Annotated in this window: 58 protein-coding genes and 1 riboswitch (2 of these 59 cut by a window edge); of the genes, 51 read left to right on the top strand and 7 right to left on the bottom strand. The window is 50.4% G+C overall.

Going from position 1 to position 57671, the window contains the following annotated elements:
* The 8 genes from rsxC to A0U42_RS00515 all read left to right on the top strand — a co-directional run.
* Positions 1-1199, top strand: the 3' portion of a protein-coding gene (gene rsxC, locus A0U42_RS00550; protein ID WP_044504622.1) for an electron transport complex subunit RsxC. The gene continues 157 nt to the left of window position 1, outside the view; only the last 1199 of its 1356 coding nucleotides appear in the window; its start codon lies beyond the left edge, outside the window; it ends in the stop codon at positions 1197-1199.
* Positions 1200-1216: 17 nt separating this feature from the next.
* A complete protein-coding gene (locus A0U42_RS00545; protein ID WP_044504620.1) occupies positions 1217-2254 on the top strand; it encodes an RnfABCDGE type electron transport complex subunit D in 1038 nt (345 codons plus the stop codon).
* A 1-nt stretch (position 2255) separates the two neighbouring features.
* Entirely contained in the window at positions 2256-2807 is a 552-nt protein-coding gene (locus tag A0U42_RS00540; protein ID WP_044504618.1) for an RnfABCDGE type electron transport complex subunit G, read from the top strand.
* Positions 2808-2809: 2 nt separating this feature from the next.
* Positions 2810-3433, top strand: a complete 624-nt coding sequence (gene rsxE, locus A0U42_RS00535) for an electron transport complex subunit RsxE (RefSeq protein ID WP_044504616.1) — start codon at positions 2810-2812, stop codon at positions 3431-3433.
* Complete coding sequence (locus tag A0U42_RS00530) at positions 3433-4005, top strand: electron transport complex protein RnfA (protein WP_154254092.1); 573 nt, start codon at positions 3433-3435, stop codon at positions 4003-4005. Before rsxE ends, A0U42_RS00530 begins: the two co-directional genes overlap by 1 nt.
* A 24-nt stretch (positions 4006-4029) precedes the next feature.
* The gene (rnfB, locus tag A0U42_RS00525; protein WP_044504612.1) at positions 4030-4884 is read left to right on the top strand and encodes an RnfABCDGE type electron transport complex subunit B; all 855 of its coding nucleotides are present in this window, start codon (positions 4030-4032) and stop codon (positions 4882-4884) included.
* Between the two features lie 117 nt (positions 4885-5001).
* Complete coding sequence (locus tag A0U42_RS00520; RefSeq protein WP_083122074.1) at positions 5002-5943, top strand: FAD:protein FMN transferase; 942 nt, start codon at positions 5002-5004, stop codon at positions 5941-5943.
* A gap of 131 nt (positions 5944-6074) precedes the next feature.
* On the top strand, positions 6075-6515 hold the full coding sequence (locus tag A0U42_RS00515; protein ID WP_044504607.1) for an Lrp/AsnC family transcriptional regulator: 441 nt from the start codon (positions 6075-6077) through the stop codon (positions 6513-6515).
* Positions 6516-6575: 60 nt separating this feature from the next.
* Here the strand turns inward: A0U42_RS00515 and A0U42_RS00510 are convergent, their stop codons facing one another.
* Complete coding sequence (locus tag A0U42_RS00510) at positions 6576-7265, bottom strand: 4Fe-4S binding protein (RefSeq protein ID WP_065359455.1); 690 nt, start codon at positions 7263-7265, stop codon at positions 6576-6578.
* Between the two features lie 102 nt (positions 7266-7367).
* On the opposite strand from A0U42_RS00510, the gene A0U42_RS00505 reads away from it, so the two are divergent.
* On the top strand, positions 7368-8027 hold the full coding sequence (locus A0U42_RS00505; protein ID WP_065359454.1) for a Crp/Fnr family transcriptional regulator: 660 nt from the start codon (positions 7368-7370) through the stop codon (positions 8025-8027).
* 64 nt (positions 8028-8091) lie between these two features.
* Here A0U42_RS00505 and A0U42_RS00500 read toward each other — a convergent pair whose 3' ends face one another.
* Both A0U42_RS00500 and A0U42_RS00495 read right to left on the bottom strand, forming a co-directional pair.
* Positions 8092-9309: a bifunctional 3,4-dihydroxy-2-butanone-4-phosphate synthase/GTP cyclohydrolase II gene (locus A0U42_RS00500; RefSeq protein WP_044504601.1), complete on the bottom strand. Its 1218-nt coding sequence runs from the start codon at positions 9307-9309 to the stop codon at positions 8092-8094.
* Between the two features lie 89 nt (positions 9310-9398).
* Positions 9399-9531: riboswitch (FMN riboswitch) on the bottom strand.
* A gap of 73 nt (positions 9532-9604) precedes the next feature.
* The gene (locus A0U42_RS00495) at positions 9605-11017 is read right to left on the bottom strand and encodes an FAD-binding oxidoreductase (RefSeq protein ID WP_065359453.1); all 1413 of its coding nucleotides are present in this window, start codon (positions 11015-11017) and stop codon (positions 9605-9607) included.
* A gap of 194 nt (positions 11018-11211) precedes the next feature.
* On the opposite strand from A0U42_RS00495, the gene A0U42_RS00490 reads away from it, so the two are divergent.
* The 14 genes from A0U42_RS00490 to A0U42_RS00425 all read left to right on the top strand — a co-directional run bounded on the left by A0U42_RS00490 (position 11212) and on the right by A0U42_RS00425 (position 25399).
* Positions 11212-11532 carry a septum formation initiator family protein gene (locus A0U42_RS00490; RefSeq protein ID WP_225070030.1) on the top strand — a complete coding sequence of 107 codons (321 nt, stop codon included), beginning with the start codon at positions 11212-11214 and terminating at the stop codon, positions 11530-11532.
* Between the two features lie 446 nt (positions 11533-11978).
* On the top strand, positions 11979-12428 hold the full coding sequence (locus A0U42_RS00485; RefSeq protein WP_044504595.1) for a S1 domain-containing RNA-binding protein: 450 nt from the start codon (positions 11979-11981) through the stop codon (positions 12426-12428).
* An 80-nt stretch (positions 12429-12508) separates the two neighbouring features.
* Positions 12509-13438, top strand: a complete 930-nt coding sequence (locus A0U42_RS00480) for a phosphatase (protein ID WP_065359452.1) — start codon at positions 12509-12511, stop codon at positions 13436-13438.
* Entirely contained in the window at positions 13435-14430 is a 996-nt protein-coding gene (gene tilS, locus A0U42_RS00475) for a tRNA lysidine(34) synthetase TilS (protein ID WP_065359451.1), read from the top strand. The genes A0U42_RS00480 and tilS overlap by 4 nt, the downstream gene beginning before the upstream one ends.
* 25 nt (positions 14431-14455) lie before the next feature.
* Complete coding sequence (hpt, locus tag A0U42_RS00470) at positions 14456-14995, top strand: hypoxanthine phosphoribosyltransferase (protein ID WP_065359450.1); 540 nt, start codon at positions 14456-14458, stop codon at positions 14993-14995.
* 119 nt (positions 14996-15114) lie between these two features.
* Positions 15115-17190 carry an ATP-dependent zinc metalloprotease FtsH gene (gene ftsH, locus A0U42_RS00465; protein WP_065359449.1) on the top strand — a complete coding sequence of 692 codons (2076 nt, stop codon included), beginning with the start codon at positions 15115-15117 and terminating at the stop codon, positions 17188-17190.
* A gap of 198 nt (positions 17191-17388) precedes the next feature.
* A complete protein-coding gene (locus A0U42_RS00460) occupies positions 17389-18357 on the top strand; it encodes a biotin--[acetyl-CoA-carboxylase] ligase (RefSeq protein WP_065359468.1) in 969 nt (322 codons plus the stop codon).
* 85 nt (positions 18358-18442) lie between these two features.
* Positions 18443-19207, top strand: coding sequence for a type III pantothenate kinase (locus A0U42_RS00455; protein ID WP_044504584.1), 765 nt, complete (start codon positions 18443-18445; stop codon positions 19205-19207).
* A complete protein-coding gene (gene dusB / locus A0U42_RS00450) occupies positions 19191-20183 on the top strand; it encodes a tRNA dihydrouridine synthase DusB (protein WP_065359448.1) in 993 nt (330 codons plus the stop codon). The genes A0U42_RS00455 and dusB overlap by 17 nt, the downstream gene beginning before the upstream one ends.
* Before the next feature lie 110 nt (positions 20184-20293).
* Complete coding sequence (gene greA, locus A0U42_RS00445) at positions 20294-20782, top strand: transcription elongation factor GreA (protein WP_044504579.1); 489 nt, start codon at positions 20294-20296, stop codon at positions 20780-20782.
* Positions 20783-20800: 18 nt separating this feature from the next.
* A complete protein-coding gene (lysS, locus tag A0U42_RS00440) occupies positions 20801-22312 on the top strand; it encodes a lysine--tRNA ligase (RefSeq protein ID WP_044504577.1) in 1512 nt (503 codons plus the stop codon).
* Between the two features lie 90 nt (positions 22313-22402).
* The gene (locus tag A0U42_RS00435; RefSeq protein WP_065359447.1) at positions 22403-23791 is read left to right on the top strand and encodes a hypothetical protein; all 1389 of its coding nucleotides are present in this window, start codon (positions 22403-22405) and stop codon (positions 23789-23791) included.
* Between the two features lie 121 nt (positions 23792-23912).
* The gene (gene brxF / locus A0U42_RS00430) at positions 23913-24380 is read left to right on the top strand and encodes a BREX-3 system P-loop-containing protein BrxF (RefSeq protein WP_044504575.1); all 468 of its coding nucleotides are present in this window, start codon (positions 23913-23915) and stop codon (positions 24378-24380) included.
* 191 nt (positions 24381-24571) lie between these two features.
* Positions 24572-25399, top strand: coding sequence for an undecaprenyl-diphosphate phosphatase (locus A0U42_RS00425; RefSeq protein WP_065359446.1), 828 nt, complete (start codon positions 24572-24574; stop codon positions 25397-25399).
* 77 nt (positions 25400-25476) lie between these two features.
* Here A0U42_RS00425 and A0U42_RS00420 read toward each other — a convergent pair whose 3' ends face one another.
* Positions 25477-25938: a hypothetical protein gene (locus A0U42_RS00420; RefSeq protein ID WP_065359445.1), complete on the bottom strand. Its 462-nt coding sequence runs from the start codon at positions 25936-25938 to the stop codon at positions 25477-25479.
* A gap of 117 nt (positions 25939-26055) precedes the next feature.
* Here A0U42_RS00420 and A0U42_RS00415 point away from each other — a divergent pair, with 117 nt between their 5' ends.
* The 7 genes from A0U42_RS00415 to A0U42_RS00385 all read left to right on the top strand — a co-directional run bounded on the left by A0U42_RS00415 (position 26056) and on the right by A0U42_RS00385 (position 31960).
* Positions 26056-26613, top strand: a complete 558-nt coding sequence (locus tag A0U42_RS00415) for a DUF805 domain-containing protein (protein ID WP_044504572.1) — start codon at positions 26056-26058, stop codon at positions 26611-26613.
* Positions 26614-26763: 150 nt separating this feature from the next.
* A complete protein-coding gene (locus A0U42_RS00410; protein ID WP_065359444.1) occupies positions 26764-27603 on the top strand; it encodes an energy-coupling factor transporter ATPase in 840 nt (279 codons plus the stop codon).
* Positions 27588-28460 (top strand): energy-coupling factor transporter ATPase, encoded by an 873-nt coding sequence (locus tag A0U42_RS00405; protein WP_065359443.1) that lies wholly within the window; start codon positions 27588-27590, stop codon positions 28458-28460. The genes A0U42_RS00410 and A0U42_RS00405 overlap by 16 nt, the downstream gene beginning before the upstream one ends.
* Positions 28450-29247 (top strand): energy-coupling factor transporter transmembrane protein EcfT, encoded by a 798-nt coding sequence (locus tag A0U42_RS00400; protein ID WP_065359442.1) that lies wholly within the window; start codon positions 28450-28452, stop codon positions 29245-29247. The genes A0U42_RS00405 and A0U42_RS00400 overlap by 11 nt, the downstream gene beginning before the upstream one ends.
* Positions 29247-30029 carry a tRNA pseudouridine(38-40) synthase TruA gene (gene truA, locus A0U42_RS00395; protein WP_065359441.1) on the top strand — a complete coding sequence of 261 codons (783 nt, stop codon included), beginning with the start codon at positions 29247-29249 and terminating at the stop codon, positions 30027-30029. Before A0U42_RS00400 ends, truA begins: the two co-directional genes overlap by 1 nt.
* A 113-nt stretch (positions 30030-30142) precedes the next feature.
* On the top strand, positions 30143-31207 hold the full coding sequence (gene trpD, locus A0U42_RS00390) for an anthranilate phosphoribosyltransferase (protein ID WP_044504564.1): 1065 nt from the start codon (positions 30143-30145) through the stop codon (positions 31205-31207).
* Between the two features lie 45 nt (positions 31208-31252).
* Entirely contained in the window at positions 31253-31960 is a 708-nt protein-coding gene (locus A0U42_RS00385) for a TVP38/TMEM64 family protein (protein ID WP_065359440.1), read from the top strand.
* A gap of 131 nt (positions 31961-32091) precedes the next feature.
* Here A0U42_RS00385 and A0U42_RS00380 read toward each other — a convergent pair whose 3' ends face one another.
* Positions 32092-32640 carry a ferritin family protein gene (locus A0U42_RS00380; RefSeq protein WP_044504562.1) on the bottom strand — a complete coding sequence of 183 codons (549 nt, stop codon included), beginning with the start codon at positions 32638-32640 and terminating at the stop codon, positions 32092-32094.
* Between the two features lie 288 nt (positions 32641-32928).
* Between A0U42_RS00380 and A0U42_RS00375 the strand changes: the two genes are divergently transcribed.
* The 9 genes from A0U42_RS00375 to phoU all read left to right on the top strand — a co-directional run bounded on the left by A0U42_RS00375 (position 32929) and on the right by phoU (position 42493).
* A complete protein-coding gene (locus A0U42_RS00375; RefSeq protein WP_065359439.1) occupies positions 32929-34092 on the top strand; it encodes a hypothetical protein in 1164 nt (387 codons plus the stop codon).
* A complete protein-coding gene (locus A0U42_RS00370) occupies positions 34085-35587 on the top strand; it encodes a hypothetical protein (protein ID WP_044504560.1) in 1503 nt (500 codons plus the stop codon). The genes A0U42_RS00375 and A0U42_RS00370 overlap by 8 nt, the downstream gene beginning before the upstream one ends.
* Before the next feature lie 153 nt (positions 35588-35740).
* Entirely contained in the window at positions 35741-36424 is a 684-nt protein-coding gene (locus A0U42_RS00365; protein ID WP_044504559.1) for a response regulator transcription factor, read from the top strand.
* Positions 36421-38121: a cell wall metabolism sensor histidine kinase WalK gene (locus tag A0U42_RS00360; protein ID WP_044504558.1), complete on the top strand. Its 1701-nt coding sequence runs from the start codon at positions 36421-36423 to the stop codon at positions 38119-38121. The genes A0U42_RS00365 and A0U42_RS00360 overlap by 4 nt, the downstream gene beginning before the upstream one ends.
* A gap of 143 nt (positions 38122-38264) precedes the next feature.
* Complete coding sequence (locus A0U42_RS00355) at positions 38265-39146, top strand: phosphate ABC transporter substrate-binding protein (RefSeq protein WP_044504557.1); 882 nt, start codon at positions 38265-38267, stop codon at positions 39144-39146.
* Between the two features lie 18 nt (positions 39147-39164).
* The gene (pstC, locus tag A0U42_RS00350; RefSeq protein WP_044504555.1) at positions 39165-40088 is read left to right on the top strand and encodes a phosphate ABC transporter permease subunit PstC; all 924 of its coding nucleotides are present in this window, start codon (positions 39165-39167) and stop codon (positions 40086-40088) included.
* A 1-nt stretch (position 40089) separates the two neighbouring features.
* The gene (gene pstA, locus A0U42_RS00345) at positions 40090-40968 is read left to right on the top strand and encodes a phosphate ABC transporter permease PstA (protein WP_065359438.1); all 879 of its coding nucleotides are present in this window, start codon (positions 40090-40092) and stop codon (positions 40966-40968) included.
* On the top strand, positions 40968-41825 hold the full coding sequence (gene pstB, locus A0U42_RS00340) for a phosphate ABC transporter ATP-binding protein PstB (RefSeq protein ID WP_044504553.1): 858 nt from the start codon (positions 40968-40970) through the stop codon (positions 41823-41825). The genes pstA and pstB overlap by 1 nt, the downstream gene beginning before the upstream one ends.
* A gap of 17 nt (positions 41826-41842) precedes the next feature.
* Complete coding sequence (gene phoU, locus A0U42_RS00335) at positions 41843-42493, top strand: phosphate signaling complex protein PhoU (RefSeq protein ID WP_065359437.1); 651 nt, start codon at positions 41843-41845, stop codon at positions 42491-42493.
* A gap of 431 nt (positions 42494-42924) precedes the next feature.
* On the opposite strand, the gene A0U42_RS00330 is transcribed toward phoU, so the two are convergent.
* Positions 42925-43881 carry a YitT family protein gene (locus A0U42_RS00330; protein ID WP_044504536.1) on the bottom strand — a complete coding sequence of 319 codons (957 nt, stop codon included), beginning with the start codon at positions 43879-43881 and terminating at the stop codon, positions 42925-42927.
* A 192-nt stretch (positions 43882-44073) separates the two neighbouring features.
* Between A0U42_RS00330 and ispE the strand changes: the two genes are divergently transcribed.
* The 5 genes from ispE to A0U42_RS00305 all read left to right on the top strand — a co-directional run bounded on the left by ispE (position 44074) and on the right by A0U42_RS00305 (position 49507).
* A complete protein-coding gene (ispE, locus tag A0U42_RS00325; protein ID WP_065359436.1) occupies positions 44074-44940 on the top strand; it encodes a 4-(cytidine 5'-diphospho)-2-C-methyl-D-erythritol kinase in 867 nt (288 codons plus the stop codon).
* 3 nt (positions 44941-44943) lie between these two features.
* Entirely contained in the window at positions 44944-45681 is a 738-nt protein-coding gene (locus tag A0U42_RS00320) for a GntR family transcriptional regulator (protein ID WP_044504534.1), read from the top strand.
* A gap of 192 nt (positions 45682-45873) precedes the next feature.
* Positions 45874-47157, top strand: a complete 1284-nt coding sequence (gene larA, locus A0U42_RS00315; protein ID WP_065359435.1) for a nickel-dependent lactate racemase — start codon at positions 45874-45876, stop codon at positions 47155-47157.
* Between the two features lie 273 nt (positions 47158-47430).
* The gene (locus tag A0U42_RS00310) at positions 47431-48840 is read left to right on the top strand and encodes an FAD-binding oxidoreductase (RefSeq protein ID WP_065359434.1); all 1410 of its coding nucleotides are present in this window, start codon (positions 47431-47433) and stop codon (positions 48838-48840) included.
* 220 nt (positions 48841-49060) lie between these two features.
* Positions 49061-49507 (top strand): flavodoxin family protein, encoded by a 447-nt coding sequence (locus tag A0U42_RS00305; protein WP_044504531.1) that lies wholly within the window; start codon positions 49061-49063, stop codon positions 49505-49507.
* 27 nt (positions 49508-49534) lie between these two features.
* Here the strand turns inward: A0U42_RS00305 and A0U42_RS00300 are convergent, their stop codons facing one another.
* Complete coding sequence (locus tag A0U42_RS00300) at positions 49535-50329, bottom strand: transglycosylase domain-containing protein (RefSeq protein ID WP_044504530.1); 795 nt, start codon at positions 50327-50329, stop codon at positions 49535-49537.
* A 197-nt stretch (positions 50330-50526) separates the two neighbouring features.
* Between A0U42_RS00300 and A0U42_RS00295 the strand changes: the two genes are divergently transcribed.
* The 7 genes from A0U42_RS00295 to lpxB all read left to right on the top strand — a co-directional run.
* Positions 50527-51771 carry an argininosuccinate synthase gene (locus tag A0U42_RS00295; RefSeq protein WP_044504529.1) on the top strand — a complete coding sequence of 415 codons (1245 nt, stop codon included), beginning with the start codon at positions 50527-50529 and terminating at the stop codon, positions 51769-51771.
* 15 nt (positions 51772-51786) lie between these two features.
* Entirely contained in the window at positions 51787-53220 is a 1434-nt protein-coding gene (gene argH / locus A0U42_RS00290) for an argininosuccinate lyase (protein ID WP_065359433.1), read from the top strand.
* A 189-nt stretch (positions 53221-53409) separates the two neighbouring features.
* Entirely contained in the window at positions 53410-54243 is an 834-nt protein-coding gene (gene lpxC, locus A0U42_RS00285; RefSeq protein WP_044504527.1) for a UDP-3-O-acyl-N-acetylglucosamine deacetylase, read from the top strand.
* A gap of 17 nt (positions 54244-54260) precedes the next feature.
* Positions 54261-54707, top strand: coding sequence for a 3-hydroxyacyl-ACP dehydratase FabZ (fabZ, locus tag A0U42_RS00280; protein ID WP_044504526.1), 447 nt, complete (start codon positions 54261-54263; stop codon positions 54705-54707).
* 190 nt (positions 54708-54897) lie between these two features.
* Entirely contained in the window at positions 54898-55710 is an 813-nt protein-coding gene (gene lpxA, locus A0U42_RS00275; RefSeq protein WP_044504525.1) for an acyl-ACP--UDP-N-acetylglucosamine O-acyltransferase, read from the top strand.
* A 122-nt stretch (positions 55711-55832) separates the two neighbouring features.
* Positions 55833-56648 carry an LpxI family protein gene (locus A0U42_RS00270; protein ID WP_065359432.1) on the top strand — a complete coding sequence of 272 codons (816 nt, stop codon included), beginning with the start codon at positions 55833-55835 and terminating at the stop codon, positions 56646-56648.
* 11 nt (positions 56649-56659) lie between these two features.
* On the top strand, positions 56660-57671 hold the 5' portion of the coding sequence (gene lpxB, locus A0U42_RS00265; RefSeq protein ID WP_065359431.1) for a lipid-A-disaccharide synthase. The gene runs 143 nt beyond the window's last position; only the first 1012 of its 1155 coding nucleotides appear in the window; the start codon lies at positions 56660-56662; its stop codon lies off the right edge, out of view.

Below are 57671 nucleotides of genomic sequence, written 5' to 3'. Positions count from 1 at the left end.
ATATGGTTAAAAAGGGACAGCTTATCGGGACCAGTGACGCATTCTTGCATGCCGACATTCATGCATCTACGTCCGGCAAAGTCATCAAAGTTGCGCCGATGCCGCACAACATGATGGTTCAGTGCATGGCTGTCGTCATTGAAGCGGATGGTAAGGATGAATGGGTTGAAGGACTTCCCGAAGCTCACGACTGGAAACAGCTCGACAGCAAAGAAATCCTGGAACTCATCAAAAAAGCTGGCGTCGTCGGCTGTGGCGGTGCTACCTTCCCGGCTCACGTCAAACTGGCTCCGAACAAACCGGTTGATACTTTCATCGTCAATGGCGCCGAATGCGAACCGTACCTGACCTGTGACTACCGTGCGATGGTAGAAAAGGAAACGACGGACAAACTCGTAACCGGTGTCCAGATCTGCATGAAAGTGCTCGGAATTAAAACGGCTTTCATCGGAATCGAAGACAACAAACCGGAAGCCATCCAGAACCTGACCGAAGCTTTCAAAGATATTCCCGAAGTTACGGTTGTTGCCTGCAAGACCAAGTATCCTCAGGGTGCTGAAAAAATGATGATCGAAGCCTGCACGGGCCGTCAGGTAGAACCGGGCGGACTCCCGATGAACGTCGGCTGCGTCGTCAGCAACGTCGGCACCGTCATCGCTATCACCGATGCTGTCTGTCAGGGTATTCCCTTCATCGAACGCCTTACGACCGTTACGGGTGACTGCATCAAAGAACCGAAAAACCTCCGTCTTCGCATTGGTACTACCTTCCAGGAAGTTATCGACTACTGCGGCGGCTTTACCGAAAAACCGGATCGCCTGATTGCCGGCGGCCCGATGATGGGGCTCGCTCAGTATCAGCTCGATGTACCGATTACTAAAGGTGCGTCCGGTATCCTGGCACTCTCTCCGGAAAAATGCCAGGCCGGCGAAGAATCTCCGTGTATCCGCTGCGGCCGCTGCGTAGAAGCATGTCCGATGGGCCTCGTTCCGAGTCAGCTCAGCATCTTCTCGTCCTGCCAGGCTTGGGATAAATGCATGGAATACGGCGTCATGAACTGTGTTGAATGCGGCAGCTGCGTTTATACCTGCCCGGCAAAACGCAATATTGTCCAGTATATCCGCAATGCAAAAGGTCAGTGCAAAGCAATGCAGCGCGAAGCGCAGGCGAAAGCAGAAGCACAGAAAGCCAATAACTAATTGGAAGAAGGGATATCATGAGTCCAGAAGCTAAAGGACAAACAAATGGAAAGGATGCTAAAGACATGCAGGAAATCAAACTTACCGTAGCATCTTCACCGCATGTTCGCTGTAACGAAACGATTCCTAAAATCATGTGGAATGTTGTTGCCGCTCTCGTACCGGCTGCTGCGTTCGGCGTTTACTATTTCGGTGTCAATGCTCTCGTCAATATCATCGTCGCAATTGTCTCGGCTGTTATCTTTGAATTCTTATGGGAAAAGGCGATGCACAAACGCATCACCATTACCGACGGTTCCGCTGTCATCACCGGCCTTCTGTTGGCTATGACCTGTCCTCCGAGCCTTCCTTGGTGGATGAGTATCGTCGGTTCCTTCCTGGCTATCGTCGTCTGTAAACAAGCTATGGGCGGCCTCGGCTACAATATTTTCAACCCGGCTCATGTCGGTCGTGCAGGCCTGATGGTTTCCTGGCCGGTGGCTATGACCACCTGGACACAGGTCAACGGTACGGTCATCGACGGCGTTGCCGGTGCAACTCCTTTGAACGTTTTCAAACACGGCGGTTCCGATGCCCTGTTCCAGCTTTTCGGTACGAATGACTGGAGCAGCATTTACCAGAGCCTGTTCTTCGGTTTCCGTAACGGTTCCCTCGGTGAAACCTCTACGGTTCTCCTCATCCTCGGCGGCTTATGGCTGATTTACAAAGGCTATGTTAACTGGCAGGTTCCGGTCGTCATGATCGCCACTGTCGGTATCCTCACCGGTGCTGTATACGGCAGTGCCAACGTTGCCCTCTTCCAGATGATGGCAGGCGGCCTTATCATTGGTGCTTTCTTCATGGCAACCGATATGGTCACGGCTCCGATTACCGTTAAAGGTCAGGTCATCTTCGCATTAGGCTGCGGCCTCATTACGGTTTTGATCCGTGTACTCGGCGGTTATCCTGAAGGGGTTTGCTACTCCATCTTGCTCATGAATACCTTGACTCCGCTCATCGACCGCTTGGTTAAACCGACTGTCTTTGGTGCGGTAAAGACAAAGGGGGCTAAATAAAATGGCAGACAAAAACGAAAGCGGGATCTTTAAGGTCGCAATGAACCTTATCCTTACCTGCCTTGTTTCCGGTTGCATTATCGGTGTCGTTTTCTTCATCACCGGCCCGATTGCTACGGCAAAAGCAGAACAGATGAAACAGGATTCGATGAAGACCCTCGTTCCCGATGCTGACAAATTCGTTCCTGTACAGGGCGAAGAAGATACGTTTATTGCTGAAAAAGGCGGCCAGAAAGTCGCTTACATCATTCCGACGGCTCCGAAAGGATACGGCGGTCCGATTAAGCTTTTGACGGCTGTATCCATGGACGGTACGGTTATGGACTACACGGTCCTCGAAGCCAATGAAACGCCGGGTCTTGGCGACAAAGGCGCAAAATCTCCGTTCAAAGATCAGTTTAAAGGTAAGAAAATTGCCGGTCTTGAAGTCACAAAGGACAGAAGCGCAAAAGATAAGATCCAGGCTTTGACTGGTGCAACGATTTCTTCCCGTGCCTTCACCTTGGGCGTTAAAGAGGCTGTTGAAAAAGCAGCACAGATGGGGGGTAAATAATAATGAATCTTTGGAAAATCTTTACTAGAGGCATTATTGAAGAAAACCCGTACTTCGTCTTGGCCTTGAGCCTGTGCCCGGGCCTTGCTGTAACGACGAGCATCGTCAACGGTTTGACCATGGGCTTTACGGTATGGTTCGTTATCACCGCCAACAACGTCGTCGTTTCGATCATTCACAAATTGATCAACAAAAAAGTACGTATTCCGGTTTATATTACGTGTATCGCTACGATCGTAACCTGTGTACAGCTGTTCTTACAGGCTTATGCTCCTGATCTGTACAAAGCCCTCGGCGTATACCTCGACTTGGTCGTCGTATTTGCTATCATCTTGGCTCGTGCTGAATCGGTCGCATCGAAAAACGGCGTCGTCGTTTCCTTCCTCGATGGCATGGGCATGGGCATGGGCTTCACCATTGCTATGTTCATCATTTCCTGCATCCGTGAAGTCATCGGCAACGGCACCTTCTTTGGTCTCGAAGTATTCGGTCCGTCTTACCAGCCGGCTCTGATCATGGCACTGCCGCCTGGAGCCTTCATGCTGATCGGTTTCATCATGGCTGGCTTCAAGATTTGGAATGAACGTGTTGAAAGACAGAGACAACTGAAAGGGAGTGAAGGATAATGGAATACTTTACGCTGTTTATCGGGGCTGTCTTGATTAACAACTTCGTATTGACCAAGTTCCTCGGCTTGTGTATCTTCTTCGGCGTTTCGAAAAACTTGAACGCTTCGGTCGGGATGGGTTTCGCTGTTACGGCCGTTATCACCTTGAGTACCATCTTAGCTTGGAGTCTGTACAACTGGGTCCTCGTTCCGCTTAACCTGACCTTCTTACGGACGATTTCCTTCGTTATCTTGATTGCAAGCTTCGTACAGCTGTTGGAAATCATCATCAAGAAACAGTCTCCGACACTGTATAACATGTGGGGGATTTACCTCATGCTGATTGCGACGAACTGTATCGTTCTGTCCGTCCCGGTCATCAGTGTTACCAGTGGCTATAATTTCCTCGAAAACATCATCTTCGCTGTCGGTGCCGGCATTGGTTTCGCCATTGCCCTTATCTTGATGGCAAGCTGCCGTGAAAAAATGGATTTTGCCGATATCCCTCATGCTATGAAGGGGACACCGATCGCCTTTGTCCTTGCAGGCATGATGTCGTTGGCTTTCCTTGGCTTCTCCGGCATGATTTAAGGCAAAAGGAGTTGAAAACTGATTATGGATTACTCATTTATTGCAATCATGGCCGTCGTCGTCATGGTTTGTATCGGCCTTGTATTCGGTTTTATCCTTGCAAGTGCGGATAAGAAATTCGCTATGGAAGAAAATCCCCTTATCGGCGAAGTAAAAGAAGCACTGCCTCAAGGTCAGTGCGGTGCTTGTGGCTTTGCCGGCTGTGCAAAATATGCAGAAGCTGTCGTCCTTGATCCTGATGTTGCGCCGAACCTCTGCGTTCCCGGTAAGGCAGAAGTTGCTGAAATCGTCGCTAAATTGACCGGTAAAATTGCGGAAGCTACGGAACCGAAATTTGCCCACGTCAAATGCCGCGGCGGCAATGGCATCGCAAAACTGGCTTATGAATACAAAGGTGTTCATGACTGTGCTGCTGCTAAAATCGTTCAGCAGGGTCCGAAGTTCTGTAAATTCGGCTGTTTAGGTTTTGGTAACTGCACCCGTTCCTGCCCCTTCGGTGCTATGCACATGGGGGAAGACGGACTGCCGGTTATCGACAAACGTCTCTGCACGGGCTGCGGCAAATGCGCTTCCATTTGCCCGAACCACGTCATCGAATTGCTGCCGATCAGTGCCAAAGTTGCTATTAGCTGCAGCTCCAAAGATTTTGGCGCTGCTGCCATGAAGAACTGCAAAGCGATGTGTATCGGCTGCGGTTCCTGCATGCGTAACTGCTCCCATCAGGAAGAAGGCGCTATCAAGATCGTCGACCATTTGGCCGTCGTCAATCAGGCTGTCTGCCACAACTGCGACAACGCTACGTGCATGACCAAGTGTCCGACAGGCGCTATCAATGAAATGATCAAAGGTTCTTTCAAGAAAGAAGAAAAAGTAGGTTAATAGATGGGTAAGAAACGGTATGTATGGGTTCTTCTCACCATGGCGTTCCTCATCGTATTAAGCAGCTCCGGATGCACCTTGCATCCGGAGTCTTCTTTTGATAGGAGCGGCGTCGCCATGGATACGTCGGTCTCTCTCCGGGCGACCGGGGAGGAGGCGAAAGAAGCCGTTGATGAAGGCTTCGAGCGGCTGGCTGTCTTAGATAAATTGGCCGGTCAAAATGAAGACAGTGACGTCAGCCGCATCAATGCTGCTGCCGGTAAGGACTATGTAAAGGTAGATCCGGCTATTTATGAAATGATTGAATACGCCAAGGACTATTCGGCCAAGAGTCAGGGAGAATGGGATATTACCATTGGGGTCATGACCAACTTGTGGCATATCGGCAATGCCGACCAGCATGTGCCGTCGCCGGAAGAGGTCTCCCAGGCATTGATGAAGGTAAATTATAAAGATATCCTCCTGCGGCCGGAAGACCACAGCGTCATGCTGGCAAAACCGGGGATGGCCATCGATTTAGGCGGTGTCGCTAAGGGCTATGCCGTCGATGAAATCCGCAAGATTTACGAAAAGCACCACATTGAAAGCGGCCTCATCAATCTCGGGGCCAGCTCGATGTATGCTGTCGGCAAGACGACCAAGGGAAAGCCGTGGAACATCGGTATCAAGCATCCCCGGTCGGATAATAACCAGGACTTTTTGGGGATCGTCGCCATTGAAAACCAGGCCTTGTCCACGTCCGGTGATTATGAACGCTACTTCATCCAAGACGGTGTCCGCTACCATCACATCTTTGACCCTCGTACGGGTTATCCGGCTCAGTCCGGTGTCATGAGCGACTCTATCATTATCGATGGGTCCGTGCCCCATGCCGGCATGCTCAGTGATATGCTGACGACCATCGTCTTCGTTTTGGGGCCCCAGAAAGGCCTTGACTTGGTCCACAGTATGGAAGGTGTGGACTGTGAAATTACCGGAACGGATAATGCCATTTATATGACACCCGGATTCCGAGATCATTTCTCTGATCTAAATGCTGATTTTCATATTTCAGAATAAAAAGACTTCCATAGAAGTAAAAAGTATAGTGAATAAATAATTAATAACTTTAAGTCTATTTACTTTTTGCGATCTTTGTAAGATAATATAGGTATAATAGATTTTAAAGCTATGGAGGGTAGTATTGGCAGATGGATCATATTGATGACAAGATTTTAATGATTTTGAAACGAAATGGAAAAGCATCGGCAACAGAAATAAGTAAAGTTGTCGGCTTGTCCATTCCCGCCGTTGCCGAACGAATTCGTAAGATGGAACACAACGGCATCATTGAAGGCTACGGTGCGAAGATAAACCGCCGCAAGACGGGATACAACGTGACCGCCTTCATTATGGTCAACCTGGAACGGTCGGGCGATGACGAAGATTTCCGTGCGAAAATCGTTCAGTATTCTGAAGTGTTGGAATGCCATCACGTCGTCGGCGCCTTCGATTACTTGTTAAAAGTGCTCGTAAAGACACCGGATGATTTGGAACATTTCCTCATGCAGGTACTGAATGAAATTCCGACGGTCGCTTCTTCGCAGACGTTCATGTGTTTATCCACACTGAAAGAAGAATGGAACGTTTAACCAAAAAAGATGCTGTCGCACTTGCGGCAGCATCTTTTTGTCTATATATAGCGTTATCGGTCAGGCCGTTATCCTTCCGTCGGGACTGATGACTTTGACCTGAAGGTCAAGGGATTTACCGCTCTGGTCCAGCGCTTTTTTTACGGCCATTTCCAGGCCGCGGCAGCAGGGGACTTCCATGCGGACGACAGTGACGTCTTGAATGGCGTTCTGGCGAATGATTTCCGTCAGTTTTTCGGAATAGTCGATGTCATCGAGCTTGGGACAGCCGATGAGGGTGATATGGCCCTTGATAAAATCGTCGTGGAAACGGGCATAAGCATAGGCTGTGCAGTCGGCAGCAATCAAGAGACGGGCGCCGTTAAAGTAAGGGGCATGAGGCGGGACGAGTTTGAGCTGGACCGGCCATTGACGGAGTTGTGAAGCCTCTCCTTGACGGGATTCTTTTGCAGCTTCCGGGGTTACGGCATGGGCTTCGCTTCCGGGGCAGCGCCCTTTATAGACACGGCCCTGGGCGGCCATGTTCTTTTTGACGGCTTCTTCGTCGTAGTCAGCGGCTTCGCGTTCGACGAAGGTGATGGCCCCGGTCGGGCAGTTGGGAAGGCAGTCACCTAAGCCGTCGCAGTAATCGTCGCGTATGAGCTGAGCCTTGCCGCCTACCATGGCGATGGCTCCTTCGTGACAAGCGTCGACACAGGCACGGCAGCCATTGCATTTTTCTTGATCAATTTGTATAATTTTACGTATCATAGTCATTTCCTCCATCGGCAGTTTCGTTGATAATGTTAGTATACGTTATGTTGACGGATATTGCCGTTGTTTTTCCAACTTATTCAGCAGGAGGTGCTGCTAATGGAACAACATCTTTCCCTTATCGAAAAATCGCCTCTTTTTCGCGGCGTCGCCAAGGACGATGTCCTGCCGCTTTTGCAGGATTTAAAAGTCAGGCAGAAAAACTATAAAAAAGGGGAGTTTCTCTTTTATTCCGGAGATCCGGTCACCTATATCGGGCTGGTTCTCGAAGGTTCGGTCCATATCATTCAGGAAGATTATTGGGGCAATCGGAATATTCTGTCTCAAATCCCACAAGGCTTCTTTTTTGGCGAAGCCTTTGCCTGTCTTCCCGAGGCGCCGGCGACGGTCGATGTCGTGGCGGCCTCTGATGCGGTCATCATTCAGATCTATGTGGCCAATGTCCTCCACGGCGGCCATCTCTTGACGCCGGCTGAGGCACAGTTTACGGGAAATCTCTTGGGCCTCATGGCTGAAAAGAATCGACTCCTTACAGAAAAGATGCGCTATTTGACCCAGCGCTCGACGCGGCAGAAAATCATGCTCTACTTGTCGAACCTGGCGCGGGATAAGGGGAAGGCCACCTTTGTACTGCCCTTTAATCGGCAACAGATGGCCGATTTTCTATCCGTCGACCGCAGCGCCTTATCGGCGGAACTCAGTAAGATGAAAAAAGACGGACTCATCGATTATCATAAAGATCAATTTTCCTTGTTATAAGGGTAGAAAAAAAGGCAGGGATTGCGGAATATCGGCAATCCCTGCCTTTTTATATATCTAAGGATTAGTGGAGATGGGGAAGGATGTGGCCCATCTTATTCTTCTTGGTTTCTAAATAGAATTCATCGAATTTTTGCGGTTCCATTTCGATGGGGACGCGTTCGACGATTTCTACGCCGAAGCCTTCGAGGCCGTAGATCTTTTCCGGATTGTTGGTCAACAGGCGGATTTCTTTGGCACCCATATCCTGCAGCATTTGAGCGCCGATCCAGTATTCGCGAAGGTCGGGGGCAAAGCCGAGTTTTTCGTTGGCTTCAACCGTATCGTATCCCTGTTCCTGGAGGACATAGGCTTTGAGCTTATTGATGAGCCCGATACCGCGGCCTTCTTGGCGCATGTAGAGCAAGATGCCCCGGCCTTCGGCGTTGATCTGGCTGAGGGCGGCTGCCAGCTGTTCACCGCAGTCGCAGCGGCACGAGCCGAAGACGTCGCCGGTGAGGCATTCGGAGTGGACGCGGCACAAGAGGTTCTTGCCGTCGCCGATGTCACCCTTGATGAGGGCGACGTGGTGTTCGCCCGTCAGGTCGTTGATGTAGCCGTAGATTTTGAACTCGCCGTACTTGGTCGGCATCTTAGCGACGGCTTCGCGGATGACGTGTTTGTCGTGGCGGCGGCAGTAGTTCTGCAAATCGTGGATGGTGATGAATTTTAAGTGGTACTTATCGGCAATTTCCCACAGGGACGGCGTGCGCATCATCGTGCCGTCGTCGGCCATGATTTCGCAGCACAGGCCGACTTGTTTGAGGCCTGCCAGGCGCAGGAGGTCGACCGTTGCTTCCGTATGGCCGTTGCGGGTCAAAACGCCGCCTCTTTTGGCGATGAGGGGGAAGTTGTGGCCGGGACGGCGGAAATCTTCGGGACGAGCCGATTCTTCGGCGCATTTGCGGGCTGTGAGGGCCCGTTCGACAGCCGAGATACCTGTCGTCGTATCGACGTGGTCGATGGAAACGGTGAAGGCCGTTTCATGGTTATCTGTATTTTCGCTGACCATGGGCGGCAGGCCTAATTTATGGGCATATTCGATGCTCATAGGCATGCAGATCAGGCCCTTGCCGTGGCTGGCCATGAAGTTCATGTTTTCTGTCGTGCAGTACTGAGCTGCGCAGATGAAGTCCCCTTCATTTTCACGGTCCGGATCGTCGGTGACGATGACGATATGACCGGCCTGCAGTTCTTCGATAGCTTCTTCAATGGTATTGAATTTACGTTTTTCTGTCGTCAAAATAAAGACCTCCTTATAACGAAAGCCCTGCGCCGATAACGGCTCAGGGCTTTTCTATGCAATGTAAGGCAGGCTGCCAAAGCAGCACGCCACATCTTCTTCCATCCAGACTATACTGTCGGTTTTGGAGTTTCACCAAATCACGAGCCCTATGGCTCCTACGCTGATGCGTTCGCGGACTGTACCGCCGATCGGGAATTTCACCCTGCCCTGAAGATATACGTTTTATTCAGTTCTGTTTTGTATTATACACGGTAGTCGTGATTTTTGCAAGTCATAGCCATGGCGCTGGTTCTCAGGCTTTTTCGTCGATGTCGAAGATCTTTCCGGGGTTTAAGATGTTGTTCGGATCGAGGGCCCGTTTGATGTCCATCATCATTTCCAGTTCACCGGGATCCGTGAATTCTTTCATCAAGGCTTTTCGCTTATAGCCGATGCCGTGTTCGCCGGACAGGCGGCCGCCGTGGGCATAAATGAAGGCGTACAGTTCCTGCTGGTTGGCCTTGACCCGCTCATCCCATTCTTCATAGGTTTCATCGTCGCCTTTTAAGATGTTCAGGTGGATGTTGCCGTCGCCGGCGTGGCTGGCGATGCGGGTAATGAGGTTGTACTTTTTGGCAAGACGCAGGATTTCATCGAGGAGGAGGGATTCCTGATCGACGGGGACGACGACGTCTTCTTTGCAGACGATGAGGCTTTCGGCGCGGACGGCTTCGGCAAAGGCCTTGCGGGCCTGCCAAATCTTATTGTGGTCAGCGACGAGGACCGAGGAAGCTCCGTTTTCCGTGCAGATTTCGTCGAGGATGACGGCTTTGTCGTCAAGGTCGTCTTCGTTGGTCCCTTCGACTTCGACGATGATATAGTTGCCGTTGTCACTGCCTTGAAGCGTTTCGTTGAGGTATTTTTCGACGGATTTGATGGTGATATTGTCCATGAATTCGACACAGGTCGGCGTAATGCCGGCCTTGATGAGTTTTGTAACGACGCCCATGGCTTTTTTACGGTCGTCGAAAATAGCCAGTAAATCGAGAGCGTATTTCGGCTTGGGGACCAGTTTCAAAGTCGCTTTGGTAATGATGCCTAACGTGCCTTCTGAGCCGATGATGAGCTGGTCTAAGGAGTAGCCCGTCGACTGTTTTTGCAGGCGGGCACCGAGGGTTACGATGCGGCCTTTAGGATTTACGACTTCGACACTGTATACCTGGTGGCGGGTTGTCCCGTATTTGACGGCTCGGTTGCCGCCGGCATTGGTAGCGATATTGCCGCCGATGAAGCACGAGTCCCCGCTGCAGGGATCGCCGGCATAAAAGAGCTCCTGCTGTTCGGCGGCATCCTGAAGGTCCGATGTGCGTACGCCCGGTTCGACGACGGCATAGAGGCCTTCGGGATTGATTTCAAGGATTTTATTCATCTTTTCTAAGGACAAGACGATGCCGCCGTATTCCGGGACGGCGCCACAGGCAAGGCCGGTACCGGCACCGCGCGGGACGACGGGGAAGCGAAAGGCATTGGCCAGTTTTAAGACGGCACTGACTTGTTCTGCTTTTTCGGCAAAGACGACGGCTTCCGGCATCCGGTGGTAGGCCGGGTCGGTTACTTCGTCATGGGAATAGGGCTGCATGGCGTCCGTGTCGGTGACGACGTTTTTCGGGCCGACGATGGATTTTAACTTTTCTATGATTTCCGGTGTTATTTTTTCGTATGTCATAATAGTTCCCCCTCGGATAAAGATACAAGATACGTGTTTTTATTATATATAACCTGCCGGTATTTTAAAAGGAATTTTACAAAAAAACTTTATCTTGTTCCCAAACCCATGTATACTATAGGATAAGATTTTTTCTTAGACTATCATTTTTTAGAAAGGGTGATTGGGTGGAGTCCAAAGAGTATCGGCCGCCTGTGCGTCGGAAGAAGCGCCGCCGGATTCGTCAAAAGCGCCGTCCCGGTCTGTTCAGTCGGTTTCGGCAGCTGAGCTGGTACAATCTGTTTCTCATAGGCATCATTATTGTCGGTTTTTATCTCATTGGGGTCCGGCTCTACCGAGTCTGGGAAATCAGGGAGGATATGAATCAAACGCTGCAGCAGGAACAGCTCTTGCGGGATGAAAATACGCGGCTTAAAGCGCAGTACGATAAGCTCAATGATCCCGAGGAAGTCTCACGAGAAGCACGGGAACAATTTGGATTGGCCAAGCCTGACGAAATCCCTTATAAGCCGTAAAAGTTTGTCGATTCTTCCATTTTGGGAATTGAATTTTTGGGAAATTATGAGTATAATGACCATATACGTTTATCAAAGTATCTATCAGGAGGCCACCATCTCTAAGATGGTGGATGAATGGTCGCAGTTAGTCTTCTGCGTAACCAAAAACGATAACAAAACAATAGCCTTAGCGCTATCTCGGGCAATACTTGCCTTGGCCGCAGCGTGACACAACGTGGATCATGACGGGTACAAAAACGAAAGTAAGCGGAAGTTTTTTAACGACCGTGTAGCGGGCTTTTGGACAGCCCGTTAAGAATAAGGGTATCCTGATAGTGAGTTCCTTCGGGATAAATCTATCAGGCGTTAGTCCGTGTATCAAACTTCTTAAGAATCTTTCACTTCTATAAGTAAGAGAAGTTCAACAGCTATGCTGAATATCACAAGGAGGAAATTAAAACAGCATGACAATTGAAGTAGGCAGTGTGATAGAAGGTACCGTTACGGGGATTACAAAATTTGGCGCATTCGTAGAACTTCCGGATAAGAAAGTAGGTCTTGTACATATTTCTGAAGTCGCTAATGAGTATGTCAAAGATGTAAATGATTTTTTGAAAGTTCGCGATAAGGTCAGCGTCAAAGTGTTGTCTGTCGATGATAAGGGAAAGATTGCCTTGTCTATTAAGCAGACCCAGGCGGCTCCTGAAAAGAAGGAATTCCGCCCGAAACGTGATATGCGGCAGAAACACGAATTCCGCCAGCATAACGGTTTTGATTCACGCCGCTCGTCAGGTTCGCTGTCGTTTGAAGACCGGCTCAGCAAATTCCTGAAGGAAAGCGATGAACGCCTGATGGATTTGAAGCGCAATACAGAATCGAAACGCGGCGGCCGCGGCGCTCGCCATGCTGATTGATAAGTATTGAATAGCGGAGTGCAGAAAGAGGCGCCGCACGTATCGTGCGACGGCCTCTTTTTGATTTGAAAGGAGACGTTATGGAGTATCAGAAATATGCCGTCATCGACATTGGCTCCAATTCCCTGCGCCTCATGACGGGCTGGCAGGAAGTTCCCGGGACGTGGACTTTTTCGCCGAAAGAATTGGCAACGACCCAGCTCGGGAAAGGCATCGACGAAACACGCCATTTGTCGGCTGACGGAATGGAAGCGTCTTTTGCTGCCATGGAAGGCTGGAAGAAAAAGCTTACCGGCGTACCCGTCTGTGCCGTCGCTACCAGTGCCGTTCGTGAAGCCGTTGACGGCCAGGCCTTTTTGGCAGAAGTACGAGCCCGTTTCGGCTGGCACTGCCGGGCCATTTCAGGCCTTGAAGAGGCGTCCCTCTGTTTTACGGGGGCGACGAAGTTTATCGATCCCGAAAAGACGGCGGCCATTCTCGATATCGGCGGCGGCAGCAGTGAAGTCGCCGTCGGCAAACGAGGCATCTTATGCTGGTCTCACAGTTATGCCATGGGCGCCGTCCGGTTCACGAAAAAGGACGTCCTCAAGGAAGACGACGTCCTTCACCTGGAAAACCGATGTCATAAGATGTGGCTTCCCATCCCTATGAGTGAGACGCCGCAAGTCCTCATCGGTGTTGGCGGTACCTTGACGACGTTGGCCGCCCTGGATTTAAAGCTCGACGTTTACGACGCCAAAAAGGTCGAAGGTCACGTCGTGTCGTATGAATCCTTGTGTCAGCACATTGAGAAACTGCGTGTCATGACGCCGGAAGAACGGCGCCATGTACCGGGCCTTCAGCCCAAGCGCAGCGAAATCATCTTAGCCGGTCTAATCATTGCCAAGTCGTTCTTAAAGCGCTATGAAATTCCGGCCGTCATGGCCAGTGAACGGGACATCATGGAGGGCATCTTCTTTCGTCATTCCTTTCACGATGCGGCCTGGAACTCGAAGGAAGGCCGGTTATGAGCCTCGTCGAAGACGTTGCGGACTACAACCGGCAGCACAGCTTATGGCAGCCGGAAAGTGCCGTTCTCGTTGCCTGTTCGGGCGGACCGGATTCGATGGTCCTCCTCGATGTATTGAGCCGCCTGGCCCCGTTATATCGCCTGCGCCTGACGGCCTGCTACGTCCACCACGGCATTCGGGCTGCTGCTGATGCCGAAGTCGACTTTGTTCGCCGCGAAGCCTTGAAGCGTCATTGCGGTTTTGCTTGGCAGTACGTCGATGTGCCGGCTCTCGCCCGTCGTGAAAAAATGTCAGAAGAGGCGGTGGGACGGCGGGAACGCTACCGAATTTTACGCGCTGTGAAGCGGGCCTGCGGCGCTTCGGCGATTGCCGTCGCCCATCACGGTGACGATCAAGCCGAAACGGTATTGCTCCACCTCCTTCGCGGCAGCGGTCTTCAAGGCCTGTGCGGCATGGAGCCGAGAAGGGGGGACATCATACGCCCGTTGTTGGGCTTTACGAAAGCCGAGCTTGCTTCATATGCTGCCGAACAAGGGATCCTCTCTTGTCACGATGAAACCAATGACAGTACGCGCTACCACCGCAACCGCATTCGCTTAGAGTTACTGCCTGCCTTAACACGATATAACCCGGCCATTACGGCCGACCTCAACCGCCTGTCTGATACAGTCCGGGCGGATGAAGCTTTTTTGAAGGACTGTACCGAGCAAGTCTATCGGGATATTGCCTGTCCGGATCACGGCGTTCCGGCCCTGGACAGACGCAAATTACTGTCTCAGCCTCTTTCGCTGCAGCGGCGATTGATACGACGGCTCTGGCAGGAGGCAACCGGGTCTTTTAAGGACCTTCCCTTTCATTATGTTGAAATTATACGGGCTTTAGCTGCCAAGGAAACAGGCAAACAGTTTCAGTGCGGCAAAGCTTGTGCTTATACGACACGGACCGCACTCTGCATGGGTCCGGCCGTTCCCCGCCAAAAGGGGCGACGGTAATTTAATTTTTTTCGGAGGAATCAAGATGCATCAGGATATCAAAGAAATTTTACTTACAGAAGAACAGATTGCTGCCCGCGTTCGCGAATTAGGCGCCGAGATTACGAAAGATTATGCCGGAAAGACGATCCTCCTTTGCGGCATCTTGAAAGGAGCCGTCACCTTCTTTACCGATTTGGCCCGCGCCATCGACGGTCCTGTCTATTTCGACTTTATGAGCTGTTCCAGTTACGGCGCTTCGACGGAATCGTCGGGGGACATCGAAATTCGTAAGGACCTCGATAACGACGTCGAAGGGATGGATGTCCTCATCGTTGAAGACATCATCGATACGGGCATTACCTTGAGCCATCTCGTCCCGATGTTGAAGGAACGGGGGGCCCGCTCGGTGAAATTAGCTACCCTCTTAAGTAAACCGGCTCGGCGCCAGGTTGAAGTCCCTGTCGACTACAACGGTTTTGAAATTCCCGATGCCTTCGTCGTAGGCTACGGCCTCGACTATAACAGCTGCTACCGCAACCTGCCTTACATCGGTGTCTTGAAGGAAGAAGTATACTCCAAGTAAGGAAGTCTACCTATTTTGTATAAAATAAGTTGTTGCTTTTAAAGAAGTGTGGTAATATAAAATTGTGTTGGTTAGAATAAAGAAAAAAATGTCATAAACTAGGTGAAAGGAGCAGTATTTTGAGTAAATTTGTGCGGAATGTAAGTTTATACTTACTCATCATCATCGTCGCCGTATCGATTATAGATGCCCTTACGAGCAACAAGACTGATAAATCGGAAATTTCTTACACGAATTTCATGAGTCAGGTCCAGCAGAAAAAAGTCGATGCCGTCCAGATTACCGCCGATCACGCTATCGTCGGTCAACTGAAAGACGGAACGTCCTTTACGTCGTATGCCCCGACGGATGCAGCGCTCTTACCGGCCCTGCGAGATGCTGATGTCAATGTTATTGCCAAGCCGCCTGAACAACCGTCGTGGTGGATGAATATGCTGACGGCAGTCCTGCCGATTTTGGTACTCATCGCCGTGTGGTTCTTCATTATGCAGCAGACCCAGGGAGGCGGCGGCCGGGTCATGAACTTCGGCAAAAGCCATGCCAAGATGCATGGTGAAGGAAAGATCAAAGTCACGTTTAAAGATGTTGCCGGCGAAGATGAAGCCAAGGAAGAATTGGCTGAAATCGTCGAATTCCTGCGCAACCCCAGCAAGTATAATGCCATTGGCGCCAAGATTCCGAAAGGGGTCCTTCTCTTTGGCCCTCCGGGCACCGGGAAAACCCTCTTGGCCCGTGCCGTAGCCGGAGAAGCCGGTGTGCCTTTCTTCAGTATCAGCGGGTCTGACTTCGTCGAAATGTTCGTCGGTGTCGGTGCATCCCGTGTCCGTGATTTATTTACACAGGCCAAGAAAAATGCCCCCTGTATCGTCTTCATCGACGAAATCGATGCCGTCGGCCGCCAGCGCGGTGCCGGCCTCGGAGGCGGTCATGACGAACGCGAACAGACCTTGAATCAGCTGTTGGTCGAAATGGATGGCTTCGGTTCCAACGAAGGCATTATTACCATTGCTGCGACGAACCGTCCGGATATCCTTGACCCGGCCCTTCTTCGTCCCGGCCGTTTTGACCGTCAGATTACCGTCGACCGCCCTGATTTACGCGGCCGTCGGGCTATCCTCGAAGTCCATGCTAAGGGTAAGCCCTTAGGCAAGGACGTCGATCTCGACATCATCGCCAAGAAGACACCGGGCTTTACCGGTGCCGACCTGGGGAACCTGCTCAATGAAGCGGCGCTCCTTGCTGCCAGAGCCAATAAGAAAATCATCAACATGCCGGAACTGGAAGAAGCCAGTGAAAAGGTAAGCTTCGGGCCGGAACGGCGCAGCCACGTCATCAGCGATAAGGAAAAACGCCTGACCGCTGTCCATGAATCGGGGCACGCCCTCATTGCCTACCTCTTGCCGGACGCTGACCCGGTACACAAGGTCACGATCATTCCTCGCGGCCGTGCCGGCGGGTATACGATGATGCTGCCGGAAGAAGACCGGTCGTATGAAACGAAATCCTACTACCTGGCACAGATCCGCGTCGCCCTCGGCGGCCGGGCTGCTGAAGAAATCGTCTTCAACGAAATCAGCAGCGGTGCATCGGGCGACCTCCAGAGCGTTACCCGCATTGCTCGCCAGATGATCACCCGCCTGGGCATGAGTCCTAAATTGGGCCCCATGGTCTTTGGCGAACAACAGGATCAGGTCTTCCTTGGCAAGAGTCTCGGCCACGAACGCAATTACGGCGACAGTGTGGCTGAACTGATCGACAAGGAAATGCACGATATTGTATCGGAAGCCTATGCCGATGTCCTCCATATGCTGCACGAACGTCTCGATACACTGAATAAGATGGCCGACGCTCTCATAGAGGTCGAAACGATCAACCGTCAGCAAGTCGATAATTTGGTCAAATACGGGACTCTCGAAGCCCCTGAAGAAAAAGTGACTGAAGCCGGCGATACGGAAGCTGCGGATACAGACGTCCAGCCGGCAGAAACTGTCGAAACAAAAGCCGCCGATGCCGAACCGACTGCAGAAGAACCGGCTTCGGAATCGAAAGGTGAAACGCCTGTCGATGAAGCTCCTCAGCAGGAACAGACGGAAGTCCAAATCAGTCCTTGGGGCAACCCCGTTCCTAAGGGAGGCCTGACTGAAGGCTTGACCCATCAGGACGATGAAAAGGACGACAAAGATACGAATAAATAAGTTTATCATGGCTTAGTTCAAGGCCGTTTAAAGACTGCCGTATGAGCTTTATCCTCATGCGGCAGTCTTTTTGCGTGACGCCTTGACAGGCATATGGGGTATGATACAATTTTTAAATAAATGATGAGCATGTTACCGCCGCAATAGGATACCCCATGGGCATGGTCTGAAAAGCGGCAGTAGGAGGGACGAATGAATATGCGGGAAGATATTTTCAACTTTTTACGAAAACACCAAAATGAATTCGTATCGGGCCAGCAGATTTCTGAGCAGCTGGGCGTCTCTCGGACGGCGGTGTGGAAGCATATACGGGCCTTGAAGCAGAAGGGATACGTCATTGAATCGTATACGAAAAAGGGCTATTGCCTGCGCGAAGCACCGGAACTCTTGTCTCCGGAAGCCCTGGAAAAAGGCTTGGCTTCGTCCGAATTCGGACAGCATATCGTCTATCGGGAACGGGTCGATTCGACGAATAACGTCGCCAAACAACTGGCCGACGACGGAGCGACCGAAGGGACTGTCGTCATTGCCGAAGAACAGACTGGCGGCCGCGGCCGTTTAAGCCGTTCTTTTCATTCTCCCTTTGCCAAGGGTTTATGGTTCTCGGTCATCCTGCGGCCGGCGATTCCGCCGATGGAAGTCTCTAAGATGACGCTGCTGGCTGCCGTGGCCCTGGCCCGCTCTCTGCGTGCTCACGGCCTTTCAGACTGCGGCATCAAGTGGCCCAATGACATTTTGATCCACGGCCGTAAGATGGTCGGCATCTTGACAGAATTGAACGGATCGGCTGAAAAGGTCAACTACATCATCATGGGAATCGGCGTCAATACCGGTATCACGGAAGGTGATCTTCCGGAAGACTTAAAAGATATCGTTACCAGCTTTGCCATGGAAGGCGTTGCCGTTCACCGGGCCGAACTTCTGCAGACGATTCTTTCGGAATTAGAGCAGCTATATCATACGGTCTGTCAGGAAGGTTTTGCCCCGATCCTGGCGCAGTGGAGAATTCTTTCGTGCATGCTCGGACAGAAGGTTTCTGTGAGTTCTGTCAACCGATCCTTTACGGGGACGGCAGCCGATATCGATGACGACGGCAATCTCATCGTTGAAACGGAGGGCGGGATGGAGAAGGTCATGGCCGGCGATGTCCATGTTCGTCCCGTCTAATTGTGCCGAAAGACTATTCAAGACGGGCAAACTCTGTTATTATAATAGGCGTATTATCAACTTAGATTAAGCAGGAGATAAAGTTATGCTATTAGTCATTGATGTAGGGAATACGAATATCGTCCTCGGGATCTTTAAAGATCAAGAACTCGTGGACCATTGGCGCGTATCGACCGATCGGCTTCGCACGACCGATGAATACGGCGTCCTTATTCGCCATCTCTTTTATTTGAACGGCGTCAATTCAGAAGAAATCGATGCCATCATCATTTCCTCTGTCGTTCCGCCGGTCATGCCGACCCTCGAACGGATGTGCCAGCGCTATTTTGGCCTGACGCCCTTGGTCATCGGCCCGGGCGTCAAGACCGGCATGGATATCAAATATGACAATCCCCGTGAAGTCGGTGCCGACCGCATCGTCAATGCCGTCGCAGCCTATGAAAAGTTCGGCGGTCCGGTCATCATCATCGACTTCGGGACGGCGACGACCTTTTGTGCCGTCGATAAGAAGGGAACCTACCTCGGCGGGGCTATCTGCCCGGGGATCGGAATTTCAACGGATGCCCTCGTACAGCGTACGGCTAAGCTGCCGCGTATTGAAGTCGTCCAGGCAGAGAAAGTCATCTGCCGCAATACCGTTGAAAGCATGCAGGCCGGTGTCTTTTACGGCTTCGTCGGCCAAGTCGACGGCATCGTTACCCGGATGAGACGGGAATTGGGCTGTAAGGCAAAGGTCGTTGCGACAGGCGGTCTTGCCGTCATCGTAGCACCGGCGACGGATGCCATCGACGTCGTCGAACCGATGCTGACGCTGGAAGGGCTGAAAATCATTTATGACCGAAACAATTAAGCCTTTTGCCATCGGTCGCGTCGTCCTCGACGCGCCGATTATTTTAGCACCTATGGCAGGGGTCTGTGATGCGCCGTATCGGGTTATTGCTCACCGCTATGGCGCAGCTTTAGTCTGCGCTGAAATGGTAAGCTCCCAGGGCATCCGCTACAGCAATCAGCATACGGCAGAACTGCTCCATATCGAAGACGGGGAACACCCCTTGTCGATGCAGATTTTCGGTTCTGACCCGGACGTCATGGCCGAGGCCGCTTCCGTCGTTGAAGAAGCCGGTGCCGATATCGTCGATATCAATATGGGCTGTCCGGTAAAGAAAGTCGTCAAAAACGGTGATGGTTCGGCTTTGATGAAGGACCTGCCTTTGGCAGAAAAAATTATACGCGCCGTCGTACAGGCCGTATCCATTCCCGTTACCGTTAAGATGCGCACCGGCTGGGATAACCATTCTTTTGTGGCCCCGGAACTGGCAAAGCGTGCTGAAGCTGCCGGTGCGGCTGCCGTTGCCGTTCATGGTCGGACGCGGGAGCAGTTTTACAGTGGCAAGGCCGATTGGCAGAAAATCAAGGCCGTCGTCGACGCCGTATCCCTTCCGGTCATCGGGAATGGGGATGTCATCGACGGACCGTCTGCAGCCGCCATGATGAAAGAAACGGGATGCCAGGCCGTTATGGTCGGCCGCGGGGCTCAAGGAAATCCTTGGATTTTCCCACAAATACGCCATTATCTTGAAACGGGAGAAGTCCTGCCGCCGCCGACTCCTGAAGAGAAGTACACCCAGATGTTGGCTCACTTTGAAGCCCTTTTGGCTTATAAGGGAGAATACATCGGTATACGGGAAATGCGTACTCATGCAGCCTGGTATACTCACGGCCTTCACGGGGCAGCCGCCCTTCGGGAGCGGATCAACCGGACCCGGTCAGCTGAGGAATTTCGCCTTGTCGTCGGCGAGATGATGGAACGGCTGCGCGGACGGTGAAGCCGCGGTTTTGTTGACATAAAAGACAGATGTGAATATAATTAAAGATACGGTATAAATTAAGCTATAACAGTGAGACGCGATTCTATCGCAGGAGGAATAGGAAGACAATGACCAATGAAACGCTGATTACCCAAGAAGGGTTGCAGAAATTAAAAGATGAATTAAATGAACTGAAATCAGTCCGCCGCATTAACGTTTCGCAGCGTATTAAAGAAGCGATTGCCCTCGGTGACTTGAGCGAAAACTCGGAATACGATGATGCCAAAAATGAACAGGCCTTTATCGAAGGCCGTATTGCCGAATTGGAAGGAAAGATCCGGACGGCAAAAATTATCCAGGAAACGGAAGACGGCGCTGCTAAAGTTCGCATCGGTTCTCACGTCATTTTGGAAGACGTCGAAACCGGTGACCGCTTCGACTATACCGTCGTCGGTACGGCTGAAGCCGATCCCTTCAACAACCGGATTTCGAATGAATCCCCGGTAGGAAAAGCGATTCTCGGTCAGAACATCAATCCATCCAATCCGGCAGTCGTTACCGTAAAGGCACCGGCTGGTGAACTCCAGTACCGGATCTTGCCGCCTGATGCAAAATAAACTGTAGGAGGAATATTCATGTCGGATACGAAAGAAAAAGAAATGCCCATGATGGAAGAAGAAAAATTAAATGACCAGATGCAGGTTCGCCGTGAAAAGATGCAGGAATTCATCGATGCCGGCGTCTATCCCTTCGGTCAGAAATATAATTGGGACCACCATGCCCAGGAAGTAAAGGACCAGGCAGAAGCCTTAGAAAAAAATGAAACCGTCGTCAGTGTCGCCGGCCGCCTGATGGCCATTCGCCGTCACGGTAAGACCGCCTTCTGCGTCCTTCGTGATTTGAGCGGTGAAATCCAGCTCTACTTCCGTAAAGACGTCCTTGGAGAAGAATCGTACAACTTATTTAAACTCCTCGATCTCGGTGATATCGTCGGTGTCGGCGGTACGGTATTCGTTACCCATACCGGTGAAACGACGATCCGCGTTGAATCGTGGCAGCTCCTCTCGAAATCGCTCCGTCCGCTGCCGGAAAAATTCCATGGCCTTACGGATAAGGAAACACGCTATCGTCAGCGCTATCTCGACCTCATCGTCAATCCGGAAGTTACAGATACCTTCGTCAAGCGTTCGAAAATCATCAAGGGCATCCGCAAGTACCTCGATGACCGCAACTTCCTCGAAGTTGAAACGCCGATGCTCCATACCATTGCCGGCGGTGCCGCAGCCCGTCCGTTTAAGACGCATCACAACGCCCTCGATATGGATATCTTCCTGCGCATTGCGCCGGAACTCCACCTCAAACGCCTCCTCGTCGGCGGCTTGGAACGGGTTTTTGAAATGAACCGCTGCTTCCGCAATGAAGGCATCGATACCCGTCATAATCCGGAATTTACGACGGTAGAACTATACCAGGCTTACGGCGATTTGGAAGATGTCATCAACATTACCGAAGACATGGTCTCGAAATTGGCCGACATGCTTTACGGTACGATGAAGTTGACCTATATCGATAAAGAAATTGACTTGACTCCGCCTTGGGACCGTATGACCATGATCGAAGCCGTCAAGAAATTCAGCGGTGCCGATTTTGAAAACGTTACCGACGTCGAAGTCGCCCGCAAAATGGCCGATGAACATCATGTCGAATACGGTAAGTATGATGGTGTCGGCAAGATCATCAATGCTTTCTTTGAAGCTTTTGTTGAAGAAAACCTCATTCAGCCGACGATTATTACCGGCCATCCCTTGGAAATCTCGCCGCTTACCAAACAGGACCAGGATAACCCGCTTCTTACCTATCGTTTTGAAGCCTTTATCTACGGCCGCGAACTGGCGAACGGCTTCTCGGAATTGAACGACCCTATCGACCAGCGCAACCGCTTCATCGAACAGATGAAGGAACGCGAACACGGTGATGACGAAGCCCATCAGATGGATGAAGATTACTGCCGCGCTTTGGAATACGGCTTGCCGCCGACAGGGGGCCTTGGCATCGGCATCGACCGCTTAGTCATGTTCTTGACCAACAGCCCGTCTATCCGCGACGTACTGCTCTTCCCCTTGAGCCGTCCGGAACAGCATAAATAATTTTTGCACCCTTTGCCCATGTCAATGGCAAGAAAAGGGCTGTCGTAGGACAGCCCTTTTTTATCACAACCCATAAAAAGGAGGAACGCTATGAAACGTACCGCATTAGCTGCATTGGTCTGCTCTGCTTTTCTAGCTTGGAATTCGGCAGCCGGTGCTGTGTCGACAGAGAACTGGGAAAGCTCTCTGAAAAATGCGCCGACATCCCTTGCAGCAGCGATTGGGGAAGAACTTCTTCTTGATGATGCTGACGACGCCGATAAAACGGCATCGCCTGAAACGCCGTCGAAGTCAGCCGAACATAAAGAGTCCGCCCAAAAAGACGTATCTCATCAAAAGCCGGCAAAATCCGATAAGACCCGGCCGTCTTCTACCATAAAAGAGAAAACGGCAGCGGATAAAGCCGATGCCGGCGAGGCTAATAAAGATGATGCCAAAGACGGTAAAAAAGCCGGTTATCACAACGCTGCACCAGCCAGTGTCCACGCTTTGACGTCAGACGATCAGCGCGTCTTCGATTCGCTGGATACGTTGAAGATTGCCCCCTTAGAAGCCGGTGACTTTTACATTGGCAGCATCCACAGCGGTGACAGTCCGATGAAGGTGAAGCGGATTTTCGGCAATCCCAGTAAATACTCGACCAGCATGCACTACACGTCGATGCAGTATACGGGAAAAGATCTTAAGCTGCGCTTTGTCATTCGCAATAAATTGGCCGACAGCCTGCGCTCCAGCGGCGACTCGCGAAAAAGCGTCCGTCCCGGTGTCGAGTCTGCCTTTTTGACGACGGGGACCAATATCCTCATCGGCCGTGACATGCGTTTGAAGTATCCCATTGAAGTGCTTTTGCGCCAATTCGGGATTCCCGATTCCGTGTTGCGCGATACTGATGCCAACGTCTATTACGTGACCTATGAAAGCCCCAAAAAGGATGCCATGTACGTCTTTGCTGTCGGCAATCGACGCGTTGAACGAGTGGCCCTCATGCCGGTTCGTCCGCCTTATATTACCGGTGAGCCGTCGAAGGATCCGATGAAGTTGACCGAGAAGGACTTCACCCTCATGGGTTTTGGTCTCAACCAACCGTTTGAAGCCAATAAGTACAATATGTGGAACAAACTGGTCAAGCGCAACAACAGCAGCTTTTGGCTCTACGGTGACTATGGTGTCGAAGTAGACCGGCGCAATATGGTACAGAAGGTATTCCTTCTGACCAACAATGGCTATACCAGCCGCGGTGCGACCCTGGGCTATCACGTATCGACCATCCTGGCGCTATACGGCCGTCCGGACCGCGTCGAATGGGGCCCGGATAAGGAAAAATCCGTCGACGCCTATTATTATGACAGCCCTTACCAAAAAGGCGTATCCCTGGTCATCATCATGCGCCACAATGAGCCTTATGTCGACGATGTCATCCTGACGTCGACGCCGATTAAGAATATCCAAGACCCGATGGAGCGTTACGGATTGAAGTAGGGATGCGTACCGTTTTGGCATATGTGTCAATAAAATAGTAAAAATGCTTTACTTATATGATGAAAGTTCGGTATAATAAAATAAATAAATTAAATATCTTAAGAAAACGAAGGTGATTTTCATGGTTACAGATGCAGATGTTTTAAAACGATGGAAGTACATTGCCCAGGACGATGAAAAACTGTTAATTATTATTGGCAGTCCCGGTTCGGGTAAGAGCCAGCTCATCCGTGAACTGACGTATCAAGACGGTTGGAAAATTTGTGAAGCCCGTGAACTCTTTGATGACGAATTTTTGGAAATACCTCGTGCCGACCGTCCGGATAAAGCCATTACCCTTGTCTCCGCAGCGATTCATCGTCTCAATGCCCGTGTTGTTATGATTGATAACGTTGAATTTATGTTTGCGCCTATTTTGAATCTCGATCCTGTAGCAATGCTGAAGAAACTGAGCCGCGAATGCCCGATCATCGTCAGCTGGCGCGGCAGTCTGGAAGGCAATACCCTGTATTTCGAACACAATGGTGATCCCAAGTACGCCAAGTTTGTCATCGACAATCCCAATCACGTCATTTCTCTTGACGACTAAGATGATCCTGCAATTTAAAAAATAGTTACCTTTTCGCAATCGTTTTTTCATAAATCCCATGTAGAATAAAGGCTGTCTAAAAGGCTGTTTGCCTTCGCGGACAGCCTTTTTTTTTGTCAGCTAGTGTGGTATACTCTTTTAGTATTGTAAGGCTTTTGGTAGGACGATTAAAGCGAAAAGGAGATAAAACAATGAGTGATTCTATTATTGCCATTATCTTGGGGATTGTTGAAGGCTTCACCGAGTATTTGCCTGTATCTTCAACGGGACATATGATCCTTGTCGGGGATATGTTAGGCTTTACCGGTCCCCGGGCCAGCGTGTTTGAGATTTTTATCCAGTTAGGTGCCATTCTGTCGGTGGTCATTATTTATAAAGAAAAATTTACCCGTATGCTCCATCAGTACCGATGCTGGAACCTCCTGCAGCCGAAAAACTGGTTCCGCAATGATACGGGCCTGACTTTGGCTCATATCGCTGCCGGCATCATCCCCGTCATGGGCATCGGATATCTGGCTCATCATGCCATCAAGACCTATCTCTTCTCGACCGGAACGGTTATCATCGGCCTCATTATCGGCGGTCTGTTCATGCTGATGGCTGAAAAACACGGTACGAAAACGGTCTGTGACGATGTTGAAAAGATGACCGTGGCTCAAGCCTTTTTAACGGGGATATTCCAAATTTTGGCCTTATGGCCCGGCTTCTCCCGGTCCGGATCGACCATCGCCGGCGGTCTGTTCTTAGGCCTCAGTCGTAAGGCAGCAGCCGACTTTTCCTTCATTATTGCTGTACCGGTCATGATCGTGGCCTGTTTCTACGACCTCTTGAAGAGCCTGAGCGATCTTAACAGCAATGATTTGATCATGATTGTCATCGGCTTTATTACGGCCTTTATCGTAGCTTACGTATCGGTCTTGTGGTTCCTTAAATTCATGAATAAGTCGACCTTGGCCTCCTTTGCTTACTATCGGTTTATCGTTGCCGCTATTTCTTTCATTTATTTCTTTATCTTTTAACCAAAAAGACTGCCTCCTGTGGAACTCTATCTTTACCGATAAAGTTTCCCGGGGGCAGTCTTTTTTTGATGGCGTTTTTAGGAGCCGCTGCTCGATAACTGTTCGAACTCGGCAATGAGTTGGTTTAAGACGGCGGTGACGTTGTCGTCATCGATGTCGGCATGAAAGGCTTCCATCATATTGGGGAAGAAAATATAGAGTCCCTGCATGTAAATATAGTAGTAATATTGCAGATCGTCATGACTCATGATGGTTGCCGATAAGGCGTCATTGACGGCAAAGTTCAGGTCATAAAAATCGAGGATTTCATTTTTGAAGCGGTCTAAATCGAGCTCTCCCCGAGCGTAATCGTCCATGAGGTGTCCGCCCATCTCACTGAGGGCATCGGTGACATCGGCGAGATTGTCCGGGACGGTAAGTCCTTCGTCCTCCATGATGTGCGTCAAGGTGTGGAGCGATGTAATCAGGGATTCGCAGAAAAAATTGAAGGTCAGGGCTCCTTCTGAGCCTTTCAGATTCGTAAAAACAGTAGATTCCATGGAAGCCTCCTTGAGGGTAATTTTTTTCATTATACCATATTTTAGCAGAAATGAATTGAATCATGCCCCTTAATATAGTACGATAGTAGGGAGAATCCCATGTAGGAGGTAGTTTTGGTGGCTCAAAAAAACAAAAAGATTCAACTCAAGAAACGTTCCCGCCAGTCGGCCCGGATTCATCGCGGCTTTGCCATGCCTGTCGGTCCCGGCAGTGAAAACAGTTTGGTCAGCTTTCGCGACTTTGCCGACCTGAAGGCTAAATATTTCCGTTTTACCGGCCGCATTCAGCGCCGCCCTTTTTTGGCGCGGACTTTGATTTTGATGGTGGCCCAATTTATGTTTTCCCTTATCCTTTACAGCAAAATCATTGAATCCATTTTAATTGGTCATGAAGATTATGCCATTATTTTCGGACTCATCTTTTTGGTATTGACGGTTCCCACGGTGTGGGCCCATATATCCCTCGGTACTCGGCGCTTCCACGACCTCAATAAACCGGGGGCCTTGTTTGCTGTTCCGTATATGGCCTATTTGGCAAGTTATATACTGCCGGTCCTTGCTTTGGATACGGCAGCTTTGGCGGCACAGTCGATCATGGCCGTTTGCTACTTAGGGCTGGCGACGGTAAAGGGGACTGACGGTGACAATGCCTATGGTCCCGAACGGGCGCGGTAATAATCTGTATGATCCCTTGTTTATAAGCTGATTTGAAAAGGCCGTGCGTCATGAGGCGCGGCCTTTTTGCGTGTATCTATGGACAGGGACTGCTATTGACTGTATAATATTCAAGAATATAGCCTTTTTTCTTACGTGAGGAGACGTAGTATGACAATACCTATGATAAAGACAGACCGCCTGTGCCATACCTATGAAGATGAGGACGGCAAGGTCGTCTATGCTTTAAAGGACATTTCGCTGACCGTCGATAAGGGTGAGTTCGTCGCCATTATCGGTACCAACGGCTCAGGTAAGTCGACCCTTGCCAAGCACTTTAACGTCCTGCTGACGCCGACGTCAGGCACGTGTGAAGTCTGTGGGATGCGGACTGACGAGGCTGAGAATATATGGAAGATACGCCAGCACGTCGGCATGGTTTTCCAAAATCCGGACAACCAAATCGTAGCGGCTGTCGTCGAAGAAGATGTAGCCTTCGGGCCGGAAAACCTGGGCATTCCGTCCGACGAGATAAAGTCCCGTGTCAGCGATGCCTTAAAAAGGGTCAATATGACGATTTATGCCAAACACGGCCCGCACCTCTTGAGCGGCGGCCAAAAACAGCGCATTGCCATTGCCGGCATCCTCGCGATGCAGTGTGACTGTATCGTCCTCGATGAGCCGACGGCTATGCTCGATCCCGTAGGCCGTAGGGAAGTCATGGATACCCTCCATCAGTTGAACCGTGAAGGTATTACGGTCATCATCATTACACACTTTATGGAAGAAGCCGTCCAAGCGGAACGGGTCGTCGTCATCGACAAGGCGGAAGTCAAGATGGATGGCGCGCCGCGGGACGTCTTTTCAAAGGTCAAGGAACTGAAAGATATGGGCCTTGATGTGCCTGTTGCCGCTGAACTTGCGGAACGGCTGCGCCAAAAAGGGATACCCCTTCCGGCATCGATTATAACGGAAAAGGAATTGGGAGACGCATTATGTCAATTAAGTTAACGAACGTGACCCATACATATGGCTTGGGAACGCCTTTTGAAAAGACGGCCCTCAGCGATACGAATGTAGAGATTCATGAAGGTGAATTCATCGGTATCATCGGCCATACCGGATCGGGCAAGTCGACGCTGGTTCAAATTTTAAACGGCCTCATAAAGCCCACGAACGGTTCCGTAACCGTCGACGGTACCAATATCGGGAAGAATACGAAAGAAGCCCTGGCGGTACGTCATAAAGTGGGCATGGTCTTCCAGTATCCCGAATATCAGCTCTTTGAAGAAACGATTGCTCGCGACATCGCCTTCGGGCCCCGCAATTTCGGCCTTAGCGAGACAGAAGTGGAGGACCGGGTCAAGGAAGCCATGGATTTTGTCGGCCTTGACTATGATACCTATGCCAATCGCTCGCCTTTTCGGTTAAGCGGCGGTCAGATGCGGCGTGTTGCCATTGCCGGCGTCATCGCCATTCATCCGGCTTACCTTATCCTCGATGAACCGTCTGCCGGTCTGGATCCTGTCGGGCGGCGGGAAATATTTTCTGAAATCCAGCGCTGGCATAAGGAAAAGGGCGTTACCGTCATCTTGGTGTCCCATAATATGGAAGATATCTCCCAGATGGCCAGCCGCCTTTTGGTCCTCTCTCAAGGAAGCATCGTCCTTGACGGCGACCCCTTGTCGATTTTTGCCGAGCACGGTGATGAACTGCAAAAGGCCGGCGTAGCCGTTCCGCCGGTGAACGGTGTGCTTCAATATCTGAAAGGCCGGGGCCTTGCCGTTGACGACCGGGTACGGACGGTAGAACAAGGCGCCGCGGCTATTTATGACTGCCTGAAGGGAGGGACGGGTCATGCTCACTGATATTACACTGGGTCAGTATTTCCCGGGGACGTCTTTCCTGCACCGACTCGATCCGCGGGTAAAAATAATCGCCGTTATGATTTTCATCGTCGCCATCTTTTTGGCCAATTCCTTGGAGTCCTACGGTATTGTCACAGCCTTTGTGGCCTTGAATTTTGCCATTTCCCGGCTTCCGGTACGGTTTATTTTTAAATCCTTAAAGCCTTTGTGGGTCATCATTATCTTTACCATGGCCGTCCACGTCTTTGCGACGCCCGGCGAAGTCCTTTGGGAGTACAGTGTACTGCACATTACCAAAGAAGGGCTGTATCAGGGCGCTTTGATGACGGCCCGTTTAGTCTTCCTCATCGTCTTTTCATCCCTGTTGACGTATACGACGTCGCCCATCGTATTGACCGATGGCATCGAACATCTCTTGAATCCCTTTAAGCGAATCGGTGTGCCGGCGCATGAACTGGCTATGATGATGACCATTGCTCTGCGCTTTATTCCGACCCTGTTGGAAGAAACGGACCGCATCATGAAATCCCAGACGGCGAGAGGGGCTAACTTTACCAGCGGCAGCCTCATTCAGCGCGGCAAGAGCATGATTCCTCTCTTGGTACCTCTCTTTGTCAGTGCCTTTCGGCGGGCCGATGACCTGGCGACAGCCATGGAAGCCCGTTGCTATCGCGGCGGCGAAGGGCGGACGCGGATGAATGAATTGTCCTGCACCTATCGGGATGCCATTGCCATGGCGGCCGTGCTTATCGTAACGGCCCTCTTGGCGGCCATGCGGTGGCTGTAATGGCGAAGAAGAATATTTGTCTCGTCGTTGCCTATGACGGTACGGATTTCCATGGCTTTCAGCGCCAGACCAATGCCGCTTCGATCCAGGCCTGTATCGAACAGGGCCTGTCGGCTATCTTCCGGTCGCCGATTACGATTTACGGGGCGGCTCGGACCGATGCCGGCGTCCATGCCCGCGGTCAGGTTGTCAATTTTTACGGGGAAGGTTCGATTCCGACCGAAAAGATTCCCTATGCGATGAAAGGCTATTTGCCGCCGGAAATTGCCGTCCTCTCGGCGAAGGAAATGCCGGAACACTTCAGTGTCCGTCATGACAACGTCGGCAAGCATTATCGTTATACCATCGACAACAATCGGATGCACGATCCCTTTGGCCTGCGCTACGCCTGGTTCATTCGCAAGCCTCTCGACCGGGAGGCCATGAAGGAAGGGGCAGCGGTCCTTTTGGGCACCCATGATTTTTCGGCCTTTGAAGGGCAGAATACGACGCCCATGAATCCGGTAAAGACCCTCTATTCCATCACCTTTCACGAGCGGGGACATCTCCTCGATATCGATGTCGTCGGCGACGGTTTTTTATATCATATGGTGCGCAACATTGCCGGCGGTCTCGTCGATTTGGGACTCCATCGAATTACGCCGGTGCGGTTTCGGGAAATCTTGGAAAGCGGCGACCGGACACAGCTCGGTGCCACGGCGCCGGCTCAGGGACTTTGCTTAGAAACGGTCTTTTATGATGAACAGGAACTGACTTTGCGTATCAAATCGCTGGAAAATTAATCATTTATGGCTGTTTTGCGGTATTTCTTGCCAATAAAAAACAAAATAACAAAATAATATGGTATAATAAATGCAAATAAAACAATCCCGTTTTTTTGCCGGAGGTGAGGAACATGCTGACGAGTTTATTAGCTGCTATCACTAAGGGACAGGATCTTAGCGATAGAGAAACTTCTTTTGTGATGGAACAAATCATGGAAGGCGCCATGTCAGATATTCAGTTGGCGGCATTCTTGGCTGCCCTGACGACGAAGGGAGCCTCTCAGCGGGAAGTGATCGCCCTCGCCAGGACGATGCGGGAATACAGCATGAATGTACCTTGCAGCGACGATGTATTCGACATCGTCGGCACTGGCGGCGGCCGTATGAAGACCTTCAATATTTCAACGACGGCCGCTTTTGTCATTGCTGCCGGCGGTGTTCGCGTCGCAAAACACGGCAATCGGGCGAAGACGTCGCGCAGCGGGTCGGCGGATCTCCTCGAGGCTTTGGGTGCTAATATCTTCCTCAGTCCCGAAAGCTGTCTTTCTATGCTGAAAGATCTGGGCCTTTGCTACTTTTATACGCGGTACTATTACTATATGATGAAGCGCATCGATGTCGTTCGTGAACAGATGGGAATCGGAACGGTCTTTGACGTCCTTCGTCCTTTGACCAATCCGGCTCATGCCGCTTATGAAATCCTCGGCGTCAGCGAAGCTCATTTAGTCGAGCCCATGGCGCACGTCTTAGCGGCTCTCGGCGTCCGTCACGGCATGGTCGTCTACGGTAAGGACGGCAGTGATGAAATCTCGGCTGCGGCACCGACGACGATTTGTGAATTTACACCGGGCTCTTTCTCCACTTATGAAGTGCGGCCCGAAGACTTTACCTTGCCAGTGGCCTCGCGCCAGGATTTGGAAGGTGGGGTTCCGAAAACGAATGCCCTCATTACCAGGCGTATTTTTGATGGGGAAAAGAGCGGTGCCCGGACGGCCGTTCTCCTCAATGCCGGTGCCGGTCTTTATATCGGCGGGCAAGCGCAGGATTTTGCCTCCGGTGTCCGTAAAGCGGCCCGACTCATCGACAGCGGTTCGGCCCGTCAGAAATTGGACGACTTCATCGTCATGAGCCATCGCCTGGGCGAGGCTGAAAAAATGGAAATCATAGCAGACAGAGACCCTGAAGATATGGTATAATGAAGGGTAATGAAAATTTGATTATTACGTGAGGATCGCATTTCTATGAATGATAAATATTTAGGCTGGCTCCTTCATATCGGTGGGGGCTTATTAGTCATTTTAATGTTGCTGTCGATTCAACTCATGGCGCCTGATTTCTACTCGACCATGTACCGTTTGACGGTCAGCGGTGATTTGGATGGCTTGGCGGACTATATTGATTCCTTCGGATTTTATGCCGTCGGGCTCAGTATTTTCCTGATTGCCTTTGTCAATGCCATCGGCCTGCCGTCGATTCCCTTCCTGACGGTAAACGGCATCATCTTCGGCCTCATTCCGGGGATCCTCATCTCCTGGGTCGGCGAAGTCATCGGGATTGAAATCAGTTTCCGCCTGACGAGGACCCTGCTCCGCAAACAGGCACAGAAGGTTATTTCGCGGAGTAAGATGCTCGAGAAACTCGACTCGTACAGCTGTATCAAGACGGTCATGATGGGGCGGGCCATTCCGTATGCACCGAATGTCGTCGTTACGGCTTTCAGCGCCCTCAGCCATATCTCTTACCGGGACCACTTCATTGCTAACGTTTTGGGGAAGTTCCCGGCCGTCTTAGTCGAAGTGTGGCTCGGTCATGATTTGCTCCGCATTCAGGAACATTGGGGCCGCCTTATCGTCCTGGTCGCTATCGTCGCCTTTATTTACGGCATTATCTGGTGGCGGAAGCGATACATCAAAAAAAAGCGCCCTTATTGCAGTAAAGAACAGTCCTAAAAAGCGTTGTCTCTCAAAGACAGCGCTTTTTTTCGATGACCAGGCGTTTACCTTCCTTTTTCGGAAGTGGGAACGGCATAAAAAAAGAACTGCCGCGCAGCGACAGTTCTTTAGAATCCGGTTGAATCGGATTATTTTGCGAAATAACGAGCCAAGAGGCCATCGAAGACACGGCCGTGACGAGCTTCGTCTTTTGCCATTTCGTGGACCGTATCGTGGATAGCGTCGAGGTTGAGCTGTTTTGCAAGGGTTGCCAATTCTTTTTTACCAGCGCAGGCACCCTGTTCAGCAGCTGCACGCAGTTCGAGGTTTTTCTTCGTATCCGGGGTAACGACTTCACCGAGGAGTTCAGCAAATTTAGCAGCGTGTTCAGCTTCTTCAAAAGCGATGCGTTTGTAAGCTTCAGCAACTTCCGGATAGCCCTGGCGGTCCGCAACGCGGCTCATAGCGAGGTACATGCCGACTTCGCTGCATTCGCCGGTAAAGTTGAGATGGAGACCTTCGATAATGCGTTCGTCAACGCCTTCAGCGACACCTACGCGATGTTCGTCTGCATATTCTTTAACGCCGGCAACGAGTTCTGTGAATTTCGATTTCGGAGCACCGCACTGAGGACACTTTTCCGGAGCTTCCGTACCTTCATAAACAAAACCGCAGATGCTGCATACAAATTTTTTCATCATTCATTCCTCCTGAATTGCTTTATGGTTGTATATTCATGTAATCGTAACAAATAGAACGTATTTGTTACGGAATTATTATAACAAAGGGACCGGGCAAAATCAAGGATAATTTGTAAATAATTTTAATTGATAAGCGTTATTGATTAAATAATGAAAGCTAAGGGACAGAGAAAAAGCCTTTTATTGCATTTTATACATCAGTCTTATATAATAAGGATAGTATCCATAAAACAGAGAACGATGCCGTTCGTATATAGATGTAAATTTTGACGTGGAGGTACGCCTATGTGGAATAAAAAAGTTTCTTGCCTGTTAGCCGTGCTGGCCCTGTGCGGTACCATGGCTGCCGGTGCAGCAGATTATACGGTTTTGGAAAAGGCCGATAAAGTAGAAACGACAATTTATGGGACGACTCAGACGGGTTCCTTGAATGAACGGATTGCGTCGGTCGATAAACTGCTCAACGGAAAGTCAACTGTTTCCGGCAGTTTACAGGACAAAGCCAATTCGTTATATAAAGATGTATACGGTAACTCCGGGGCGGATTTATCTCTGCTCACGGCGGTCAATCTCCTGCAGTGGCAGTACTCCGGTCAGATTACGGCGGAACCGATTTTAGTCCGCGTCGAATCGATGGAACAGGATATCGACGGCAAGGTCATGACCGGTTCCTTGGAAGGGCGAGTCATGGCTCTTCGGCGGGCACTCTTGGGCAATACGAAATATATTTCTCAGCGAGTCATCATCCCGGCCAATATGGTAGTTACCATGACCAATCTTGATGAACTCAACTCAAAGACGATTCAAGAAGGCGATGTCGTACGCTTTACCGTTGCCGATGACGTCCTTGTCGGCGATGTCATTGCCATTCCCCGCGGCATGGAAGTAAACGGGACGGTTACCAAAGCCCGTAAATCAGGACGCTTTGGCAAAGACGGCAAAATCGAAATCATGTACGACCACGTTCGCGCAGCGGACGGTTCGCCCGTGGCCCTCATGGTCGGCGACAAGACGAAGGATCAATACAAACGGACGGCCGGTGCCGTCGGTGCTTCGGCTGCCGGTGCCGTCATCTTAGGCCCTGTCGGCTTAGTCGGAGGTCTCTTTGTCCACGGCAATGAAGTCGATATTCCGGCCGGCACGACGATGTATGCCGAAACGAAGGAAAATACAGAAGTCGTCGGTTTTAAGGAAAACGGTATCATGGACGATATGGAAACAGCCGATATGGCGGCCAGCGGCGTAACCGTTCCGTCATTTAATCCCGTCAGTGACAGCGATGTTGATGACAGTGCAGAGGCCGAACATGACGGAGACAGCAGCGAAGGTGATTTGCAGGCCGGCCTCAAAGCAGGGACGGTCACGCCTGTCGATTTAGAAAATACCGGCCACGATGATGAAACAGTCGTCCAGATTCAATCGAATACAGCAGGTGACGCGAATGAATAAAACATGGACAGCGGCAATGGTCGCTGCCTTGCTGCCGCTGACTTTTTCTATCAGGGCAGCCGATACGGATCAACTTTATACCGATAAGACCATGGCCGTTCCGGTGACGGAAAAGACGATTATTCCCGTCGATTTAGATAAGGCTGCGACGGCTCAGGATGTCGTCTTGCCTCAGCAGCCGGTCCATATGACAGCCGATAACCTTTTAGTCCGCAATTCCGATGGGTATGTGAAAAGCCGGGGCAATGTCGATATTCAGCAGGGGATGGAAGAAGTCCATGCCAATTATGTCGAAGGAAATACCAATACCGGCATTTATCATACGACAGGTCCCGTCGTCTATGTCAACGAGACCAATGCCTTGACGGGCAAAGATGTTACCTATAACAGTAAGACCAGCAGCATGAACATGGATAACATTGAAGGCTTTATCGGCCCGACGACGTATATTCGCGGCACCGATGCCGAAATGTACGACAACATCGGCTATGTAAAGCACGGCCTCATTACGACGCCTCATGCCGTCGCCAAGACGCCGGACTATTACATTACCGGTGACGATATCCGCATTTATCCCGGCGAAAAGTTTACGTCTGAAAATACGGCACTATGGTTTAAGCACGTCCGCCTGTTTACGTATGGCCACTACGAAGGCCGTCTCGATAATCGACAGAATACGCGGCCTTATCTCTTTACCTTGCTGCCCCGTCCGACCTATAACAGCGATGACGGATTTGGCGTCCGAGGCTATGCCAATATACCCCTCAATGAGTCCGGGGATTTGAGCTTCTATGCCAGCTATGCCTTAGGCAGCAAGATTGGATTCAAACCGGCAGCGCGTATTCAAAAGAACACAAAGTACGGTACTTTCCGCTTTGGCTACAGTAAAGAAGAAAGTACCGATAACGACGATAATATCTGGGCTACGAAGTGGCCGGAACTCGAGTACTTTGCGCCTCGCATCAATCTCGGCTCGACGGGGATATACATCGACTCCAGAGCCAGCTGGGGCCGCTGGGCCGAAGACGGCGTCAAGACCGGCACTCACAAGGGGTTCCGGACGGAAATCACTCACGTTCCCATTCACTTGTGGACCAAGGCAAACCTCAGGTTCTTTGCCGGCTACCGTAAGGACTTGTACTCGACTAAAGATGCCCAGCGCCGCGATCCTTATTCAGGGGTCATCCTGAACCAAGGCATCAACGATCGTCTGTGGACCAGTTTCTGGTACAAGAAGCATAATGTCAGCGGCTACACGCCGTATCGCTTCGATACCCTGGACAAGCCGCGACAGAAAGGTTTTTCCGTCGGATATGTCCTGACCCCGCGGGATACGGTCATCTTCTCCTTGGCTCAGAATCTCGATAACAATGATATTGCAACCCGAAATTATACGTGGGTCCGCGACCTCCACTCTTTTATCGCCATCATTACCTACAAGCAGGTTGAAAAAGAGTGGCAAGTTAAGGTACAGGCTAAGGACTTTGACTTGTAAGATATGGAAGTAAAAAGTTATAGAGGGGGACTGTCCGATGAAGGCAGTCCCTTTATTTGTAGTTTTACGGTAATTTTACAGCCGATTTTCTCGCGATTAGGTTATAATAAGTATAAAATAGCCTTATTGTTTTTATGAAAGGAATGTGTTCCTATGCCTTTGATTTACTGTGTGGAAGATGATGAAAATATCCGTGAACTCGTCGGTTATGCCCTGCGCAGTCAGGATTTTGAGGTAGAGACCTTTGCCGACAGCCGGGAATTTTGGCCGGCTCTTGAAAATCGGATGCCGGCCTTGTTGCTGCTCGATATCATGATGCCCGGTGAAAGCGGCAATGACATCCTCGACAAACTGCATAAATCGCCGCAGTATAAGTCTCTGCCGGTCATTATGCTGACGGCTAAGACCAGCGAATATGATATCGTCAAAGGCCTTGACGGCGGTGCCGACGACTACGTCTGCAAACCCTTTGGAATCGTCGAGCTCATTTCCCGTATCCGCGCCGTCCTGCGCCGGTCGACACGACAGAGTACGGAAACCAACGTCTATACTTATGGCTTGGTGACCCTCGATCAGGAAAAACATACCGTTTCCGTCGACGGAAAGCCCTGTCATCTGACCGTCAAGGAGTTTGAACTTCTCAGATACCTTTTGGTCAATACGGACATCGTTTTGAAACGAGAACAGATCATGGAAGCCGTTTGGGGCTTTACCTATGAAGGGGAAAGCCGGACCATCGACATGCATATCAAGAGCCTGCGGCAGAAACTCGGGGACGGCGGCAAGATCATCCATACCGTTCGCGGCGTAGGCTATGTCATCGGAGGCGGCCTATGAAGCGTAAGGTCTACGCCAGCCTGCTGGTCATGGGGCTGGCCTGCATGGCCGTCACGCTGCTCATATCGACTTGGTTTTTTTGGAACTCTACGCAACGCCAAATCCAGCAGGAATTGGAAATGACGATGAATGTCGTGGAAACGACGATTGAAGAAGGCAATGATACGACGCTGTACCTGCAAAAAATGGGCTTTCATAATAATGACGGCCTGCGCATTACCTGGATCAGTACGTATGGTGTCGTCCTCTTTGAATCAGATTATGATAAGGGCGTCATGGAGAATCATTTAGAACGTCCTGAGGTAAGAGCCGCTATCGCCAATGGGGAAGGCATGGCCGTCCGTGATTCGCAGACCGTTTCCAAGGCCTTGTACTACTATGCCAAGCGATTGCCTGACGGAACGATTTTACGGGTCAGTCTCGAGCGGGATACTTTTTATGCTCACTTCTTGAACCTCCTTCCTTGGACGCTGCTTCTCTTAGGTCTGTCGGCCTTGGCCTGTGTCAGGGCGTCGCGTATTCTGACAGCCAGTCTTCTCAGTCCTTTGCGGCAGACGGCACTTTTTATTCGCCAAATCAATGATGTCAACGTTAAGATGACGGAACCTCCGTCGGTCGATCATGAGCTGCAGCCTTTGGTCGATAAGATCTTCTTCCAAAGTCAGACCATTACCGACAACTTGCGAAGTTTGGAGCAGCAGCGGAACATGATGCGCCTTATCATGGAAAACCTTCAGGAAGGCGTCATCCTGACCGACAAATCTTACGGCATTGCCGGCCTCAATCTGAGGGCTGCTCACTTTTTAGGCGCCGATCATACCCAGGCGCTGCTGCAGCGCAACTTAAAGGAACTCATGCCCGACGCGCCGTGGAGCCACTTGCAGCATTTAGAAGGGGTCTGCGAAGAAAAATTGATCCGAGCGGACCGCCGCTATCTCTTGACGATTCAGCCGGTCTATAAAGATGATGATTTTTATGGGATGCTGTTTATCGTCGACGACGTGACGGAACAAGAACGGCGGGAACAGCTGCGGCGGGAATTTACGTCCAATGTATCCCATGAATTAAAGACACCTCTCACGTCGATCAGCGGCTTTGCCGAAGTGCTGTCGACGGGAATCTGTACTAATAAGGACGATATCGTCCATTTTGGTACCCTCATTCGCAAAGAAGCCCTGCGCCTCTTGCAGATGATTGAAGAAATCATGCACCTGGCCCGCATCGAAGATGGTAAACGCCAGATAAAGATGGAAGACGTAGACCTTCGCGAACTTATTCAAGAAATCGTCGAATTTATGGAACCGGTCCTCATGGAGAAAAAGGTAACCATCCATTGTACGATGGATGATACGACAATCCTCGGCGACCGCGGCCTGTGCCGGGAACTCATTATGAACCTCCTCGACAATGCCGTGAAGTACAACCGCCCGGGTGGTCACGTTTACGTTACCGTCCGCCATGACGGTCACCGTGCCGTTTTGATCGTTCGCGACACGGGAATCGGCATTCCGGAAGATAAGCAGAAGCGAGTCTTCGAACGCTTTTACCGTGCTGACTCCAGTCGCTCTCAGAAAATCAAGGGTACCGGCCTGGGACTTGCTATCGTCAAACACATTGTCGAACAGCATCACGGTACGATTGCCCTTACCAGTAAAGAAAACGAAGGAACTGAAATCACCATTACCTTCCAGGCCTGATCAGGCCTGGCGGGGAGTGGTGATTTTTTTACAATATTTTACAATACATACATCCAAACCTTACATCCTGTTGATAGGATAAGACTGTATTCAGAATCAGGAATATCTTTCAGATTCTTTTATTTAAAGGAGAGGATTTCGTTATGAAGTTGAAAAAATTAGTTCTCATCGCTTTGGCAGCCACTATGGCTATTGGCGTCGCTGGTTGCGGAAGTCAGCAGCAGAGTAGTGATTCGTCCAAACAAGCGAGCGTTTCCGGAAGTATTACTGGCTCTGGTTCTTCGGCCTTGCTGCCTTTAGTTAAAGACGCAGCTGAAAAATTCAAGGCAACGAACAAAGACGTCACCATTACCCTCAATGCCGGCGGTTCCGGTACGGGTCTGAAACAGGTTTCTGATGGTTCTGTTGATATGGGGAACTCCGACGTACCGGCCGAAACGAAACTCGATAAAGAAAAAGCCGACAAATTGGAAGACCATAAAGTCGCTGTTATGACCGTTGCTACGATCATCAATAAAGACGTAGGCGTTAAAAACTTGACGCGTCAGCAGCTGCAGGACATCTTCACGGCTAAAGTTACGAACTGGAAAGATGTTGGCGGTCAGGATATGCCGATCGTATTGGTAACGCGTCCGAAGACCTCCGGTACTCGCGCACTCTTCCAGAAATATGCTATCAACGGTGCTGAAGAAGCCGACAACAAATCCCTTGAAACGGATAACTCCGGCATTCTTATTCAGAGCGTTTCCCAGAACCCCGGTGCTATCGGCTATGTCGCATTGCCGTACTTGCTGAACAATGATTCCGTCGGCGTCGTTTCCATCGATGGCGTAGAACCTACTTTGGAAAATACCTACAACGGTAAATACAGCGTATGGGGCTACGAACATATCTACACGAGCAAAGATCCGAAACCGGCTGTTAAAGCTTTCATCGAATACATCACAGGTGCCGAATACGGCAAACGTATCGAAGAACTTGGCTACGGCGTAAGCTCGAAGATGCAGACGAAAGAAGTTCATTAATTTATTGGAGGAACGGGTATGAATGCAATCGAAACGGTGGTCCAAAGGGCCCATCGTAACGAGAAAGCAGCCAAAACGTTCATCACCATTTGCGGCATCGGTATGGCACTGGTGCCGCTTCTCATTGGCGCTTTTCTCTTTGTTAAAGGTACAGATACGTTTTTCACTTTTGGCCACAGCGTAACTGAATTTCTCTTTTCCGGTCAATGGAAACCGAGCGATACGGCCGAAGGCGGCGGTCAAATCGGGGCTGCTATGTTCTTGGCAGGTTCACTGGTTACGTGTCTGTTGGCGTTACTTATTTCCTTGCCCTTCAGCCTGGCCTCGTCAATTTATATGACTGAAATCGCGACGCCCCAGCGGCGCCGCCTGATTCAGCCGGCTATCGAATTATTTACGGGCATTCCTTCTGTTGTTTATGGCTTTGTCGGCATGACCGTGCTCATTCCGGCTTTGCGCCATATATTCCCCATGCCGTTTGGCTTTTCTGTCTTAGCTGCCGGTATCGTCTTGGCCGTCATGATTTTCCCGACGATTACGACGATGTCTGCCGACGCGATGGCGGCTGTTCCCAAATCGTGGCGCGAAGCTTCTTACGGCCTCGGCGCGACTCGCTGGGAAACGATTGCTCACGTCGTACTTCCTGCGGCTAAGAGTGGTATTTTCACCGGCATTATCCTGGGCCTGGCCCGTGCCTTGGGCGAAGCCTTGGCTGTTGCTATGGTTATCGGTCAGATGAAAGTCTTCCCGACGTCCTTGTTCCTGCCGGCCAGCACGCTTACGACGGCAATCTCTGCGGATATGGGGGGCGCGATGGAAGGCGGCGAATACAATGCCGCATTGTGGACGATGGCCTTGCTCTTGTTCCTGTTGTCGTTCCTGTTCATTTTTATTATCCACCAGATCAATGCCGCTTCCGAATTAAAAGGAGGACGGAGTTAATATGACAAGTATTGAAACCAAAAAAAGTAAAGATAAAATGATGACCGCACTTTTTACGTGCGGCGCAGCCTTTGCTGTCGTATTGCTGATTGCCTTCGTTCTGTACGTCGTCGTCAGCGGCATAAGCGGCATGACACCGCAACTCTTATCCTTTACCGGTGCCGGCTTAGGAAACATGTTCTTTAATACGATCTATTTAGTCGTATTAGCCTTGGTTGCCAGTGCGATTATCGGTATTCCGGCAGGTATCTTCCTGGCTGAATACGCGAAAAAAGGACGCATTACCCATTGGGTCCGCATGGCTGTTGAAACCTTGGCATCCTTGCCGTCTATCGTCGTCGGCTTGTTCGGTTACTTGGTCTTCATCGTCATGACCGGTTCCCAGTGGAACCTCATGGCCGGTGCTTTGGCCGTATCCATTCTGACCTTGCCCTTGGTTACGTCGGTTACAGAAGATGCTCTGCGCAACTTACCGTCCAGTTACCGCAACGGCAGTTTGGGCCTCGGCGCCTCCCATTGGCAGACCATTTGGCACGTTCTCTTGCCGGCCTGCTTCCCCCGTATCATGACCGGCCTTATCATGGCTGCCGGCCGTGGTTTTGGTGAAGCTGCTGCTTTGATGTTCACCGCCGGTATGTCGACGGATATTGACTGGACTAACTGGGATATTACGACCAAGTCGAGTCCTCTTAACCCCTTCCGTCCCGGCGAAACCTTGGCCCTGCACATCTGGGCTCTGCGTACGGAAGCCCTTCATCCTGATGCAGCGCAGCAGGCTGCGGCATCTTCTGCAATCCTGATGATCATGGTCTTGGTCTTCAGCTTACTGGCACGCTATTTAAGCTATCGAATCGATAAGAAAATGGGAGGAAACAACTAATGTCAGAAATTACTACGACCCTGACGGGTTTTTCGGCAGCTACTATTGAAAAGAAACAGGCTGCTGACGCTGTACAGGACGGCGCACAGAGCACGACCGGTGCAGCGGAATACACCTTTGATGTCAGCAACATGGATCTCTTCTACGATGAGTACCAGGCATTAAAAGACATCAACATGAAAATCCGTAAAAATGAAATCACGGCTCTCATCGGCCCTTCAGGCTGTGGGAAATCGACCTTCCTCAAAACCTTGAATCGTATGAACGACTGGGTTGAAGGCTGCCGTGTCACCGGCGACATCCGCTTTGAAGGTCAGGATATCTTCAAAGAAGTCGATCCCTTGGCCCTTCGCTACCGTGTCGGCATGGTTTTCCAGCAGCCGACGCCGTTCCCGAAGAGCGTTTATGAAAACATTGCCTACGGTCCCCGAGTCCAGGGCATCAACGATAAGAAGAAACTCGATGAAATCGTTGAAAGAAGCCTGCGCCAGGCTGCCTGCTGGGATGAAATGAAGGACCGTCTTAATAAGAGCGCCCTCGGCTTGTCCGGCGGTCAGCAGCAGCGTCTGTGCATCGCCCGTACCTTGGCGGCAGATCCGTCGGTCATCCTCATGGACGAACCGACTTCGGCTTTGGACCCGATTTCGACGCAGAAAATCGAAGATCTGGCCTTGGAATTAAAAGAAAAATATACCATTGTCATCGTTACCCACAGCATGCAGCAAGCTCGCCGTATTTCTGATAAAACGGCATTCTTCCTCTTAGGGGAACTTATTGAGTACGATAATACACTGGATATGTTCACCAATCCGTCGAATCCCAAGACAGAAGAATATATTACCGGCCGTTTCGGCTAAGAGGAGGAAAGGGACTTATGCTGGAAATTTATGAAAAAGAATTGGCCGAGCTGAAGCAGGATATGATCGGCTTGGGCATGAAAGTAGAACAGGCCGTAGAAAGCACGTGGAAGGCCTTGGAACGCAAAGATGTCGAATTGGCTCAGCGTATCTTCGATGGCGACGATGCCATCGATGAACTGGTCAAATCGTGCATGAAAAAAGACTTGACGATTAGTTTGATGCAAGGTCCCGTGGCGGCTGATTATCGGAGCTTGATGGCGACGCTGAAAATCCTCTCCGACTTAGAACGCATTGCCGATCATTGCGCTGATATCAGCCACTACGTCATCCACTTGAAACAGACTAACCATGACGTACCCTTGCCGGCAGGCGTAAAGGAAATGTACGGTGTCATGTCCTCTATGGTCAGTGACGTCATCGACTTCTACAAAGAACGCGGCACGTCATCCCAAGCAGAATTTATGCGGGATAAAGACGATATCGTCGACCAGGCTTTCAACAACCTGATGCTCGACCTGTCGGCCGAAATGACTAAGCATCCGGAAAATTCCAAAGATTACATCGACTTAGTCTTGGTTATTAAGTACATCGAACGAATGGCTGACCATACAAACAACATTGCTGAATGGCTCATCTATCGCGATACCAACGAAATTCGAATCTAAACTGCGAGTTTTACGAAACATAAAGTCCCATAAGTTATGCTTGGCGTAACTTATGGGACTTTGTTTATACAAAAAAAGGTACTATCCTTGGTTAGACGAAAAGGGTATGAAATAAGGGAATCTTTTTCGAGATGGAGAGGAATCGTCACTAATGAAGGGATACGGTGTCTGGTAAACTCTTGGAATAACATTCTGGAATTTTCGTGCGTTGAAGAGAATTTGAAACGGTGAAGCCATTCAGGAAGCAATCGTTCTGAAAGATGAAGGAGCATGCTGCGACGGCTTGGGGTATAGGGGATGGAGTCTGATATATGACCTCTTAAAGGCCAGCGTGAGAAAAAGGCTGTAAGTCTTTGTTGAGAGGCTTTAAGAGCTATTCAGGACGAAAAAAACGCAGCCCCGAATGGGAGCTGCGTTTTAAGGTCTTGAAATCAATATTCCGGAGGCATATTCTTTTGAGTATGGGGCATGGAGAGTGCATCGCCCGGGTATTGGTGATATTTGACCGGAGAGGAGGTGAAGCCGCGGCCGACGACTTCCGAGGCATCGCTGATGATCATGAAGGCCTGGGGATCGAGTTTGTTGACGATTTCTTTGACCTTGGCTACTTCCGTCAATTTGATGACGGCGTAGATGACTCGCTTGTCCTGCATGGTATAGGCACCCTGGCCGTGGATATAGGTGGCGCCATGACCGATGTAGCGCATGAGGACCTGAGCGATGGGTGTCGAGCGGTTGGAAATGATGAGAACACTTTTTCGCTGTTTCAGGCCGAGGACGACTTTATTGGTAATGAAGGCGGCGATATAGATGGCGACGAAGGTCAGGACGGCTCGTTCCAAGGAGAACATGTAAGCTGCTGCTGACAAGATGACCAGGTTGAGAATCATCGTGACCGTCCCCATTTCCAGGGAATAGTATTTTTTGACGATAGCGCCGATGACGTCGAGGCCGCCGCTGTTGCCGTTATATTTGTAAATGATGCCAAAGCCGATACCCGACAGGATACCGCCGGTAATGGACGAGAGCATGGGATCATCCATGATCTTCCACGTCGATAAGAAGGCCGTGGCGTCGGCTAAAATGGAAAGCATAATGGTGCCGACGATGCTGAGGAGGGTGTACCGCCGTCCCATGAATTTGTAGCAGGCGATCATGATCGGGATGTTGAGGATGAATATCCCGGTCCCGACAGGAAGACCCGTTGCAAAATAAATCATGATCGCTGCGCCGCTGATGCCGCTGCTCAATAAATGGAAGGGGATGAAGAAAGCATTCATCCCGACGACGACGACCAGGCTGCCGACGAAGGAAGCAATGTAAGGAACCGCTAATTCCCAAAGAGTCTGGGCTGGTAACAAATTTTGTGCCGGTAATAAGTTTTTCATAATTTTTCCCCCAGTTTGAATGAACAATTGTAAAGCAAAGGAAAAAACGGTATAATCATGATAGCATAATTGAAGTTTCTGTGCATTCGTACAGGATGCTGTGAAGGCAGTAAATCCCTGCTTTGTCTCATTATAACATAGAGAATTTTTTAATCAATAAGGCAGGGCACATTTTATACATGGAGTGACAGTATGACTGAAATAGTAGAAACCGGATATGGAAAAATTAACTTAGCGTTAGCGATTACAGGCGCTCGAGAGGATGGTTATCACAATATCGATACGATCTTTCAATCCATCGGTCTCTGTGATACGGTAACGCTAAGGGACGCGGAAGAATTTCAGTTAACCTGTTCCGTCGAGTCACTGCCTTGCGATGAAACGAATTTGGCCTACCGGGCATGGAAAGCGCTCTGTCCATACAAAAAGGACAATCATGGCGTGACTATCCACATTGAAAAAAGGATTCCCATTGCCGCCGGCCTTGCCGGAGGTAGTACGGACTGTGCCGCTGTTTTGCGCGGGCTGAATCGGTTGTGGGAGCTCTCTTTATCGCAGCAGGAATTATGCCGTATCGGTGCTAAACTCGGCGCCGATGTGCCTTTTTGCATCTGCGGCGGGACCATGCGCGGGACCGGGATTGGCGAGCAGCTTCGAAGGCTTCCGTCATTGCCGTCCTGGCCTGTCGTCGTGCTTCACCCACGCGTTGCGGTACAGACGAAACGAGCCTATGCCCTCTTTGACGGCAAAAAAAAGACCGGCACCATTGATGTCGACGCCGTCGAAGCAGCTATTCGTCAAGGGCAGTTCGAATCTGTGACGACCGCCATGGGAAATACCTTTGAGGAACTGGTGATGCCCGACGTGCCTCAAGTGATCCGGTGCCGGGAACGCCTTGCCTCTATGGGACTGCAGCCGCTCATGGCCGGCAGTGGCCCTACGGTCTTTGCTTTGGTTCCGCCACTGCGGGAAGAGGACGTACGACGTCGGGTGATGACTTGGACTGATGTTGATCCCTATATGACTACCATAGTGAAACGAGAGGACGGTGAATACTGATCGATGCAAAAGCAAACGAAAAGGCATGCCTTAGAACCGATAAAATTAGATGCTTACCGACCGCTGCGGGAAGTCGTCAGCGAGGCCTTGCGTCAGGCCATTAAAGACGGCGTATTGAAGCCCGGTGAGCGGCTGATGGAAATCCAACTGGCTGAGGAATTGGGCGTCAGCCGGACGCCGATTCGCGAGGCTATCCGAAAATTGGAACTTGAAGGTTTCGTCGTCATGGTGCCGCGGCGCGGAACCTATGTAGCCGATATTTCTTTAAAGGATATCGCGCAGGTTTTCGAAATCCGAAGCGCCTTGGAAGAACTGGCAGCCGGCCTTGCTGCCGAGCGAATTACGCCGGATGAATTAGAATATTTGGAACGGATTCTCGTCGAAATCAATGAATATATTGACAATGACCAGTTTGATAAGATCGTCGATGCCGACATTCGCTTCCACGACGTTTTGTACCACGCCAGCCGAAATCAACGCCTGGTTGATATCTTGAACAATTTACGCGAACAGATGCTTCGCTTTCGCTCCATTTCCATGCACTATCCCGGCCGTCTGGCGGCAACCTGGGAGGAACATCGGCAGATGGTAGAAAATATTGCCGATCATAATAGCGCCATGGCGCGAAAAGTGGCTAAAAAACATATGGAAAATTCAGAACGCACCCTGCTGAAAGGGATTCGCCAAGATGAAGAATCGGCTCGACGCGTCCATGAATTATTCCCTCATCAAGACGGATAAGGAAGGGACTTTCAAATGGGACATTTTTTACTCGACCATTTTCACGAAATTCATGAACGTTCTGAGCACATGGAAGACTTTGAAAACTTTCTCTATGTTTTGACCTATATTTTGTTTGTCTGTTTATTCATACGCTCCCTTGTCGCCTTGTATATGGGACATTGGAATCTATTTTAATAGAAGGATATTTTTATGAAAACCTATTCACTTCCTTTTGGGAAAGGGGAACAGCAGATTTCCCTTGATGAAACACACATATTATATGATTTACATGGGAATCATGTAAAAGCCGTCTCCGATGAGGCCGCCGCTGTCCGAAAGGCCCTGCGCCAACCCATTGACAGCCTTCCCTTGGCTGACGTCGTAGCACCCGGGGACACCGTAGCCATCATCGTCAGCGACATTACCCGCCCCGTCCATACGGCACAGATGCTGCCGGTCATTGTAAACGAATTGAATCTGGCAGGTATTCCTGATGAGCAGATCAAGGTCATTACGGCCCAAGGGACTCACCGGGCTCATACGCCGGAAGAAGATGAAGTGGTCTGCGGTAAAGAAATGGTACGTCGTCTTACCATCATCAATCATGACTGCCGCGATAAGGAAAACCTCTTAAAAGTCGGGACGACGACGCACGGCAATGAGGTCTGGCTTAATGCCGAAGCCGTTCGGGCCGATAAGGTTATCGTGACCGGTGCCGTATCCTTCCATCCTATGGCCGGGTTTGGCGGCGGCCGTAAAGCTGTCTTGCCGGGAATTGCCGGCTATGAAACGATTATGCGCAACCATGCCTTGGCGCTTACTGAAGATTTTGGCGGCGGCTGCAATGAACGCTGTGAAACGAGCCTCTTAGAGGATAACCCCCTTCACGACGATATGAAGCAGGCCGCGGCATTGCTGAATCCTTGCTTCCTGGTCAATACCGTCTTTTCGGCAGACGGGGAGCTGGCTGAAGTCGTCGGCGGTCACTGGTATACCGCCTGGAAGAAGGGCTGTGATGACCTTCTTTCCTTTGCCAGCGTGCCTATTGCTGAAAGGGCAGATATCACCTTGGCCTCGGCCGGCGGCTATCCTAAGGACATGAACCTCTATCAGAGCATGAAGGCTCCTATGAATGCCGTCTTTGCGACGAAACCCGGCGGCACGATGATCCTCACCCTCGACTGCCCCGATATCAAAGAACCGGCCGTCTTTACGGACTGGTTCTTCCGCAGCGACATGACGGCTTTTGAACGGGACCTGCGGGCCGACTTTTCCATTCCGGCCTTTGTAGCCTTCAAGTCACACTGTATTTTCCGTTCCATGCAGGCTGTCTATGTCGTAACCCGGCCTGAAAACTTTGATATCATTCGTCAGAGCGGTCTCATCCCGACGGCGTCTTTGGAAGAGGCCTGGGCAAAAGCACAGGAAAACCTTCCTAAAGATTATACCGTTACCGTCATGGGCCATGCGGCAGCGACCTTTCCCGTATTATAAGGAATCTTTTTCAGCATCTGCCGTCGCGAACGATAGATACAGCAAGCTGTCTTTTTAGACAGCTTCTTTTTTTTATATAAAACCCATGGATTTAACCGTTCTTTAAGATATGGGGAAGATATAAATAAAATGATAAAGGGATATATCCTTTTTTTGAAATTTTAGAGACAAATAGGGGCGCCTGTACTATAATAATCATAAAATTAAAAAAAAGCAGTTGCGCTGGGCGAAACCTCAGTTCCATTTCTGCGAAACAGCAAAGGGGATTTTACGATGGAAAAATATAATCCGGTTACGGATGAAGTGTTAGAAGCTTTAAAAAATGCCGTTGGCGATAAATACGTCAAGACCGATCCGGCCATCCTCGACGTGTATAAATCGGATGAAAGCCTGGCGCCGTCTTTTTGGAGGACGCCGGAAGTCGTCGTCTTGCCGGCGAATACCGAAGAGATTTCTGAGGTCCTTCAGATTGCCAACCGATTTGGCGTCCCGGTCACGCCGCGCAGTGCCGGTACCAGCGTCAGCTGCGGCGCCGTTCCGGCCTATGAAGGCATCGTCCTGCTCATGGAACGGATGAATAGAATCCTTGAGCTGGACGAAGACGGCATGTATATGACTGTTGAAGCCGGCGTTCGGACGATTGACATTCAAAATGCAGCCCGCGAAAAGGGACTGCTCTACGCCGGTGACCCCTGCAGTTCCGACAGCTGCCTCATTGGCGGCAACTTGGCAACCAATGCCGGCGGCAATAAGGCCGTCCGTTACGGTACGACCCGCCACCAGGTCTATGCCATCGAAGCCGTCTTGCCGACGGGGAAAATCGTAAACCTTGGGGCGAATCTTCAGAAATGTTCTACGGGATTCTGTTTGGATCAACTGATCATCGGTTCCGAAGGGACGCTGGGCATCATTACCAAAGCGACGCTGAAACTCGTGCCACTGCCGCCGTATAAACTCGATGTCCTGGCCGTCTTTACCGACCTTGCCAAGGCGACAGCCCTGGTCCCGAAACTCATTAAGGCCGGCCTCAATCCGACGTCGGTCGAATTCATGGACAATAATTTCGTCCGCAGCGCCAGCGATTACAGTGACTTGAAGCTGCCCCATTACGAAGACGGCTGTTATGACATCATTTCTATTGAAACTTTCAACGAAGATGAATTGGACGATAAGATGGAAAAACTGGCGGCCGTCTGTGAAGAATGCGGAGCGACAGACATCGTCGAAGCCGACGACCGGGTATGGAAGGTCCGCCGCAACTGTCTGGAAAGCACAAGGGCTTTTTCAAAAGTCGCTACGTCGGAAGATTTAGTCGTTCCCGTTCCTAAGATTGCTGACTGCATTCAGCATTTGGTCAACGAAAGTAAAAAATACGACTTTCGTATTTTCTGCCTGGCCCACGCCGGTGACGGCAACCTGCATTTCCAGATTTTAAAATGTGACATGAGCGATGAAGCTTGGGAACAGCAATTGAAGGACTTCCGGTCGACGGCGTATACTTATGTATATAATCTGGGAGGCCGTCTGTCCGGTGAACACGGAATCGGTTTGAAGCGGCTCAAGTATATGGAAGAATATACGGACCCGGCTGAACTCGACCTGATGAAGACCTTGAAAAGCGCCGTAGATCCTAAGTGGATATTGAATCCGGGCAAGGTTATTGAACAACCCTCTAATTTTTGAGAATTTATTTTCATAAAGCAGGTATAAACTATATGGACTTTATTGTTTAAAGTTTGTACTTAATATTATAAAAAATAAACTTATTGTTAATAAAAAAACTATTGGACAAATGCGGCCATTTCATGATATACTACAATAAACGATAATAAATATCAACGAACATTAAAATAGTATTAAAAAAATAGTATTAAAATATTACATAGTAAAAGGAGATGTTGAGATGAACGCCATTGTAGTATATTCATCCCAGACCGGCCGCACCAAACAGATTGCCGAGGCCGTTGTATCCGGTCTTCCGGAAGGGACGCCCTGCGTCAGCGTCGATGAAATGCCGAAAGATCTTTCCGGTTATGACTGCGTTTTTGTCGGCTTTTGGAGCGATAAAGATCAGGCTGATCCCAAAGGTCAGGAAGCTTTGAGACAGATTAAAAACAACAACGTAGCTGTTTTTGCAACCCTTCATGATGATCCCTATTCGGACCAGGCTTCGAAACACCTGCGCGGTGCTGTGGAACTCTTAAAACCCGGCAGTGGCGTCATCGGAACCTATGTCACCTGGACGGATAAAGATAAATACATGCAGGTTCCCGTCGATGAAAGCGAATTGAACCTCGATCAGGCTCGGGCTTTTGCGCAAGATACGATGAGCCGTGTTCAAAAACAGTAGCCCTTAAGGCTGTGAAAAGACCTCAGATTACCGTTGTAATCCGAGGTCTTTTTTGTAAGCATCATTACTTTGTTCCGGGCTGATGTAGCCTTGTTCGGTCATGAGGGTCAAGACGATTTTTTGACGGGCTTTGGCAGCCTGATAGTTTTGCAGGGGGTTATAATAGGTCGGAGCCTGTACCAGGCCGGCCAGCATGGAGGCTTGGGCCAGGTCTAATTTTTCCGGCGACGTTGTAAAATAGGTCCGGGCAGCATCGTCGATGCCCGTGGCGTTAGCGCCAAAATATGCCGTATTGAGGTAAATCTCTAAAATTTCATCTTTGCTGTAATTCTGTTCCAATAAGAAGGCCATGACGAATTCCTGGGCTTTTCGGGCGATGGTCCGGTCTTGGGACAGAAAGACATTTTTTACGACTTGCTGGCTCAGGGTACTGCCGCCTTCTACGGTTTCACCGGATTGAATATTGGTCAAAATAGCCCGACCGATACCGATGGGGTCGATGGCTCCATGGGAATAGAAGCGGCGGTCTTCGGTGGCGACGACGGCGTGCTGCATCGGTTTGGAGATGGCTCCGATAGCCACATAGACGGGGATCTTTTTGATTTTGGCATCCATGGCCTGATGAAAGTGTAAATAGGGATAAAGACTGGCTTCAAGAGGCTGGAGCGGGGCCGGCCAAGTCCCTTGGGGCTCGGTTGTTTCCTTTATCCGGCTCGTTGTCCCGGTCGGCGGCTTCGTCGTTTTCGTGGTGTCGAAGACGATATTCCAGCCGGCGCAGAGGACAAAGGCCAAGATGAAAATGGCGATGTATTTTCGTTTCATCACATTCCTCCTATTAAACATCCCTATTATACTATACTTTAGAGGCCGATGGAACTTTGAGACGGCTTAAAAAAACATGTAAAATTTTTATGCAAAATACTTGCATAATTTTTCTATCTGATGTATACTATCAAACGTAGACAGAATAAAACTTACCAACAATCGCAGTCGTTCATTCGATAGAGGAGGAACTTATCATGAGCAATACGAAAAAAGAGATTAAAAAAATTGTCCTTGCCTATTCCGGCGGACTCGATACATCAGTCATCATTCCCTGGTTAAAGGAAAACTACCCCGGCGCTGAAGTCATCGCTGCCTGTGCTGACGTCGGCCAGCCGGACGACTTTGAAGCCATTGAAAAGAAAGCCTATGCTTCCGGTGCTTCTAAAGTGTACGTCATGGATATCAAGAAAGAATTCATGGAAGAATACGTATGGCCGACGGTAAAAGCCGGCGCCGTCTATGAAGGAAAATACCTCCTTGGCACGTCCTTTGCCCGTCCGCTCATTTCTAAGAAACTCGTTGAAGTCGCTAAAAAAGAAGGGGCTGAAGCCATTGCCCATGGTGCTACGGGTAAGGGGAATGACCAGGTTCGCTTTGAATTGACGGTCAAAGCCCTGGCTCCGGAAATGACCTTGATTGCACCGTGGCGGATGTGGGACCTCAAATCTCGTGAAGACGAACTGGCTTATGCTGAAGCCCACAACGTTCCTATCGACTATAAATCGGAAGAAAATCCCTATCCCTACAGCATGGACTGGAATATTTGGCATTTGAGCCATGAAGGTGATGACCTCGAAGATCCGGCCAATGCCCCGAAAGACATGGTATACATGGTCACCAAGACGCCGGAACAGGCTCCGGACGCTCCGGAATACGTTACCATCGATTTTGAAAAAGGGATTCCCGTCGCCGTCAATGGTGAAAAACACGACGCCGTTACCTTGATTACGGTCCTCAATGAAATCGGTGCCCGCAATGGTGTCGGCATCGTCGATATCGTTGAAAACCGTTTGGTCGGCATGAAGAGCCGCGGTATTTACGAAAACCCGGGCGGTGCCATCCTCATGTATGCTCACAGAGAATTGGAATACCTCTGCCTCGACCGCGACACCTTCCACTATAAAGAAACGGCAGCCAACAAGTTTGCCGAACTCGTCTATGACGGTAAATGGTTCTCGCCGCTTCGCGAAGCTCTTTCGGCCTTCGTCGATGAAACGCAGCAGACCGTTACCGGTCAGGTTATTTTGAAACTCTACAAGGGCAATATCATCAGTGCCGGCTCGACGTCGCCTTATTCTTTATACAATGAAGAATTCGTCACCTTTGGTGAAGACGATGTCTATGACCAGACGGATGCTGAAGGGTTCATCAACCTCTTCGGACTGCCCCTCAAGATGCGTGCCCTGATGAAGCAGCATGTTGAAAAGCAGGGTAAATAATAAGGAGCGAATGATATGAAGTTATGGGGCGGCCGGTTCACTAAGGCCACAGATAAAAGTGTAGAAGCCTTCAATGCATCCATCCAGTTCGACTGCCGGATGTACGCCGAAGATATTTGCGGCAGCATCGCCCACGCGACGATGCTGGCCAAGGAAGGCATCATTTCAGAAGCGGATAAGGACGCCATCGTAAAGGGCTTGAAGGTTATTTTCCAGCAAATCGAGGACGGGAATTTTGATTTTTCTGTCGAACTCGAAGATATTCATATGAATATTGAAAAGAGACTGACCGATGCCATTGGCGAAGCGGGAAAACGCCTTCATACGGGGCGGAGCCGCAACGATCAGGTAGCCCTCGATACGCACCTCTATATTCGTCGGGAAATCGCTGCCATTGCCGACCTCTTGGTCAAGCTCCAAGAGTCCCTGGTGAAGGCTGCTGAAAAGTACAGCGACGTCATCATGCCGGGATATACGCACCTGCAGCGGGCTCAGCCGATCCTCTTCAGCCACCATCTCATGGCCTATTTCTCGATGTTGTCCCGTGACTTCATCCACTTGAAATATGCCTGGGAGATGGCCGATATGATGCCCCTTGGCGCCGGTGCCCTGGCCGGGACGACCTATCCCCTTGATCAGCCCTTTGTCGCTGAGACGCTCAAGTTTGGGAAGCTCTATGACAACAGTCTCGATGCCGTCAGCGACCGGGATTATATCATTGCTTTCCTGGAATTTGCCGCTGTTCTCATGATGCACCTCAGCCGTTTGTCGGAAGAATTCATCCTCTGGTCGAGTTCGGAATTTAAATTCATTGAACTAGACGATTCTCACTGTACGGGTTCGTCCATCATGCCCCAGAAGAAGAATCCCGACATCTGCGAACTCGTCCGCGGCAAGACCGGCCGCTTTTACGGCCACCTCATGGGTGTCCTCACTATGATGAAGGGGATTCCCATGGCCTATGACAAGGACATGCAGGAAGATAAGGAAGGCGTCTTCGATGCCATCGACAATTTGAAATTTGCCCTGACCATCTATGCCGCCATGATTGACAAAATGACCGTCAACGGCGAGCATATGCGGGAAGTGTTGGAAAGCGATTTCTCGAACGCTACCGATATGGCCGACTACCTGGCCAAAAAAGGACTTCCTTTCCGTGAAGCCCATGCCGTCGTCGGGAAAGCCGTCCACTACTGCATCGAACAGGGCAAGGTATTACAGCAGTTATCGCTGTCAGAGCTGCAGGCCATGAGCCCTCTCTTCGCCGAAGATATCCATCATTACTTGGATATCGAAACGTGCGTCAAACAGCGTAACACATATAACGGCACGTCGCCAACGTCCGTTGCGCGTCAATGCAAGGCCGGCCGCGATACGATTGCCGGTGAACAGACCCAAATCGGAACTTGGGACGATGTCGTATCCTCTGTCTATGAACTACTGAAGTAACAGCGATTGAAACAAAAAGGAGTTGTCTTTTAAGGCAGCTCCTTTTTGTTTGGCAAAAGGGGCCGGGCGAACAATTACTTGTCATATGGCCTCTCGATAAGGTATAATAAAAAAGCATGAAAAAAATTATAAAAAAAATTACGAAAAAATTATTTGTCTTACTCGTAACAGGAAAGGAGGGGCCTGCCTATGTCACAGACAGCACAAACGACACTGGCTCATGACGTTTCATTTAACGGGATCGGCCTGCATGCTGCCAACGAAGTTCATATGGTACTGCGCCCGGCTCCGGCTGATACAGGGATTGTTTTTATTCGGACCGATTTGCCGGAAAAACCGTCTGTACAAGCCCATCTGACGAATGTAACCAATACGATGCGGGCGACGACCCTGGAAAAAGGGAGCGCCAAGGTCTTTACGGTAGAACATCTGCTGTCGGCCCTTTATGGGATGGAAATCGACAACTGCTTTGTCGAAATGGATTCCGTCGAACCGCCCGTTGCCGACGGCAGCAGTCTGACCTTTGTCAAGCTCATTGAAGAAGCGGGAGTCCGTGAGCTCGATGTGCCGCGCCGACCGCTGGTCATACAGAAACAGCATCTCATTCAGGACGGAGATAAGTTTATCGCTCTTGTGCCTTACGATGGATTCCGCATTACCTTTACATCCATCAATCCGCACCCTATGCTGGGCGTCCAGTTTTTTGACGAGACCGTCACCAAGGCTTCGTACATTGAGCAGATTTCCTTTGCCCGGACGATCGCCTTTACGGAAGAATTGGAAATGCTGAAGAAATTGGGCCTTGGCAAGGGCGGTACGATTGAAAATGTCGTCGTCTATGATAAGACGTCGTGCCTGTCCGTTCCGCGCTCCGATGACGAATTGGTCCGCCATAAGGTGCTCGACATCGTCGGTGATTTGTCTTTACTCGGAAGACCGATACGAGGACATGTCATTGCCGTAAAATCGAGCCATAACTTAAACAACCAGCTGACACATCAGATTTTTGAAGAACTACAGTGAGCTAAGGAGGAATTCTCATGACTTTGGAAGTAACTGATATTATGGAAATTTTGCCGCATCGCTATCCCATGCTGCTTATTGACCGGATCATTGAATTGGAACCGATGAAATATGCCATCGGCATCAAGAATGCGACCTTTAATGAGCAATTTTTCCAAGGCCACTTTCCGGGCAAGCCGGTTATGCCGGGCGTCCTCATTGCCGAAGCTATGGCCCAGGTCGGCGGTATTGCCCTATTGTATCCTGAAGAAAACCGCGGCCTCATTCCCTTCTTTACGGGAATCGATAAAATCCGCTTCCGCCATCCCGTCATCCCCGGTGACCAGTTGGTCATGCGGGCTGACATCGAAAAGGTAAAGGGCCGTATGGGCAAGGTCAAGGCTCAGTGTCACGTCGGTGATATCCTCTGCGCCGAAGGGGAATATCTCTTTGCCCTCATGCCGGGACAGAACCCGAAAAAGTAATCAATAAAATTGACTTTATGTTAAATAATGAGCTAAATGGGCGTATTTAGCAGCATAAAGGGGAATATTGCAGGAAATGGCTTGATTTTGCCGGGCGAAATAAATCGTCCTTCCTGCGACTATATACGTAGATATTTATGAATTTAAGCGACTGTCCCTTTTAGGGACAGGGAAGCGAGGAGTGACTTTAATGACCGAGGAAACGAATAACATGCGTCAGAGCATGATACATCCGACGGCTGTTATAGACCCGCAGGCGAAAATTGGGGCTGGTGTTAAAATCGGACCGTATGCCGTTATCGGGCCTCATGTCACCATTGGTGACGGAACAGAAATCATGGCCCACGTTACGATTGACGGTTGGACGACGATTGGTAAAGACTGCCGGTTTTTCCCGAGCTGTTCTATCGGTTCGGAACCGCAGGACTTAAAATATCACGGTGAAAAGAGCTTTCTTATCATCGGCGACCGCTCGGTTTTCCGGGAATTCGTGACGGTCAGCACGGCGACGGGGGAAGGGGAAGAAACGCGAATCGGCAATGACTGCCTGTTCCAGGCCTGTACCCATGTTGCCCACAACTGCGTCGTCGGCAACCACGTCATCATGAGTAACTGCGCCGGCCTTGCCGGTCACGTTACCGTTGAAGATCGGGTCGTCATCGGCGGTATTGCCGGCGTTCATCAGTTTGTCAAAATCGGCCGCAACAGCATGATCGGCGGCCTGGCGAAAGTCGTACAGGACATTCCGCCTTTCGTCATCGCCGATGGTCAGCCTGCACGCTGTATCGGCCTTAACAGTGTCGGTCTTTCACGGGCCGGGGTACCGGAAGATGTCCGCCGGGAATTGAAAAAAGCATTCCGCATCTTGTACCGTTCGGGGCTCAATTTGCGCCAGGCTATTTTTGAAATGGAACAGGAACTGGACAGTTCCGAAGAAGTAGAACATTTTCTCCGCTTCCTTCGCAATGCCGACCGCGGTATTTGCCGAGGAACAAAGGATTAGGCAGCAGCCAGTGAGTAAAAGGGGTGTCGCACCTGCGATAGCCCTTTTTTTACTGACAAGGGACCTGTTTTTTTGTATAATATAGAGATAAATATTTCTCTTTATGAATAAGGATGATTGCTATGGAAAAAGTTGGGCTCTTGGCCGGTATCGGTAAGCTTCCTGTCGAGTTTATGCGTGCTGCAAAACACCTGGGATATGAAGTTGTCGTCATCGCCGTCGTCAGCGATGTCGAACCGGAACTGGCAGCGGAAGCCGATGCATACTACGATATCAACGTTGCCAAGTTGGATAAAATCATTAAGACCCTCAAAAAAAATGACGTCTCGAAAGTTACCATGATCGGGAAGGTCACCAAGGAAATTCTCTTTAAAGGGCTTAAATTTCCCGATTTGCGGGCCATTAAACTGTTGGCGAAATTGCGTAATCGCAAGGACGATACGATTATGCTGGCCATCGTCGATGAACTGGCTAAAGACGGCCTTGAAGTCGTCGACCAGACCTTGTATTTGAAGGATCTCATGCCGGCCATCGGTGTCTTGTCGCGCCGCAAGCCGACGGAAGGGGAAGAAGACGATATCCGCTTCGGTTTCGTGACGGCTAAGGCCATGGGCGGTATGGATATCGGCCAGACCGTCGTCGTTAAGCATAAGGCCGTCATGGCTGTCGAAGCGATTGAAGGGACCGATGCCTGTATTCGCCGCGGCGGGGCTCTCGGCCGTGAAAAATCGGTTGTCGTCAAAGTGGCAAAACCCAACCAGGACCCTCGTTTCGATGTGCCGGCCGTCGGCAGGCAGACGATTTTGTCCATGATTGAAAGCAACTGCAATGTCCTTGCCATGGAAGCCGGACGGACCCTTTTTGTCGAACAAGATGAAGTCCTGCGCCTGGCGGACAGCCACGGCATCGTTATCTGTGCTGTTGATAAGAACTTTTGACGGGAGATCCTATGAAGATTATGTTTTCTGCCGGTGAAGCGTCCGGTGACCTCCACGGCGCCAATTTGGCACGAGCTTTGAAACAACTTGCGCCGGACATCGAACTGCTCGGTATGGGCGGCGAAAAGATGAGAGACGCCGGTGTCGATATCGTGTATGACATCGATAATTTGGGAGTCATCGGCATCGGTGAGATTATCCGCAAGATTCCTTTTTTCTTTCGCCTCCGTGATTTTCTAGTCGATACGATGAAGAAGGAAAAGCCTGACGTCCTCGTTTGCATCGACTATCCGGGCTTTAATATGCGCCTTATAAAGGCCGCCAAAGCTGCCGGAATTCCTGTCATTTATTACATTCTGCCGACCATTTGGGCCTGGCATAAGAGCCGGGGGAAGACGATTGCAAAATATACGGATTTGGCCATTTCCCTTTTCCCTTTTGAAGCCAAGCTCTATGAAGATATAGGGACGAATGTCCTCTATACGGGGCATCCCCTTTTAGACAGCGTCCATCCGAGCCTGAGCCGTCACGACGCTTTTTTGAAGTTTGGCCTTTCGGAAGAGAAGCGAACGATCCTTCTCATGCCCGGGAGCCGCGTCCAGGAAGTGACAAGCCTGCTGCCGTGTATGTTGGAAGCGGCGAAACAGATAGAGCGTGACTACGGAGACCTGCAATTTCTCATCCCGCGGGCTACGACCATCGATAGAGCCATGCTTGATGATATCATTGACTCTTCCGGCATGACGGTCACTGTCGGAGAAGGCAATGTCTATGACATGATGAATATCAGTACCGCTGCGATTGCAGCTTCGGGGACGGCAACCCTTGAAACGGCCCTGATGGGGCTTCCGACCCTTCTCGTATATCGCGTCAATCGCCTGACTTATTGGCTTTCCAAGATCCTGGTACATATTGAAAGTATCGGCTTGCCCAACATCATCATGGGCCGCAGGGTGATTCCCGAGCTGTGGCAGGATGACGTGACGCCGGATAATATTGCTGACGTCGTCCTTCCCATGCTGG

It is taken from the genome of Megasphaera sp. DISK 18, from assembly GCF_001682955.1.
GTDB lineage: Bacteria > Bacillota > Negativicutes > Veillonellales > Megasphaeraceae > Megasphaera > Megasphaera massiliensis.
The sequence above is the reverse complement of the archived record's forward strand: the minus strand, read 5'-3'. Positions and strand labels throughout refer to the sequence as shown.

Bases quoted from the DNA above. Each gene is read 5' to 3' on its own strand.
- A0U42_RS00545 (WP_044504620.1), top strand. From the start codon at position 1,217: ATGAGTCCAGAAGCTAAAGGACAAACAAATGGAAAGGATGCTAAAGAC.
- A0U42_RS00540 (WP_044504618.1), top strand. From the start codon at position 2,256: ATGGCAGACAAAAACGAAAGCGGGATCTTTAAGGTCGCAATGAACCTT.
- rsxE (WP_044504616.1), top strand. From the start codon at position 2,810: ATGAATCTTTGGAAAATCTTTACTAGAGGCATTATTGAAGAAAACCCG.
- A0U42_RS00530 (WP_154254092.1), top strand. From the start codon at position 3,433: ATGGAATACTTTACGCTGTTTATCGGGGCTGTCTTGATTAACAACTTC.
- rnfB (WP_044504612.1), top strand. From the start codon at position 4,030: ATGGATTACTCATTTATTGCAATCATGGCCGTCGTCGTCATGGTTTGT.
- A0U42_RS00520 (WP_083122074.1), top strand. From the start codon at position 5,002: ATGGATACGTCGGTCTCTCTCCGGGCGACCGGGGAGGAGGCGAAAGAA.
- A0U42_RS00515 (WP_044504607.1), top strand. From the start codon at position 6,075: ATGGATCATATTGATGACAAGATTTTAATGATTTTGAAACGAAATGGA.
- A0U42_RS00510 (WP_065359455.1), bottom strand. From the start codon at position 7,265: ATGATACGTAAAATTATACAAATTGATCAAGAAAAATGCAATGGCTGC.
- A0U42_RS00505 (WP_065359454.1), top strand. From the start codon at position 7,368: ATGGAACAACATCTTTCCCTTATCGAAAAATCGCCTCTTTTTCGCGGC.
- A0U42_RS00495 (WP_065359453.1), bottom strand. From the start codon at position 11,017: ATGACATACGAAAAAATAACACCGGAAATCATAGAAAAGTTAAAATCC.
- A0U42_RS00485 (WP_044504595.1), top strand. From the start codon at position 11,979: ATGACAATTGAAGTAGGCAGTGTGATAGAAGGTACCGTTACGGGGATT.
- A0U42_RS00480 (WP_065359452.1), top strand. From the start codon at position 12,509: ATGGAGTATCAGAAATATGCCGTCATCGACATTGGCTCCAATTCCCTG.
- tilS (WP_065359451.1), top strand. From the start codon at position 13,435: ATGAGCCTCGTCGAAGACGTTGCGGACTACAACCGGCAGCACAGCTTA.
- hpt (WP_065359450.1), top strand. From the start codon at position 14,456: ATGCATCAGGATATCAAAGAAATTTTACTTACAGAAGAACAGATTGCT.
- A0U42_RS00460 (WP_065359468.1), top strand. From the start codon at position 17,389: ATGCGGGAAGATATTTTCAACTTTTTACGAAAACACCAAAATGAATTC.
- A0U42_RS00455 (WP_044504584.1), top strand. From the start codon at position 18,443: ATGCTATTAGTCATTGATGTAGGGAATACGAATATCGTCCTCGGGATC.
- dusB (WP_065359448.1), top strand. From the start codon at position 19,191: ATGACCGAAACAATTAAGCCTTTTGCCATCGGTCGCGTCGTCCTCGAC.
- greA (WP_044504579.1), top strand. From the start codon at position 20,294: ATGACCAATGAAACGCTGATTACCCAAGAAGGGTTGCAGAAATTAAAA.
- lysS (WP_044504577.1), top strand. From the start codon at position 20,801: ATGTCGGATACGAAAGAAAAAGAAATGCCCATGATGGAAGAAGAAAAA.
- A0U42_RS00435 (WP_065359447.1), top strand. From the start codon at position 22,403: ATGAAACGTACCGCATTAGCTGCATTGGTCTGCTCTGCTTTTCTAGCT.
- brxF (WP_044504575.1), top strand. From the start codon at position 23,913: ATGGTTACAGATGCAGATGTTTTAAAACGATGGAAGTACATTGCCCAG.
- A0U42_RS00425 (WP_065359446.1), top strand. From the start codon at position 24,572: ATGAGTGATTCTATTATTGCCATTATCTTGGGGATTGTTGAAGGCTTC.
- A0U42_RS00420 (WP_065359445.1), bottom strand. From the start codon at position 25,938: ATGGAATCTACTGTTTTTACGAATCTGAAAGGCTCAGAAGGAGCCCTG.
- A0U42_RS00410 (WP_065359444.1), top strand. From the start codon at position 26,764: ATGACAATACCTATGATAAAGACAGACCGCCTGTGCCATACCTATGAA.
- A0U42_RS00405 (WP_065359443.1), top strand. From the start codon at position 27,588: ATGTCAATTAAGTTAACGAACGTGACCCATACATATGGCTTGGGAACG.
- A0U42_RS00400 (WP_065359442.1), top strand. From the start codon at position 28,450: ATGCTCACTGATATTACACTGGGTCAGTATTTCCCGGGGACGTCTTTC.
- truA (WP_065359441.1), top strand. From the start codon at position 29,247: ATGGCGAAGAAGAATATTTGTCTCGTCGTTGCCTATGACGGTACGGAT.
- trpD (WP_044504564.1), top strand. From the start codon at position 30,143: ATGCTGACGAGTTTATTAGCTGCTATCACTAAGGGACAGGATCTTAGC.
- A0U42_RS00385 (WP_065359440.1), top strand. From the start codon at position 31,253: ATGAATGATAAATATTTAGGCTGGCTCCTTCATATCGGTGGGGGCTTA.
- A0U42_RS00380 (WP_044504562.1), bottom strand. From the start codon at position 32,640: ATGAAAAAATTTGTATGCAGCATCTGCGGTTTTGTTTATGAAGGTACG.
- A0U42_RS00375 (WP_065359439.1), top strand. From the start codon at position 32,929: ATGTGGAATAAAAAAGTTTCTTGCCTGTTAGCCGTGCTGGCCCTGTGC.
- A0U42_RS00370 (WP_044504560.1), top strand. From the start codon at position 34,085: ATGAATAAAACATGGACAGCGGCAATGGTCGCTGCCTTGCTGCCGCTG.
- A0U42_RS00365 (WP_044504559.1), top strand. From the start codon at position 35,741: ATGCCTTTGATTTACTGTGTGGAAGATGATGAAAATATCCGTGAACTC.
- A0U42_RS00360 (WP_044504558.1), top strand. From the start codon at position 36,421: ATGAAGCGTAAGGTCTACGCCAGCCTGCTGGTCATGGGGCTGGCCTGC.
- A0U42_RS00355 (WP_044504557.1), top strand. From the start codon at position 38,265: ATGAAGTTGAAAAAATTAGTTCTCATCGCTTTGGCAGCCACTATGGCT.
- pstC (WP_044504555.1), top strand. From the start codon at position 39,165: ATGAATGCAATCGAAACGGTGGTCCAAAGGGCCCATCGTAACGAGAAA.
- pstA (WP_065359438.1), top strand. From the start codon at position 40,090: ATGACAAGTATTGAAACCAAAAAAAGTAAAGATAAAATGATGACCGCA.
- pstB (WP_044504553.1), top strand. From the start codon at position 40,968: ATGTCAGAAATTACTACGACCCTGACGGGTTTTTCGGCAGCTACTATT.
- phoU (WP_065359437.1), top strand. From the start codon at position 41,843: ATGCTGGAAATTTATGAAAAAGAATTGGCCGAGCTGAAGCAGGATATG.
- A0U42_RS00330 (WP_044504536.1), bottom strand. From the start codon at position 43,881: ATGAAAAACTTATTACCGGCACAAAATTTGTTACCAGCCCAGACTCTT.
- ispE (WP_065359436.1), top strand. From the start codon at position 44,074: ATGACTGAAATAGTAGAAACCGGATATGGAAAAATTAACTTAGCGTTA.
- A0U42_RS00320 (WP_044504534.1), top strand. From the start codon at position 44,944: ATGCAAAAGCAAACGAAAAGGCATGCCTTAGAACCGATAAAATTAGAT.
- larA (WP_065359435.1), top strand. From the start codon at position 45,874: ATGAAAACCTATTCACTTCCTTTTGGGAAAGGGGAACAGCAGATTTCC.
- A0U42_RS00310 (WP_065359434.1), top strand. From the start codon at position 47,431: ATGGAAAAATATAATCCGGTTACGGATGAAGTGTTAGAAGCTTTAAAA.
- A0U42_RS00305 (WP_044504531.1), top strand. From the start codon at position 49,061: ATGAACGCCATTGTAGTATATTCATCCCAGACCGGCCGCACCAAACAG.
- A0U42_RS00300 (WP_044504530.1), bottom strand. From the start codon at position 50,329: ATGAAACGAAAATACATCGCCATTTTCATCTTGGCCTTTGTCCTCTGC.
- A0U42_RS00295 (WP_044504529.1), top strand. From the start codon at position 50,527: ATGAGCAATACGAAAAAAGAGATTAAAAAAATTGTCCTTGCCTATTCC.
- argH (WP_065359433.1), top strand. From the start codon at position 51,787: ATGAAGTTATGGGGCGGCCGGTTCACTAAGGCCACAGATAAAAGTGTA.
- lpxC (WP_044504527.1), top strand. From the start codon at position 53,410: ATGTCACAGACAGCACAAACGACACTGGCTCATGACGTTTCATTTAAC.
- fabZ (WP_044504526.1), top strand. From the start codon at position 54,261: ATGACTTTGGAAGTAACTGATATTATGGAAATTTTGCCGCATCGCTAT.
- lpxA (WP_044504525.1), top strand. From the start codon at position 54,898: ATGACCGAGGAAACGAATAACATGCGTCAGAGCATGATACATCCGACG.
- A0U42_RS00270 (WP_065359432.1), top strand. From the start codon at position 55,833: ATGGAAAAAGTTGGGCTCTTGGCCGGTATCGGTAAGCTTCCTGTCGAG.